Origin of the sequence: Pseudomonas sp. QLc11A, from assembly GCF_052112305.1 — a bacterium.
Taxonomy (GTDB): domain Bacteria; phylum Pseudomonadota; class Gammaproteobacteria; order Pseudomonadales; family Pseudomonadaceae; genus Aquipseudomonas; species Aquipseudomonas laurylsulfatiphila.
In genome coordinates, this window is the sequence record NZ_JAVAJJ010000008.1 from 1 (window position 1) to 56688 (window position 56688).

A 56688-nucleotide genomic window follows, 5' to 3' on the forward strand; every position below is an offset into this window, starting at 1 on the left:
CCCGGTTCGCCGCGCCGGTGAAACAGGTGTCGCCGTTCAACGACAAGGCCAAGGGCGATCTGCCTGACTGGCAAACGTACCGCGCACCGACCAGGGACTACGACGAAACGGTTTACAACGTGGTGCCCTATGCCGATGCCAAGGGCGATACATTGACCGTGTTGCATAACAAGGCCGGCAGCCTGGGCGTTTCGGTCGGCTTCAACACTCAGACACTGCCGGTGTTTTCCCTATGGAAAAACACCGACACCCAAGGCCAGGGCTATGTCACGGGGCTGGAGCCGGGGACAAGTTTTTCCTACAACCGCCGTTATCAACGGCCACTGAACCTGGTACCGACAATTGGGCCCAAGGAACACAAGCAGTTCCGCATCAGCTACAGCTTGTTGGCGGATAAGGCGGCTGTGGACAAGGCCTTGCAGCAGGTGAGCGAGATTCAGGGTGGGCGGGAGACTGAGGTGCGGCAGACGCCGTTGGTTGATCTGACCAAGGGGTGACACCGGCTAGAGCATTGCGACTCGCTGGTCGCACTAGCCTGTTGCTGTTTGCCAGTTCTTGACTCATGGCTGTCAATCACCCAAGGCGCTACGCTCGCAGGCACGCGCCTTCAACTACAGACGATGCCGATATGAAACACCTGCTTGATCGTTTACGTGGCTGGGCCAGAAAGCTCAAACAGCAAACGATGGTCCTCTGGTTTTGCTTTCAGCATCCGCAAACACCCTGGTTACCCAAATGGATTTCGGTTTTTGTCGTGGCGTATGCACTGAGTCCAATCGACCTCATTCCCGATTTCATTCCTGTGCTTGGGTATCTGGACGATGTGATTATTTTGCCGCTTGGCATTGTGCTCGCTATTCGCTTGATGCCTGCACAGGTGCTCGAAGATTGTCGGATCAAAGCGAGTGAGTGGGAGAAAAGCCACAGAAAGCGGCCAGTGAACAGATTTGCTGCGGTGATCGTTGTAGTGGTCTGGCTCGTTGCTGCGGGCAGTCTGGCAGCTTGCTTGCTGTGAGTTGAAGTTGTTGCTCAACCCATGTGTCAGTGCTGATTCTTTTTTTTGAACTCGGGCTGAAAGCACTTATCCAAAAAAATATGTGGGAATGTTTCCCGCGCAACGATGCCAACTGGCTCTGAGGGATCGTGCGTATACCGCAGTAGCTCATCAATGTTGCAGATTGATGGCCGTGCCGGTTGGCCGGCTGCTCCAATGGGCGGCCGGGAACTCACTGGACATTGCGTTCGATACGGAGATGAGTTCGCAACTCCATGCGGAGGTGCATCATGCTGCTCAAGAAATGTTTATTGGCTCTGGCAATCGGTGGAGTCCTGTCGGCATCGACTGTCCTGGTGCCCGATTACATCGGTAGTTTCTCCAGCGTGTATGCCAAGGATGGCGGCAGCGGCAGCGGCAGCGGTGGAGGCGGTGGTGGTGGCGGTCACGGTGGCGGTAACGGCGGTGGTGGTCACGGTGGCGGTGACGGTGGCCACGGTGGTGGTGACGGCGGTCACGGTGCCGGTGGCCATGGAGGAGAGGGTGGCGATCATGGCGATCATGGGGCTGCTGGCCATGACGGTGACGGTCATGGAGGCCCGGGACGCGGCGACGCTGACCATGGTGGTGTAGCCGGGAACAAAGGCCCGGGCAACGCCCATGACAACGACGCGGACGACGCTGATCATGATGCTGACAACGATGCCGCCGATGCAGCCAGGGACGCTGCCAAGGCTGATGCCAATGCAGCCCGGGACGCGGCCAGAGCGACTGCTGATGCCGCTCGTGATGCGGCAAAAGCGACCGCAGATGCTGCCCGGGACGCCGCCAGGGCTGAAGCAGATGCCGCCCGGGATGCCGCAAAAGCGGCTGGCGTAGCGGACGAAGACGCAGACGCCGCCAGAGACGCTGCCCGTGCCGCTGCGGATGCAGCTCGGGACGCCGCCAAGGCCGAAGCAGATGCTGCAAGGGATGCTGCCCGGGCTACCGCGGATGCCGCGAGGGACGCCGCCAAAGCCGAGGCGAAGGCAGCCAGAGAGGCCGCCAAAGTTGAGGCGAAGGACGTCAGAGAGGATATGGCGGACGCCCCGGACGAACCGGATCTCGATGCGATGGAGGTAGAGAACTGAGCCTGCACGTTCGGCAATGAACACGGCAGGCATACCGTAGAAAACGTCCCGGGAGCTTGAGGGACGTATCGGCAAAGAGTCGCAAGCCCTGAAACGTCATGGGGTTTGCGACTTTTTTTCGGCTATCGAGCCAGATCTCTATCGTCAGATCGACCGCTGATTCACGCGCTGAGTCAGTTCTTGCGCGGACTCTTTGCGTTCCGAGTAGCGGTCAACCAGGTCGGGGCGATCCCGTAGCAGCAGGGTGAATTTCACCAGTTCCTCCATGACGTCTACGACCCTGTCGTACAACGATGAGGGTTTCATGCGATTGGCTTCGTCAAACTCCAGAAAAGCCTTTGGCACCGAAGATTGATTGGGGATGGTGAACATGCGCATCCAGCGTCCCAGCACACGAAGCTGATTCACCACATTGAAGGACTGGGAGCCGCCGCAGACTTGCATGACCGCGAGGGTTTTACCCTGGGTTGGGCGAATGGCCCCCAACGCCAACGGCACCCAGTCGATTTGCGCCTTGAACACCGCAGACATCGAGCCGTGGCGCTCTGGCGAGCACCAGACCTGTCCTTCAGACCACTGCATCAGTTCGAGCAGTTCCTGGACTTTCGGGTGGTCGGAGGGCGCGTCGTCCGGTAGCGGCAGGCCGGATGGATTGAAGATCCGCGTCTCGGCGCCGAAGTGTTCGAGCAACCGGGCTGCTTCCTCGACCAGCAGACGACTGAACGACCGCGCACGAGTCGAACCGTATAACAACAGGATGCGCGGCTTGTGCTGCTCGTTGCGTCCGTTGGCGATGGGGTGGGTCAGTGCCGTGTCGAGATTGGGTAGGGAATGGGTCATAAGGGCTCCGGTCAAAGCGTGCCGATGCGCTCGAGTTCGCGCTTCAATGCATCGCGGTCAAGTTGTGCAAAAGGCAGTTCGAGGAATGCCCGGCAGCGCGTTTCGATGCGCGCCAGGGTTGAGTGGAACGCCGCTGTCACCCGTGCTTCATCCCCCGTTATGTCCGAGGGATCTTCCAGGCCCCAATGGGCTTTCAGTGCCGGTCCGAAGTATACCGGGCATGCCTCGCCGGCAGCCTTGTCGCAGACCGTGATGACGATGTCCGGCGGGTTGGCTTCGAAAGCCTCGTTGCCTTTGCTGCTCAAGCCGTCGATGGCAATGCCGGCCTCTTGCAAGGTGCGCAGGCTGCGGGGCAGCACCTGTCCCTTGGGGAAACTGCCGGCACTGATCGCCTCGAAGCCTTCTGGCGCGAGATGGTTGAACATGGCTTCGGACAGGATGCTGCGACAACTGTTGGCGGTACACATAAACAGAACGCGCATGGTGACTCCTCTTTGCGGTTGCACGGGGCTATACGCTCAGGCGCAAGGCCAGGGCAGACAAGGTGATGAGCAGGATCGGCAGGGTCAGGACCACGCCGACCTTGAAGTAGTAACCCCAGGTAATGCGGATGCCCTTTCGCTCCAGAACATGCAGCCAGAGCAGGGTGGCCAGGCTGCCGATGGGGGTGATCTTGGGGCCCAGGTCAGAGCCAATGACGTTGGCGTAGATCATGGCTTCACGCACTACGCCGGTGGCGTCACTGGCTTGAATCGACAGCGCGCCCACCAGCACCGTGGGCATGTTGTTCATGCCCGATGACAGCAAGGCCGTGAGCAGGCCGGTGCCCAGCGCGGCGCCCCAGATGCCGAACTCGGCCATGCGGTTCAGGGCCATGGTCATGTAGGTGGTCAGTCCGGCGTTTTTCAACCCGTACACCACCAGGTACATGCCCAGCGAAAAGATCACGACCTGCCAGGGCGCTTCACGCAGCACCCGGCGGGTGGAAATCACATGCCCGCGCGCCGCCACGGCGAACAGCAGCGCGGCACAGACCGCTGCGATGGCGCTGACCGGAATGCCCAGGGGCTCCAGGGCAAACAGCCCGACCAACAACAGGGCCAGAACGATCCAGCCAACGCGGAAGGTCAGGGGATCACGCACGGCGCGTCGCGGATCCATCACGTCATCGAGCGCGTAGTGCCGGGGAATGTCACGGCGGAAAAACCAGTACAGCACCACCAGGGTGGTCGCCACGGCAACGAAGTTGACCGGCACCATGATGGCGGCGTATTCGCTGAACCCCAGGTCGAAGTAGTCCGCCGAAACGATGTTGACGAGGTTGGACACCACCAGGGGCAGGCTCGCCGTGTCGGCGATAAAGCCGGCCGCCATGACGAACGCCAGGGTGGACGCTGGCGAAAAACGCAGTGCGAGCAGAATTGAAACAACGATGGGGGTCAGGATCAGGGCGGCGCCGTCGTTGGCAAACAACGCGGAGACGCCGGCCCCCAGCAGTATCGTGAAGACGAACAGGCGTCGCCCGTCACCCTTGGCCCAGCGTGCCACATGCAAGGCGGCCCACTGGAAGAACCCGGCCTCATCGAGCAACAGACTGATGATGATCAGCGAGATGAAGGTCGCGGTGGCGTTCCAGACAATGGCCCACACCAGCGGAATATCGTGCAGCGTCACGACGCCTGCCAGCAGGGCCAGAACGGCGCCCAGGGAGGCGCTCCAACCGACGCCCAGGCCCTTGGGTTGCCAGATGACCAACACCATGGTGAGCAGGAAAATGGAAAACGCAGTCAGCATGTGGATTCTCGACGGTTGAAGGGTCAGCAGCAGGCGGCAGTGTTGAGAGGGCGGTCGCCCATGGCGTTCAGACGGGTGCTGTCGTCCTTGAGCCAGTCGGCGTTCGCTGCCAGCGTGGTCTGCAGAACATCACGAACCCACACGGGCAGATCAGGGTTGAGCCGGTAATACACCCATTGCCCCTGGCGGCGGTCCAGAAGCAGGCCGCATCCGCGAAGCTGGGCAAGATGGCGGGAAATTTTCGGCTGGCTATCGTCCAGGGCACAGACCAGCTCACACACGCATAACTCGCCTTCACGAGCGATGAGCAAAGTGGCCCGGGCGCGGGTTTCGTCGGACAGGCATTTGAATACGGAGGCAGGGTTGAGCATTGGCAGGGCTCTGTACATATGGTCATGCGAATATACGTTTATCCATATGTTTCGTGCAAGCCGCTCGGATTCAGGAAGGGCAGGGTTGTTCAGGTATGCGATAGACTTGCGCTGTTTCGACACAAGGCAAAGGAGACGCACTGAATGGAATCGTTTAGCGTTCGCGAGCTGAAAACCACTGACGCTGAAGCTTTACTGGCGTTCGAAATCCGCAACCGTGAATGGTTCGAATCGCATATCGATGCGCGCGACCCTGCGTTTTACTCGTTGCGCGGTGTCGCCGATCATATCGACAGCTATCTGTCGGGTTTGGCCAGTGGCGCCTGGCACCCGTTTGTCATCGAGGACTCAAGCCAGACAATTGTTGGTCGAGCCAATCTGAAAAGCATCGACCTGGCGATGGGGTCTGCCGAAGTGGGTTATCGGATCGATCAGCGCGTGTGCGGGCAGGGGCTGGCAACACTGGCGTTGAGGCATCTGATCCAGCAGGCACAGGTGCGCTGGGGACTTGCGCAACTGGTGGCCTATGCCTACAAGGAAAACCTGGGCTCCAGAAAGGTGCTGGACCGCTGCGGATTCAAGCTTGAGCAACCTTGCCGTGACGACAGCCCGGGCAGCGAAGAGCGATTCGTCCTGTCGTTTCAATAGTTCTGCCACCCCGCAGCAGGTTGCTGCGGGCTACTCCTGATCTTGATCTGCCGCCACCTCCTGCCAGCTGTCATCCGGGTCAAAGCGTTTCATCGCCAGCGCCAGTTTTTCACCTTCGGGCCCCAGGTCTTTTTCGAACACCTGGCCTTCGTGGCTGATCATGAAGCTCATCACCCCGGTGACGTTGTACTTCGCCGGCCAGGCGATCAGGGCAAAGCCGCGGCTCATCTTGTCACCGATGAGGTAACTGTAGGCACCACCCGGTGCCGAAGGCCCCTGGCCATGAAGGATGCGGAAGCGGTAGCCATGCCATTCTTCGTCGGCAATGGCTTTGCCGAACGAAGGCCCCAGCGGGCTGATCTGGCCGCTATCGTCTTGCGCCCAATAGAGTCCGTCGTGCTTGCCGGGGGTGCTGAAGATTTTTTGCGCATATTCGAGTGCGCCATCACCGTCCCGATCGACTGACGCATAGTCCATCTGGGCGTCGTGATAGGCCAGCACCGATTGCACCGCGTCGAGTTCATTGCGGCCGATCTGGCGTGCGCGGATCTCGGCACTGCCGGCCTTCAAGTCGAAGCGCCAGCCGCTCGCAACCTTTACCAAGGGGATAGGCAGTGTCCAATTCTCGGGGCCGACCGCCAGGATGCCCTTGCGGTCGCCGCTTTTTTCAATGTGGTGTTGCTCGCGGTACTGCTGCAAAAACGCATCGACGTCTTTGCGCTGCACACCTTCACGCGGGATGTAATTGTGCCAGTCACTACCGAGCAGTTCCGTCAGGCGTGCCTGGTCGGCGTGTTCCGTACCCAGCGCCTGGACCAAGGCCTCTGCGGCCTTTTCCGGTGTTGGAAAGGCCTGCTGTGCCGTCGCCATGCACGACCACAGCAAGCCGGCAGCTACCGCAAGGACAGGAGGCAGCACGCCCATGAGTCCTTTCACTCGAGTATGGTTTTTCAACGACGGCCCCCCCTTTGACGCGCTGGTGGATTGGACGGCCGACTGACCTGGTGACCGGCCGAACGGGCGGCACTGGGGCGATGGGCGGATGCCTGGCTGGCCCGGCCACGATTGGCCTGGACGTTGGCCTGGGACGGTGAGCGTGCGCCGGCGAACGCATTGTTGCGGGCACTGCCAGAACTGGCGGCGGGCCGTTTGTTCGGCGCTTGCCGCGTCTGCGCGGCGCCTTCTCTGCGCTGGTTCAACTGGGCGGACTGGTTCCTGGGTTCCTGGCGGGCCTGGGTCCTCGGCTGCTGATTTTCCCGGGTATTTCTGGCGGTACCCTGGCCTCTGTCAGCCGCCTTGGGCCTGTCCGCACCGCCCTGTAACCGATTGCCGTCCGCGGCTGCTGACTGGAGTTTGCGCGTTTGATCACGGGCTTCGCGGTTGCTGGTGGCGGGGCGTTCAATACCGTGCCTGTCCATTGAACTGCGGGCATTTTCACGGGCCTGGGCGCGCTGGGCAGTGTCCCCGCGATAGGCTTCACGCTGACTGGCACCGTTGAGTTGGCGGCCGTATTGCGCGCGGCTCGCATTGTCTCGATAGGGCACGCCATTGCGGTGCACCGGGTTGTGCTGCCATTTGTTGTTGGTGATCCGGTTGTTGGCGTTGATGTTGTTGTAGCGATTGACGTCGATGTCGACGTCGTTATTGCCCCAGTCACATTCACCCCACAACGATCCAATGATCGCCACGCCGGCGCCAAACGCGAGTCCGGCCATCAGGGCCTGGCCCGGGTAATAGGCCGGTGGCGGTGGATAGTACGCGGGCGGCGAGGCCGGGTAAGGCCAGGTACCGTAGGTGGTCGTCGGGTTATACGTGGGGACGTACACCACCTGCGGATCGGCAGGCTGGATGATGATGGTGGAGCTGCTGGCCGGCGTCGGTTGCGCAGCAGGCGCTGGCGCTGGTGCCGCATTCGTGGTTGCAGGCTCGGGCGCCGCGACATTCTGGATCGTCACGTTCTGATACTGGTTGCTCTGCAGATTGCCGGCTGCCTGCGCCTGGCGACGCAGGCGTTGCGCGCTTTCCATGACATCGTCGGGCTGCGCCAGGAAGGCATCACCCAGGCGTTGGACCCAGACGGGATCCTGCCCCAGCGTTGCCAGAACCTGCGGGAAAGCGACCAGCGCTTGCACGCTCGGATCCCAGGGCTGGTTCGCCACCTGTTTGACCGCATCGTCACCCTTGGCGTCCGGATGCGCTTTGGACCAGCTGACGGCCTCGCCGACTTCCCCGGGGTAGGTGGTGGCCATCAGCACCTGTGCAAACAGAGGGTCCGGGTAAAGGGCAATGGGCGCGAGCATCTGATCCAGCTGTTCCTGGTTGAACACCGGATCCTTGGTCGCCGGGGCGACGGGCGCCGTATCGGTCGCGACGGCCGGTGCGGGGGCTGCGGCGGGTGCCGGGGCCGGTGCGGCAGCGGTCTCATCCGCACCCAGTGCCAGGCTGGAAGCTCCGCTCAATAACAGTACGGCCGACAACGCGTAAAAAAATGGAATGTGCATCGCACCCCCCATGTGGTCAGGCAGGCTTGAAATGAGTGGATCAATCCCCGGCAGGTGAAAGCCGACTCTGCAAGCCACAGAGCTGTGCCTCGACACCGCTCCCTAAGGGTAGCAGCTCATTTGGAGGAGACAGGCTGGCTTTGAAACGCTGTGATCCAGGTCCTGATTCTGATCAGTGTGCGCTGGCATCGCTTTCGTGTTCTTCGGCAAATGCCATGAACACGTCCAGGTCCAGCACATCCAGCCTGATCCGGGAAATGAATGCCGAGAAGGCCAGGTTGGCTGCCAGCAGACGCAGATCAGAGGCCCAGGCCGGAAGGTAGGTCGGTCCCTTGAGCCAGCCGGACTCGAACAGTGGCGCCAGGCGTACCGTGTCCGCCAGGCTGAGGCGCCCTGCAAACAAATGCCCGATCAGTTCCGGCCGGTTATCGCGAATTGCAATGCGCAGCAGGGTGTGGACGCCGAGCAGCCCGGTCAGGTAAGCGGCATCCTTGGTAAACGCCGAACCGCCCCGCAGATCGGCGCCGCGGAACACCCGTTGGGTTGAGCGGAAGGATTCCTCTTGCGTCTGCCCGGCAGCCAGAAAACCTTCGAACACCTGGATGAAGTCGGCGCCCTCCAGCGCCTGCTGGACCGCCAGTACGCGTAGGGCCAGGCGACGCAGGCGGTTGATGTCCATGCTGCCGGTGAACAGTTCGGCCAGGGTGGCAATGCCCTCCTGGGTCTGGGTTGTGCGCGGAGCGCCCAGGCCCAGGCTTGTGAGGTTGGGCTGCCGCGCGCCGTTCTGTGCGGTGGCGACATGCACGAAGGCCTCGTGTTGCAACAGCTGATGCTTGTCCAGCTCCGTGAACAGCGCACTGGCCCGCAGGCGAATGCGGCTCGATCCGGCGATGGCCTTGGCGGCCAGGTTCGGATCGAGCACCACCGTGATCTGTCCGACGCCGAAGAAACGGTCCAGTTCCGGTTGAATCCAGGCGGCGAACACCTTGGCGGGGATCTCGGCGGGGCTGGGTGGAATTCGTGCACCCCCGAGCAGGGCGTCGGTGGTGTCGAGAAAGAACCGGGCCGCGTCGAGCATGCTCAGTTGCAGGCGCGAGTAATGGAAATCCGGACGCCGGTACAGCGCTGACGAGTATTGGGTAAAGGCGGGAGTACCCACGGCCCCCAGCATGTGCCCGGCCGTGGCATAGCTACGGGCGGTCAGGGCCAGGTGGTTGCCGGCCGGATGCCCCACATCGCAATGGCTGATAAAGGTTTCCAGGGCGGCGATGTCGGCGCTGTGGTCGCGGGGCTGCAACTTGACATCGGGCAGCGTGGCCCGCCCGCTGCGCCATTTCGCCAGGAAGTCCTCCTCGACGCCATCGGGCCAGGACAGCGCATCGAGCACGCGGATCTTGCGGGTCAGGCCGGGCAGGGCGGCATCGAGTTCGGACAGGGCAACGGCGTTCATGGATAGCTCCTCGAGGGACGAGGTGACGTTACAAAAGCTTAGTCGTCGCGGGCGGTTGCGTGTCGAGCCGTACAGGCAAAGTCGATGAAGGCCTTGAGCGCTGCGGGCACATGACGGCGACTGGGGTAATACAGATGCAGGCCCGGATAAAAGGGGCACCAATCGGCCAGCACCTGGATCAGGCGGCCATCGGCCAGATACCCGCTGACCATGTCCTCGAACACGTAGGCCAGACCCACACCCTGCAGTGCCGGGCCGATCATCAGGCTGACATCGCCGAGCGTGAGCGGGCCGCTGACGTCGATCTCCTGGGTGATCGCGCCGCGTTCGAATTCCCAGCGGTACATCGAGCCGCTGGGGAAGCGGTGGCGGATGCACGGGATGCCATGCAAGTCCTCGGGTTTTCGGGGGGCGGCATGTCGCTCGAAGAATGCCGGCGAGCCCACGACCACCGAGCGCATGTTCGGCCCGATAGGTCGCGAGACCATGTCGGCTTCCAGACGGTTGCCGAAACGTACCCCCGCATCAAAACCGCCAGCCACCACGTCGACCAATGCGTCGCTTTCGACGATCTCAAGACGGATATCCGGATACTCCTTGAGGAACTGGCTGACGATCGGCAAGAGCACCAACTCACACGCCTGTCGCCCTGCTGTCATGCGCAGGTTCCCTGATGGCTTGTCGCGAAAGCTATTAAGGTCTTCCAAGGCATCATCGATGTCTCGGAAGGCCGGTTTCAGCCGTGCGAAAAGTCGCTCCCCGGCGTCAGTCAACGCCACGCTGCGTGTTGTGCGATTGAACAGGCGTACGCCCAGGCGATTTTCCAGCGCTCGCAATGAGTGACTGAGTGCCGAGGGCGTCAGACCCAGTTCGACCGCTGCCCGGCTGAAGTTCAGGTGCCGGGCGATGCACAGGAAGATCGACAGGTCGGCGGTGGAGGGGGATTTCATTTGTGAGCACCATTCACAAAGGCATGCAAAATTGCTGGGATTATAACATCAGTAGCACAGCCTTAAAGTGGCATCAACTCATCGAGAAGGCCCGGCAACAACGCTCGGGTCGCAGGCAGGAGGAGTTGAAATGCGTACCTGGTTCATTACTGGCGCTTCCCGTGGTTTTGGCACCCTCATCGCAGAACACGCCCTGCGTGCCGGCGACGCTGTGATTGCCACCGCTCGTCAACCACAAGACATCACCGATCGCTTGGGCGATCACCCGAACCTGCTCGCCGTGCGGCTGGACGTCACCCGCGAGGAAGAGGCGCATCAGGCGGTTGCCGAAGGCATCAAGCGTTTCGGGCGCATTGACGTGCTGATCAACAATGCCGGCTTCGGCGTGCTGGGCGCGGTGGAAGAGACCAGCGCCAGCGAAACGCAACGCCTGTTCGCCACCAACGTGTTCGGCGTGCTCAACGTCACCCGCGCGGTACTGCCGCACATGCGTCGCCAGCGTAGCGGTCATGTGATCAATATCTCGTCGATCGGCGGCTATCAGGCCTACATGGGCTGGGGCGTCTATGGTTCCACCAAGTTTGCGGTGGAGGGCATTACCGAAGCGCTGCATCAGGAGCTGGCGCCTCTGGGCATCCATGCGACGGTTGTCGAACCCGGGTTCTTCCGCACCGACTTCCTGGACGAGCAGTCGCTGATCAAGACCGCCCTGGAACTGCCGGACTACGAGGAAACCGTCGGCAAGATGCGCCAGTTTGCCGAAGGCGCCAACCATGCGCAGCCTGGGGATCCGGTGAAGTTTGCCGAAGCGATGCTCGCGCTGGTCAACGCCCCGAAACCGCCACAACGCCTGGCGCTGGGCAGCGACACTGTTGCACGCATCGAGGCGAAAAACCGCTTTGTGGAGGCGGAACTGACCGAGTGGAAAGCGTTGGCGCTGTCCACTGACTTCAAGGTCTGACGCGTACAGGGGCCGTGTGGAGGTTCAAAGCCTGTCCAACGCGGCCTCAGAGCAGGCTCCACGACACCCCGACGTACATTGCCATGCCCTCGCCGGGGGTGGAGCGTGCCGCGTCCAGCCCTTTGTCGTCGTAGCCCGGCGTGACCGTGGCGGCATAGTGCTTGTCGGTCAGGTTGCGCAGGTCCAGCCAGGTCTGCCAGTCGCCCTTGGGGGCGTTGTAGCCCAGGGTCGCGCCGAATATGGCATAGGGATCGGCGTAGTAGCTGTTGGCGTAATCGACCGCCACCTTGGATACCCATTGGGTGTTGACCGCGGCGAAAAAGCCTTGTGGCCAGTCGTAACGCAGTTCGCCCTGGTAATAGTGCATCGGCAGGCCCGGCAGGCGGTTGTCGCCGAAGCGGTCATCGTCGCGGTAGTGGAAGTCACTGAAGGTGTAGCTCTGGCGCAGGCTCAACTGGCCGCCATCGCCCGGCGACCAGAGCGGGCTCAGCAGGCTGGCTTCGACGCCCTGGTGCACGGTGGGGCTGGCGTTGAGCTCGTACGGCGTGGTGGCGTTGGCGTCCGGCAACACCGAGAGCAGTTCATGGTGCACCTGGGCGTAGTACCAGGCCAGGCTCCACTGGCCCAGGTTACTGTCACCACGACCACCGATTTCCAGGGTGGTGGCGGTCTGGTTTTGCAGCTTGACCGGATCGCGCTGGGCGCCTGTGGCGGGGCCGCTGCCGGCGGGGAAGCGAATGTTGGAGCTATAGATCAGCGACCAGGGGTGCGGCGCCTCGACCGAGCGACTGAGATTGCCGAACAGTTGCAGGTCAGGTGTCAGCTGGTAGCGCAAGCCTACACGCGGGGCATAGTCCCAGTCGTGCAGGCTGGTCTTGCCGCCTTCCTGCGGATAGGTGACGTCACTTTCACGGCGGGTGTAAATGGCGGCCAGGCCGGTGGTCAGCCACAGGTCGTCGGCGATCTCCAGGTCGTTGCCGACATGCAGGACCGTGTCCGAGCCCTGGTAGGTGAAGTTGCGCATCAGCGTGCCCGGTGCGTAACCGGCGGTGTTGCCGGTGGGGATGCGCACGAACTCGCTGGCGCCGGCGTTGGGCAGGTGTTTGGTCACCCGCAGGCCCAGGGTGCTCTGGCTTTGCAGACCCCAGAGGGTGTCGCGGCGCTTGTAGTCGAACGTCCCGCTGACGTCGGTGTACGCCACCTTCAGACGGTTGGGCCCCTCACGCAAGTCCATGGGGTAGTCGTGGTAGACAAGGCCGGTCTGGATGCTCGAATCGTCATCGAGGTACCAAGTGGTCTTGTTGCCGATAAAGGTGCTGCCGGGCTCGTCGCGGCGATCGTCCCGCGCCACGTAGGCTGGGTTGGCCGCCCGTGGATCGTGCTCGATGGAGTGCTTGGTCACGCGTCCCGCGAGGTCGTTGTCGGTCTGGCGGTGGCGCAGGTAGAAACGCGTTTCCAGGTTCGGGGTGAAGCGATAACCGAAGTTGGCGATGACGCCCTGGCTCTCGCTGGCCGTGTGGTCCTGGTAGCCGTCGGCGTTTGCGTCGGTCATGGCCACGTAGTAATCGAAGTCACCCAGCACCTGTCCGGAGCTGACCTGACGCTGCTGATAACCGTGACTGCCGGTTGCGTAGCGTACTTGCAACTTCGGCGCGTTGTAGCCGGTATGGCTGACGTAATCGATGGCCCCGCCCAAGGCCAGGGCTCCGCGGTCGAAACCGTTGGCGCCGCGCAACACTTCCACATGGTCGAGCCACAGCGGCTCCAGCAGTTCATAGGGCGTGCCGCCAGGGCCGGTCAGCGGCAGACCGTCGAGCATGGCGTACAGCCCCGAGGCATGGGCACCCGGCGCACGGTTGATGCCCGATCCGCGGATCGAGATCTTCACCCCCTCATTGCCCGCCGACTGGGCATAGATCCCGGGCTGATAAGCCAGCACATCCTGGTTACTCGCCACACGGCCCTGCAGCGGACGGCGCATGTCGACCACATTGGTACCGCCGGGTACCTGGGCCAGCCGGGCCTTGGCGTCCTCGATCCCCTGGTCTTCGTCACTCTGGTCCTCGGCCCCGATCAGCACTTGCCCCAGTTCAAGGCCCTGAGCCTGGGTCATGGCCGGACAAACAAGGGCCAGGCCCAGCAGCGCGGCGGGCAAGGAATTAGGCGAGGGCATTGGGGAAACTCCAGACGTACAGGGAACGGGCAATGAACAGTGCGACGCAAGAATGAACGAAGGGAACACATGGCAATTTGGTTTTTTGCCCTCCGGATATTTCCAGTGGCGTTGACGTCACTGCAACGCCCGGGGCCGGGTCTGGCTGGGGGGCAAAGGGTTCTTCACGCATTCCCGGAAAACTGCAGGAGCCAGCCTGCTGGCGATGGACTCAGATGCGCCGCGCTTATCCAGCTCACCCGCGTAATTGTTAACGACCATCGCTGGCAAGCCAGCTCCCACAAAGGACCGTGCCCACGCTGAACCTACTGTAGGAGCCAGCCTGCTGGCGATGGACTCAGATGCGCCGCGCTTATCCAACTCACCCGCGTAATTGTTAACGACCATCGCTGGCAAGCCAGCTCCCACAAAGGACCGTGCCCACGCTGAACTTACTATAGGAGCCAGCCTGCTGGCGATGGACTCCAGTGCGCCGCATTTATCCAGCTCACCCGCGTTATCGTTGAAGACCATCGCTGGCAAGCCAGCTCCCACACGGGACCGCGGCCGAGTTCAAACCAGCGAAAGAACCGATCAAAGCGTCGGCAATTGCCCGATGCGGCCCATCATCTCGGTCACGATCTGCAAGTCCAGCAGGAACTGCTCGGTCGTCTTGAACTCGTTGTCGTTGTGACCGGTGTATTTGACGTCCGGCATGGCCAGGCCGAATTGCACGCCGTTAGGCAATTCATGCACGGACGTGGCGCCGGCGGAGGTGCCGAACTTGTGTTCCATGCCGAGGTTTTCGCTGGCCACCGCGAGCAGGGCCTTGACCCATTCGCCCTCGGGGTTGCGATACATCGGTTCGGCAATCGACAGGTCGAAGGTCGGTGCGATCCCGGTCTTCTTGCTCCAGGCTTCCAGCTTGGTGGCGATTTCGGACTTGAGCACCTCCGGCGTCTTGCCCTTCGGCACGCGCAGGTTGACGGCGAGTTTGAAGGCTTTGTCATCCATCCCGACATACGTCAGGGAAGTGGTCAGCGGGCCCATGAACTCATCGGCAAAACCGACCCCCAGCTTGCCACCCAGGTAGTCCAGCCCCCAGTTGTCGGCGGCGTAGCGGGCGGCGTCGGTGATCTGGTTGTGCTTGAGCGCGACCTTGCCGTCGAGGCTATTGATGAAGTCGAGCATCCTGGCCACCGGGTTGACGCCGGACTCGGGCTCGGAGGAGTGGGCGGAAACGCCGGTGACCGTCAGTTTGACGTCCTTGCCGTCGACCTTGGCAGCCACTTCGAAGTTGCCGCCGTTGCGCTTGGCGTACTCAGTGCCGGCCTTTTGCAGGCTGGCAGCCAGTTCGGCGGGCTTGTCGGTCATCAGGGTCGCGACCGATGTCGATGGAATCTGGTTGGTGGCCAGGCCGCCGGTCATCGAAATGATTTGCGCGCCTTTGCCTTCGCCAGCACGCTTGGCGAAGCTCGCCATGACGGTGCCGTAGCCTTTCTCGGCGATCACCACCGGGTAGCCGCCATCCAGCGCCAGGTTGTAGTTGGGCGTCGGGTTGCGCTCGAAGTAGTAGGGGATGGCGTCACCGCTGGTTTCTTCGGTGGTGTCGACCAGCAGCTTGAAGTTGCGCGCCAGCGGCAGTTGCTCTTCCTTGATGATCTTCATGGCGTAGAGCGCCACCACGATACCGTTCTTGTCATCTTCGGTGCCGCGGCCATACATGCGATCGCCGACCAGGGTGACCTTGAACGGGTCGAGGCGGGTGCCGTCCTGCAAAACCCAGTTCTCCGGCGTCACCGGCACCACATCGGCGTGGGCGTGAATGCCCACGACCTCATCGCCCTTGCCTTCGAGGGAGATCTCGTAGACGCGGTTGTCGATGTTGCGAAAGTTCAGGTTGAACGCCTGGGCGATGCCCTTGATCTTCTCGGCAATCTTGAGGAACTCGGGATTGTCGTGCTGGTCAACGCCGTCCACGCGCACGGTCGGAATGGCCACCAACTCCTTCAGGGTCTCGGTGGCCGCGCTGCCGTACTTCACCCGGGCATAAAGACCCAGCAAACGATGGATTTCGTTCTGCTGCTCAGCGGACAGCGTCTTGTTGCCGAGGAAGGCACCGATGGCCGGGCCGAGGTCGTCGGTTTTGGCGACATCGCTCTTGGCCAGGGTTTGCAGGAACTGGCGGAAATCCTTGACCGAAGCATCATTGAACGTCTTGAGGATGATCGCGCTCTGTTGCGGTGTGATGTTGGCGTGGGCAGCGCTGGTGAACGACGAAAGGCTGGCGAGCATCAGGGTGGTCGCAGCCAGGTGCTTGAGTGAAAAATCCATTGCTGGGGGCATTCCTTTGCAGGCGGGTTGTAAGAAATATCTGATCGTTTGATCAGAAACATTTCAAAACTAACACCATGAGCCTGTGAAACGGGAGTCCCTGAAGTGGGATCTGTCGCACAGAAATGCAAAAGCGACGCAGAAACGAAAAAACGCTCTTTCAATGTTTACATTCCGCCAACACCACCTGGCAGGTATCCGGCGTGCCACCCGATCGGCCGGCATAGCGTTTGCAATTAGCCAGGGATTTCTGGCGAGCGATGTTCAAGGTGTTGCCCCAGGCGAGGCCTCCTTCACCGACAGTGGGAAGTGCCTTTGCATAGCAGGTTGAGCCGATGCTTGAGGCTGCAGGGCGAGCCGTGGTGGTTTTGCCTGAACATCCGGCCAGCAGCGCCAGATTGGCGGCGAGCAGGGAAAGCAGGATCCATGACGAGCCTTGGCGTGCTGTATGTCCCGTCATTGCGGTTCCCCTGTATCAAGAGGCGTGCTCAAGGTCGTGCCTATTCAGATTAGGCCTCTTTCAGGACATCCTCCACCTTCGGCTGGACCTGCCTCATTCAATTGAATTATGTGGTTTTGGTATTACTGCTATCCGATTGGGTCTATTCATTAATTAATGCCTGGGCGGTAGTTTGCATCTCTGCGATTACACGTCGAGAGCCACTCATGACCCGGGATTCCATCCGCAAGTACGCACATGCCGCCGTCAGGGCGGGCACCCTCTGTCTCACCCTGACTGGCGGGGCGCTGGTGGAGGCTGCCGAGCACAGCCCGCTGATCATCAAGGATCAAGGCAGCCTGATTGCCGGCGGGGGACTTATCACCCAGCCGGGCCGCTTCGATCCTTACAAACCGATGATGCCGGATGGCCAGACCTACCATGGCGACCATGTGTATGCGTTCTATCAGGTACCGGTCGATGCGCATCCGTTGCCCATCGTCATGTGGCATGGCGCGGGGCAATCGGCGAAGTCCTGGGAAACCACGGCCGATGGTCGTGAAGGCTTCCAGAACATCTTCCTGCGGCGCGGGTTCTCCACCTACCTGATTGACCAACCGCGCCGTGGCGATGCGGGGCGCAGCCTGGTGGAAACGACGATCAAGCCAGTGCCGGACGAGCAACTGTGGTTCAACCAGTTCCGCATCGGGCTGTGGCCCGAGCCTTTCGAGGGCAGTCAGTTTCCCCGTGGGCCGCAGGCGCTGGAGCAATTCTTCCGTTCGATGACACCCAACACCGGCCCTTATGACATTGAAGTCGCCTCCAATGGCGTATCGGCGCTGCTGGACAAGACCGGGCCCGCCATCCTGTTCACTCACTCTCAGGGCGGTGGACCCGGCTGGATGACTGCGATCAAGAGCCAACAGGTGCGGGGCATCGTCTCGTTCGAGCCGGGAAGCAGCTTCGTGTTTCCCGAAGGCGAGGTGCCGGCGCCGATTCCCAGCGCGTTCGACACGCTCTCGGCGCAGGTTGTATCCAAGGCGCAGTTCGAAGCGCTGACGCATATCCCCATCCTGATCATCTACGGCGACAACATCCCCGACAAGCCGGTTCGTTTACCGGCACAGGACAGCTGGCGTGCCCGGCTCGAGATGGCGCGACTGTGGCGAGACACCGTGAACCGCCATGGCGGTGACGTGCGGCTCATTCACTTGCCGGAGATCGGCATCAGGGGCAACAGCCACTTCCCGTTTTCGGACCTGAACAACGTCGAGATCGCGGACCTGGTTTCGCAGTTTCTCGCCGAGAAAAACCTCGATTGATGCCGAGCAGGGCAATCGCTGCCGCACACCCTTGGAAACTGGAATTGTCAGGAGTATTCACAAGATGCGAACCACGCTGAAGGCCACTCTCATGGCCGCCATGATCGGCATGTCGGGCGTTGACGCCGAGGCCGCGGACTACAAACACAATCCCTACACCTTGACCTACGCAGGCGCGCTGGTGAAGAACGAACCAGGCAAGGTCAACATCCATCCGGTCACCTACAAACTCAACGGCCTGGACATCGCCGCCAACGTCTACACCCCGGCCCATTATGACGCGGCGAAGCAATACCCGGCCGTCGTCGTGGCGCATCCCAATGGCGGGGTGAAGGAGCAGGTCGCCGGCCTGTATGCCCAGCGCCTGGCCGATCAGGGCTACATCACGATCACGGCGGATGCGGCGTATCAGGGGGCCAGCGGTGGCGAGCCGCGCAACATCGACAAGCCCGCGTACCGCATCGAGGACATCCATGGCATGGCGGACTTCATCGCCCGCTATCCGGGCGTCGATAGCGCGCGACTGGGCTTGCTCGGTATCTGCGGCGGCGGGGGGTATTCGTTGAAGGCGGCGCAAACCGACAAGCGCTTCCAGTCGATCGCGACCTTGAGCATGTTCAACTCCGGGCTGGTACGTCGCAATGGCTACCGGGACTCGCAACTGTCGACGATTCAGGAGCGCTTGCGACAGGCTTCGGCCGCCCGCGCGCAGGAAGCGGCGGGCGGGGAGGTGCTCTACGTCGGCGACGCCAGACTGACCGATGAACAGATCGCCAGGCTGCCGTTCGATCTGTATCGGCAGGGATTCGAGTATTACGGCAAGACCCACGTCCATCCGAACTCGACCTTCCGCTACACCCAGAGCAGCCTGCTGGACCTGATGAGTTTCGATGCCACGGACCAGATCGAACTGATCGACCAACCCTTGCTGATGATCGCCGGCAGCAAGGCCGACAGCCTGTACATGTCGGAGCAGGCGTTCGCCAAGGCCACTGGAACCGGTGACAAGAAACTGTTCACGATCGATGGCGCGACCCATATCGAAACCTATTGGGTGCCCGAGTATGTGGACGTCGCCATAGGCCAGTTGAACGCGTTCTACGCCAGAACACTCTGACTCGAGGAATCCTTGATCATGAAAAACACGCTTTTTGGCATTGCGGTGTGCGCCGCGGCGCCTTTTGCCGGCGCAGCAGGGGCCGACAGTGTCAGTGAGCCCAGGGCCGCCCAGCAGATCAGCCGGGCAGGCAGCCAGGCTTCGGTCGCCGGCCCGGCGGATTATTTCACCGGACAGGTGCGCGTCGATCCGTTGTTTCCTGCCACGGGCGAGAACAATGCGTCCGGTGCCTACGTCACCTTCGAGCCGGGCGCGCGTTCGGCCTGGCACACCCATCCTGCCGGCCAGCGATTGGTGGTGACCTCCGGCGTCGGCCTGACGCAGGAGTGGGGCAAGCCCGTGCAGGAAATCCATCCGGGGGATGTGATTGTCTGCCCGCCGGGCGTCAAGCACTGGCATGGTGCCGCTGCGACGAGCCGCATGACGCACCTGGCCGTGACCGGTTCGGTAGAGGGCAAAAGCGTGCAATGGCTGGAGAAGGTCACCGATGCCCAGTACAGCGCCCAGCGTCCTGTTGCGCCGCAATCCTTGCCTGCTACGCAACCCGTTTCCGAGACATTGTCGTCCAGGCAGCAGGCCATCCCATTGATTGCCGCTGCCATGGCCACGAGCAATATTCCCCGACTCAATGCTGCCCTGAACCAGGGGCTTGATGCGGGGCTGACGGTCAGCGAGGCCAAGGAAATACTGGTGCAGCTCTACGCCTACAGCGGTTTCCCGCGCAGCCTCAATGCCCTTGGCGAGTTGATGAAAGTGGTGGATGCACGCAAACAGCGGGGCATCGAGGATGTGGCGGGGCGCGAGCCCGGTCGCGTCATTCCCGTCGGCGATGAGTTGCTGGCAGTTGGCAAGGCCAACCAGACGCGTATTGCCGGGGCGCCTGTCCAGGGGCCGCTGTTCGACTTCGTCCCAGTCATCAATCAGTACCTGCAAACGCATCTTTTCGGCGACATTTTCGAGCGCGACAACCTTGACTGGCAAATCCGAGAGCTGGCGACCGTCGCGGCGCTGGCCGCCACACCGGGCGTAGAGTCACAACTGCGCTCGCACATGGCCGCCAGCCTGCGGGTTGGCCTGACTGTCGGGCAATTGCGTCAGTTGATCCGGTTGCTGGCCGATCAGGGGGATGCTGAAGCCGCCAAGCGCGCCGCCGAGGCGCTGGACGCCACCCAGGCCAATCAGCCCGGATAGCGCAAGGCTTCGCGCAGCAGGGTAAAGGCCGGCGAGCTTTGCCGCCGGCTCGGGTAATAGAGGTGGTAGCCAGAGAAGGGTTCGCACCAGTCCGTGAGCACGCGTATCAACCGGCCCTGCGTGACATGCTCCTGCACCAGGTCTTGCGGCATGTAGGCCAGGCCCAACCCCTGCAGGGCAGCCTGCAGGCGCATGGCGATGTTGTTGAACACCAGTTGGCCCTCGACGCGGACGTTCACTGGCTGGCCATTCTTCTCGAACTCCCACGAATACAGCCCGCCGTGAGTCGGCATGCGCAAGGTGATGCAATTGTGCTGCATCAAATCATTCGGGACGACGGGCTTTGAGTATCGGGCGAAGTACGCGGGGGAGCCGACCACCGCCATGCGCATGTCGGGGCCGATGCGCATGGCGATCATGTCCTTGGCGACCTGCTCACCCAACCGCACGCCAGCGTCGAAGCCTTCGGCCACTATGTCGGTAAAGCCGTAGTCGACGATGATTTCGATGTTGAGGTCAGGATAGTCCGGCAGCAATTTGGCCAGTACGGGGTGCAGAACCGTGATCGCAGCATGCTCGCCGGCCGTGATCCGCAATTTGCCCGCCGGCTTGTCGCGGAACGCGCTGAGCAGGGCCAGTTCGTTGTCGATCTCTTCGAACCTGGGGGCGATCACCCGTAGCAGATGCTCGCCGGCTTCAGTCGGCGAAACGCTGCGCGTGGTGCGAGACAGCAACCGGACACCCAGTCGATCCTCCAGCTGGCGCATGGCGCGGCTCAAGGCCGGCTGCGACATACCCAGCCTGGCAGCGGCACGGGTGAAACTGCGCTCCTGTGCCACGGCCGAGAAGATCGCCAGTTGGTCGTAGCTTTCGACGGTCATTGATACGCACCTGTTATGAACCGGTTGCGATTATGCCATCTGAAGTGAGTAATGGTGTTGTCCTGGAACGCTTACGGTCTGGTCAAAAGAGTGCCCCTGGGATCTCTGCTCGAAAAAACGATTTTTCAATCCCCTGGTTGCAGAAAGTCGACAAGTACCGTCCTCAAGCCAATGCCTCCTGCGCCGAGCCTTGTTGAACGAAGCGTTCAATCAACCATCGCGCCGCCGGCCCCGGTGGCACATCCGTGCGGTAGATGACGTCGAAGGAGTATTGACCGCTTTTGTATTCCGGAATGTTCAGTTGCACGAGTCGGCCGCTCTCCAGATCTTCCTGGACCATCGGGGCTGGCATGTTGCCCCAGCCGATGCCTTCACGCAGCAGCATGTGCTTGGCGCCCAGGTCCGCCAGCCGCCAGGTGCGGTTGCTGAGCACGGCGAAATCCTTGTCCTTGGTCAGCACCGAGCGGTCGGACAGCACCAGTTGCGTGAACTCTCGCCCGGCGCCCGGAACATTCGAGTCGCTCGATGCCAGTGGATGATTGGGGGCTGCCACCGGAATCAACTCGACACTGCCGACGCCCATTCTTTCGATACCGTCGATGCCTTCATTCATGGGCCCACTGACGCCGATGATCGCGCCACGGTTGATCACCAGCTCAGTGACGGCGCCGAGGGCTTCCATATGCAAGTGCAGGGCAACGGTCGGGAACGCTTCGCGAAAGGATTTGAGTGCGTCCACCACGCGTTCGGGCGGAAGCATCACATCGAGTACCACGTGAACCTCGGCTTCGAGTCCCTGGAGCAGGCCCTTCACTTTGGCGCGTAATCCATGAATACCGTTGGCGATGGTCCTGGCTTCGGCCAGCACGGTACGGCCGGCATCGGTGAGCTGGGGTTTGCGGGTGGTCTGACGGTCAAACAGCGACACGCCGAGCTGCATTTCCAGGTTGGCGATCGAGTAACTGACGACCGAGGTGGCCCGGTGCAGTTTTCTGGCCGCTGCGGCAAAACTGCCGACTTCCACGACCGTCAGGAACACGCGCAGCTGGTCCAGTGTCGGTGTTCCGGGGTCAGAGATCATTCCTGTTTCCTCGAACGTAATGGCCAATATTATCCCGGTACAACTTGTCGCGTCATGCATCTGCCCGGTGTGCTGAAAAAATGAAACACCAGGCAGATAAGCGCAAAACCGCGACAGGTTGAACAAGGCTCCTAAAGAGTGGCGAACCGTGATCGGCGACAGTTGAGTCGTCGAAAGCGACACCCGCATACGGCGTATGCGCAGCGGCTGGAATGGTTCAGCTGCTCTCTGGAAAGGAGAAACGAAATGACTGATTTTATGCCTACCCCCAACGAAATCGCCGGCAAAGTCGTGATTGTGACGGGCGCCGCCAGTGGTATCGGGCGTGCCATCGCCGAGCTGTTCCATGCCCGTGGCGCCAAGGTCATTGCCGAAGACATCAACCCTGAAGTGAACGCCCTCGAGCGTCCGGGCCTGGTGCCATTCGTGGCCGACATCACGGTCGATGGCTCGGCGGAAAAAGCGGTTGCCCTGGCCGTTCAACACTTCGGCAAGCTCGATGTGCTGGTCAACAACGCGGGACGGATCATCTACAAGCCTCTGGTCGAGATGACACGCGAGGACTGGAGCTGGCAGATGGAGACCAACGTGACGGGCGCGTTCCTCCATTCCCGTGAAGCGGCGAAGGAAATGATGAAGCGCAAGTCAGGCGCCATCGTCAACATCGCGTCCTATGCCTCCTACTTCGCGTTCCCGGGCATCGCGGCCTACACGGCGTCGAAAGGGGCTCTGGCGCAACTGACCCGAACCCAGGCCCTGGAAGCGATAGAGCACGGCATTCGGGTCAATGCGATTGGCGTGGGCGACGTGGTCACCAATCTGCTCAATCACTTCATGGAAGATGGCCCGGGCTTCCTGCAAGAGCACGGCAAATCGGCACCGATCGGCCGTGCCGCTTCGCCCGATGAAATCGCCGAGATCGTGGCATTCCTGGCCTCCGAGCGCGCCAGTTTCATTGTCGGCTCGGTGGTCATGGCCGATGGCGGCATGAGCATTCCCGTGGGCAGTTGATTGGCCGGTTGTACTTGCGGCATGGCGCGCGCCGTGCCGCGTTTTCATTTGCGGTAATGACTGGGCGGGACGCCGACCTCCCGTTTGAATGCCTGGGAAAAATGGCTGGCGCTGCTGTACCCGACCTCAAGTCCCGCATCGATGATGCTCATGTCGGTTTCAATCAGCAGTTGCCTGGCCTTGGTCATTCTCAGCCTGATGAAGTAGCGCGAGGGTGAAAGCCCCGTGGCGCGTTTGAACAGGCGGCTGAAGTGGTACTCGCTCATCCCGGCTGCGGCGGCCAGATCCCCCAGGCAAAACGTCTCACCCAGCGACGCCTCCATTGCAGTCACCGCACGCTTGAGCTTGAAGGCCGGCAGGGCGTTGCGCTGAACGATGTTATCGGCTTGCGCATCCAGATAGTGGCGCGCCAGGTGCACGGCGATGCACTGGGCGATGCCTTGCATCAACAGCGGGCTGGTTTCTCCCCGGGATTGCAGTTCGCCTCTGAACTGTTCGAACAATAACGATAAAGTCTGGTCACGCCCCCCGGATATCTCACGCAGACCAATCGAACCAGTGACGTGTTTGCCGGTTTCCTGAATCGCTCGTTCCAGCAGGGGCAGGCCGAGGTAAATGTGCATCACCACAAAGGGCTCCGCACTGGTCACTTGCCAGCGCATTTCGTAGGGCACGGCGCTGGTGGTGAGGAAAAAATCCCCCTTTGTCACTTCACTCGCCCGCCACGTTTCGCCTGCCTCCCGTTCCTCAATGGTGGCGCTCCCGGAAAGTACCCAGACAATCAGCGGCTCAGCCACGGCGGGAACGATGACGCTGTGCTCGATGCGCTCGCGGGTAAAGATCTGCACCAGCACATCGTTGGAAAAAACCTCGTCGGAGGCGGCCAGGCGCTGACCGCGAATGTGGGCCTCCAGGCCTGTTGCAGACGTTCGCTCCGCGGTTTGCACGATTGAGCTCCCTTTCGATGGGGTGATTGGCTTGTCTATTTTATCGAATCTAATGATCTAAATTAGTCGGCTATTCAGATGAGCTGGCCGAGAGCAACATTTCCTCAACAGGGCGGTTCATGTCGAATCGCACCCCCATTGAAGGAAATGCCTCATGACGACTTCCGCAAACATCGCTCATTCCGCTAACTCTGAACAGAGCCGTAGCGACGTCACCCAAGCCTCGGCCTCGTTGATCGGCCGCGTACTGCTCAGCGCAATCTTCATCCTTTCCGGTTTTTCGAAACTGGCCGCTCCGGCCATGATGGTCGGCTACATCGGCTCTGTGGGGCTTCCCCTTCCGCAATTGGCGCTGGCGCTGGCGATCATCGTTGAGATCGGTGGTGGCCTGGCACTGATCGCCGGTTACCGCACCCGCACCGTTGCCGCTGTGCTGGCTGTGTTCAGCGTGTTTACCGCACTGGCCTTCCATAACGACCTGGGCGATCAAAACCAGTTCATCCACTTCTTCAAGAACATCGCGATGGCCGGTGGCCTGTTGCAGGTCGTGGCCTTCGGTGCCGGTCGTTTCAGCCTCGACGCTCGCCGTCGTTGATACCCCCGCGCTGCGAAGGCCAGCCCCTCGCAGCGCAATGTTTCTCTCCCTTCTTTTTCGATAGTCGAGACCTCCATGAAAGCCATACGCGTGTACGAATACGGCAGCCCTGAAGTTTTACGTCTGGAAGACATTGCCGACCCGGTGGCCGGTGTCGGTGAAGTGCTGATCGATGTCGCCGGAGCCGGGGTGAACCCGATTGACTGGAAGATTCTCTCCGGTGCCATGAAAGCGTTCATCCCTTTGCCGCTGCCCTTTACCCCGGGGGTTGAAGTAGCCGGTACCGTGATCGCGCTGGGGCAGGGTGTCACTGAGTTCAGCCTTGGTGATGAAGTGTTTGGCTTCATCAACATCGTCGGAGGTTATGCGACCAAAGCCGTCGCCCAGGTTGCAAAACTGGCGCTGAAACCCAAGTCACTGAGTGCCTTGCAGGCCGGCGCTGTCCCCGCAACAGCCCTGACAGCCTGGCAGGCCCTGACCGAACACGCGGGTGTGCAACGTCGGCAGAAAGTGTTGATCCACGCCGCGGCCGGTGGCGTGGGTAGCATGGCCGTGCAGATTGCCAAGTACCTGGGCGCCGAAGTCTACGCAACGGCCTCCGCGCATAATCATGCTTACCTGAAAGACCTCGGCGCTGATTACACCATCGACTACAGGACCCAGGCATTCGACGAGCTGGTGTCCGGTGTCGATGTGGTACTGGACCTGGTGGGAGGCGACACACAGACCCGTTCCTTTGCGGTGCTGAAAAAACACGGCGTGCTGGTATCGCCCGTGAGCCTGCCGAACATGTCACTGGCCAACGACTACGGTGTGACCCCCGCCAACTTTGCCACCCGCTCCGATGGCCGGCAGCTTTCGCTGATTGCCGAACTGTTCGACAAGGGACACCTCTCGGTCGACGTCGAGGCATTCCCGTTGAGTGACGCGAAAGTGGCGATCGAGAAAAGCATGGGCCGGCATTTACAGGGCAGGCTTGTTCTCGACGCCACGAAGTAAGGGGTTCCCCCGACAGGATCAGGCAAGTTGTCAGAAGGATCTGACTAACTGGCCGAGCGCCGTTATCCCTAATCTGGACTGGCAGCGAGACACCGCTCTCGCGTCACCAGACACTCAAGTGAGGGATTAGGTCATGTCGAACATCTCGAAAAAAGTCGTTCTGATCACGGGCGCGAGCAGTGGCATAGGCGAGGCGACAGCGCGCCTGTTGGCCAGCAAGGGGGCGCATGTCGTGCTCGGGGCGCGTCGTACCGAGCGCCTCGAAATACTCTGTGGCGAGATTAACGCGAGCGGTGGAGTCGCGCACTTCCAGGCATTGGATGTCACCCGCCGAGACGACATGCAAGGGTTTGTGGACTTTGCGTTGAAGCTGCATGGCCGGGTCGATGTGATCGTCAACAATGCCGGTGTGATGCCGCTGTCGAAACTCGAGGCGCTGAAAGTTTCCGAGTGGGACCAGATGATCGACGTCAATATTCGCGGAGTGTTGCACGGTATCGCGGCCGGCTTGCCGCTGATGCAAAAACAGCAATCAGGCCAGTTCATCAATATCGCCTCGATCGGTGCCTACACCGTCAGCCCGACGGCGGCGGTCTACTGCGCGACCAAGTTTGCCGTGCGCGCCATCTCGGAAGGGTTGCGCCAGGAGGTCGGCGGGGACATTCGTGTCACCGTGATTTCCCCGGGCGTTACCGAGTCCGAATTGGCCGAGAGCATTTCCGATGAAGGCGGGCGGGCGGAGATGCGCGAGTTCCGCAAGATCGCCATCCCTGCAATGGCGGTCGCTCGTGCGATCGCTTACGCCATTGAACAGCCTGCCGATGTGGACGTCAGTGAGCTGATTGTCCGCCCGACCGCCAGTGCGTTCTGAACGGAGGACTTGAACATGACGATGAAAAAATCCGCTGATCAGGCTAAGTATGTCGGTCTGTGGGTCACGGCAGACGGGCTCATCCGCCATGAGCTGTTACCCGGTGGCCGGTACGATGAAGCCCGGGGCCGCAAGACGAGTGCCTACCAGGGCCGGTATTGGCTGGAGGGTGACCACATCGAGTACGTCGATGACACCGGCTTCACGGCTGACGGGGAGTTCCGCGACGGGATCCTGTATCACGCGGGCATGATTCTTTATCGCCAGATGTAGACGCCTGACGCCGCAGTGGCGGGTGCTCATTCGACTAAGAGTGAGCACCGCCGGCAACCGTCATCGAGCATTGCGCCCGTTATGCGTGTACCGACCTCACCACTCGCCTCACATGGCTCAACAGGTGATCGACATCCTCGGCGGTGGTGGCGAACGAGGTGACAAAACGCACGATGTTGGGGCCCCAGCGATCATGGTAGAAGACGAACCCGGCCTTCAGCAGCGCATCGATCACGGCAGAGTCCAGCCGACAGAACAGGATATTCGCCTCGGTGCCGCCCAGCACTTCAACGCCGCTCAGCCCGGCAAGCCCCTGCGCCAGACGCTGGGCGGCATCGTTGGCCTTGCGGGCATTGCGCAGCCAGAGATCATCGCTCAGGTACGCATCGATCTGCGCCGAAAGAAAACGCATTTTGGAGAAGAGGTGACCTGCACGCTTGCGGCGGTACCTCATCTCGGTGGCGAGCGAGGTGTTGAACAGGACGATGGCTTCCGCCGCCAGCACGCCATTCTTGGTGGCGCCAAACGACAGGGCATCCACGCCGGCCTTCCAGGTCATCTCTGCCGCCGAGCAATCCAGGGACACCAAGGCGTTGGCGAATCGGGACCCATCCATATGGAACCCAAGGGAAGCCGACTTGCAGACCTCACCGATAGCCGCGATTTCGTCCAGGGTGTAGAGGCTGCCGACTTCGGTGGCCTGGGTGATGCTGACGCAGGCGGGCTGGGTCGTGTGCACGTCACCCAGTTTTTCGCGGGTGCGCTCACGCAGTCGGGTGATGTCCAGCTTGGCCGAAGGGCCGTCGATGGTCATCAGCTTCGCGCCGTTGGAGAAGAACTCCGGCGCGCCACATTCGTCGTTGTTGATGTGACTGGCGGGATGGCAATAGATATTGCCCCAGGGGGGCGTCATCGCGCTCAGGCACAGGCCGTTGGCGGCGGTGCCGGTGGGCACGAGAAGGACCTCTACGTCGCGCTCGAAGATCTCGCTGAATTTGCGCTGGACCTGCGCCGTCAACTCGTCGCTGCCATAGGGGCCCGCCTGGCCCGTGCTGTGTTTCACCATGGCGTGTGCCACCTCAGGCGATGCGCCTGCGATGTTGTCACTTGAAAAACCCAGGGCGGGCGGTCTGTTTGTTTCACCGTTCATCATCGAATTCTCGGCTGCGCAGGCGAAGGTGTTTCGCCTGGATGGGCGCATCCTAGGGAGAGGGACGGTTGTCGCGCTTGTAAAAAATTGACGCTCGCCTGATGGTCGACGCCCTAAGTCCTGTAGTGCGAGGGTGCGACGCCGAACGCCTGGCGAAAGGCGCGGTTGAAATGGCTTTGATCGTAAAAGCCGACGGCGTGGGCGACATCGATGATCGGTTGCCCGCTGCGCGATAGCAGGCCACACGCCCGTTCCAGACGCAACCGAAGCAGCCAGGCGTGCGGCGTCATGCCGATGGTCCGCTTGAACTGCTTGAGGAACGGGAATCGGCCCAGACCGCACAGTCCGGCAAGATCATCGAGCGTGATGCGCTGATCGATGTGGCTGAAACAATAGTCCCTGACGCGCGACCATTGCAGGGCTGAGAGCGATCCGGGAATGCTTTCGGGCGTGATTGTCCGTGACTGGCACAACAGGCGTTCAAGCAGGGTGATCCATTGTGTCTGCAGCGCGAGGCTGCCAGGCCCAACGGCCTGCTGCATCGCTTCGTGCAGGCCGCGCAGGTTGCCGACAAGCCGCGGGTCTTCCAGCAACACACTGGTCAACTCAAGTTCTCTCGGTTGACCGCTGATCTCCTCGGCCAAGCCCGCGATCAGTGCCTGCGACAGGCGGAACGTCTTGAGCGTATAGGTGCCGCCGCCTTCAGACGCACCATCGTGAATTTCGCCCGGCGGCATCAGGGCAATACGTCCCGGCCCCAAAAGAAACGACTCGCCCTTCGAACGATGACGCTGGATGCCTTCGGTGACAAAACCAATGTGGAAATCGAGGTGGTAATGGCGATCGAAACCGACATCCGCAAAACGTGCGGAACCCAACACCAGGCCTGGTACTTCGGGTACGTGATGGTACTTGGCATGCTCAGTCATGGGACCCGTTCAACAATCGGCGAGGAGGGCAGGGGCGCCCAAAGTCTAGATGCTCACGCGGTTTGGATCCATGGGGTGCCAGTAACGGAGGTGGTTACTGAGGCACCCGCGGTCGCTACAGGCCACTGAACAGGCTGATGATCACGGCATTGACCAGGTCAATGAAAAAACCACACACCAGTGGCACGATCAGGAAGGCCTGGTGCGCCGCGCCGTACTTCTGTGTCACGGTCGACATGTTGACGATGGCTGTCGCCGTGGAGCCGAGGGCGATCCCGCCGAATCCGGAAGCGATCACGCTGGCTTCGTAATCGCGCCCCATGAAACGGAAGACCACAAAATACGTATAGGCGACCGTCAGCAGAATTTGCAGGGTCAACGCACACAGAATGAACAACAGCGCGCCGCTGAGCTGCCATAGCTGAAGCCCCATCAGGGCCATGGTCAAAAACATGCCCAGGCAGATATCGGAGATCAGCGACAGACCCAGGCTGGCGCCGCTCCAGCTTTTCAGGCGTTGATCACCCACAAAGGCCAGCACAAGGTGGTGAATGACGATGCCCGCGAACAGGCAGCTGACAAATTTGGGCAGGGTGACGCCGGCATCGACCAGCAGCAGGTTGAGTCCATAGCCGAGCATCAGGGTCAGGTTGAGCCACATCCACGCCCAGAGCACGTCGTAGTAGTCCAGCGCCTTGCTCGGTTGTTGCTCGAGAATGCCGACTTCCAACTCCGCATCCCTGGACGGCGTCAGTCGGTAACGATCTATCAGCCGGTTGGCGATAGGGCCACCGATGACACAAGCTGCAATCAGGCCGACGGTGTTGCTGGCGATGCCCAGTTCATGGGCGTTACTGATGCCCAGTTTCTCGACGAAAAGCGGTGCCCAGGCCAGGGTGGTACCCACTCCGCCCGTGAGGGAAATGGAGCCCACCATCAGGCCAGCCTTCGGATCAAGCCCGAACGCCTGGGCCACACCCATGCCCAGCGAGTTCTGCAGGAGAATGAACACAGCGGCGAGTAACAGCAGGATCAGTAGCGGGCGCCCACCCTTGAGCAGTTGGCGCATGTCCGATTTCAAGCCAATGCCGGCGAAGAAATAGAGCAGCAGGGTGTCGCGAACCTGCAGATCGAATTCGACCTGGATATTCAGGCCGAAGTAGAGCAAGGACGTCACCGCCGCACAGACGAAGCCGCCGACGACCGATTCGGGGATGCAGTATTGGCGGAGAAAGGCGTTGTGCTGGACGAGGGTTTTGCCGAGAAAAAGCAGGAGGATGGCAAGGGTGAAACTCACGAGGCCGTGAACCTGGAAGAGCTGTGAAGTCATTTAAGGCCTACCTAAAAACTGAACAATCATTATCAGGATTCGGTCATTCAATGTTTGGACCTGGATCAATGAATGGTCGATACAGCCACTGCCAGCCTTGCTCGCCAGATAGCTCCGATCATCAGCTACGCCTGTGCGCCAGCAGTGAGGACAGCCTAGCCTGAATGGGAAAACCCACCAGTATTGGCATAGACCGTCATCACGCTTGCGATGGTCAATCTAACAGCGCAGCTTAGCGCTTGATCAGGGAAATCTTCGTCCCCTCGATACTGACCCCCGCCATTAGCCCTTGCTGGTCGAAAATGAACGCGTAGGCGTCGTCTTTCAGCGTCGAACTGGACAGGTTCTTCGCCACCCCTTCATCAACCACGACAACCGTTGGCCCCACACCGATTTCCCAGCCCTTGGTTTCGGCGACATATTTCACGGCTTTATCGGTCATCAGGAAAACCGCATAGCCGTACGACTGGGCGCCGGCCTGCAGCCCCCATGAACCGCTGACGGAGTTGTAGTAATTGTCGACTGTGGCGCCTTTCATCAGGACGCCTTCGCCGTAGCTGCCACCGAACACAAGGCCCGCCTTGATGATTTTCGGGAAAACCAGCACCGCTTTGGCTTCGTGCGAGATTTTTTCGGCAAAAGGATGGGCCTTGTAAAGCGTTTGCAAGGCTTGTTTGGCATCGGCATTCAGATCCTCGGCGGTGGCCGCTCCTGCAGTGTTCAGGAAACCGGTCGATGCCAATGTTGCAGTGGCGAGGAAGAACGAGAGGAGGAACCGCATTGATTGAGTCATTTGCATACTCCGCTGAGGGAGCATTGGATGAGAGCAGCGGCAGGCGCCTGCATTTGGCAGGAACTGAATCCGCTGAGGTTATCCGGCGCACCCTGAAATGTGTGAATTCAAGCATCGCTTTTGGATGAAGCAGGTTCGTGACCACCTGTCATTTGCGATGCCATCAGATGTTGTGACCACTGCGTAATGGTGGTGTTCGTTCGCCGGGACTTTCCTTTGGGGGCCTGTCGAGAAAAAGGTGTGCGGTAGAACTTTTGTCAAAGTTCACGCAGGGGAAGTCTTTAGTGTTTCTTAATGTTTCCTCTGGTCGCCGGAGATAGCAGATTTTCAAACCCTCCTGCCCTGAAACCCCCGAGCCAGCCATGTGGCGACGTTGGAAGATTGGCGAAGGCTCCAGAACACCCGTCTGCATTCGCGATAAACGGTAAGGCCGAAATGGCGCACTTGTGACCCCTTGGGCTTGTCTAATTTCCCCAACCCGCTGTAACGCAGTTAACGCGTACCATTTCCTTTAATGGAGGGTAGTACCATGGCTGTTATCAATGGGACTGAACAAGGCGACTTCATATTTGGCAACCCGGAGGATGATCAGATCTTCGGCCTGGGTGGCGATGACTTTATCCTGGGTGACGGAGGCAACGACACGATAGAAGGGGGGGACGGCAACGATCAACTCGTCGGTGGTGACGGCGATGACCTCCTTCGCGGTGGCGCCGGACTCGACAGTCTCACGGGCAGTGTCGGTGCCGATACCCTGACCGGGGGCGCGGATAATGATGCTTTCAACTGGTTTGTCGGCAGTGGCGCGGATTCCACTTCGCTCGCCCGCGACACGGTGACCGACTTCCAGGGGGCCGGCGTTGCCGGTGGTGACAACCTGCTTCTCTCCGCGAGCAACCGCCTGGTTTTCGAGGGGGCTCGCCCCACGGTGCCAACACTGGGCGCTTCGCTCGGTTTCGGCGGCAACGGCTTTACCGAGGTGTTCTATGCCGTAGGTGCCGCCAGCACGCTGCTGTTCGCGGACTCCAACGACAATGGCGTGCTCGACGCCAGTGACTTCTGCGTAGAGTTGACGGGACAGCACAACCTCACAAGAGCCGATTTCGGCACCACGGCCTTCGTCCTGCGTGGCACCGAGGGCAATGACGTGATCAACGGCACCCCGGACGCCGATACGATCCTGGCGCTCGGTGGCAATGACGTGGTCAACGCTGGCAACGGCAATGACATCGTCGACGGCGGCGCCGGCAACGACATCCTCAACGGTGGCGCGGGAATCGACCGGCTTACCGGGGGGCTGGGCAATGACACCCTCAACGGCGGCGATGACCGCGACCTCATCACCGGGGGCGACGGCAACGACATCATTGACGGTGGCGCCGGCAATGACACGACGCTTTCCGGCGGCAACGGCACTGATATCGTCAATGGCGGTGCCGGCAACGATACCCTCGACGGCGATGCCGGTAACGACCAGTTGTTCGGTGGTGTCGGTAACGACGACTTCTTTGGCGGTGAGGGTAACGACCAGATCTTCGGCGAGGACGGTAACGACGAACTGTTCGGCGATGCCGGCAACGACCAGCTGTTCGGCGGCAATGGTGACGACGCGCTCGAAGGCGACGCCGGGGCAGACCAGTTGAACGGCGGTGCCGGCAATGACGAGTTCGAGTTCTTCCTTGCCTCGTTCAACCCGAGCTCGACCTTCGCGACCTTCGATACGATCCAGGACTTCCAGGGCGCAGGTGTGGCCGGGGGCGATACGCTCGAGCTGAACGATGAGTTCGTGTTTCGTGGCCAGGTCACGCTCAATCCACAGCTTGGCGCGGCACTGGTCGGCGGCGGCAACGGCATCACCGACCTGTTCTACACGGTCCGCCAGGGCAACACCTGGCTGATAGCGGACAACGATGACAACGGCCGGCTCGACAGCACCGACTTCACGGCGAACTTCCTTGGCGTCAACAACTTCACGGTGGGCGACTTCGGTAACAATACCGAGTTCGTCACGGCGGGCACCGATGGCAACGACATCATCGTCGGCACCGATGGCGACGACAAGATCTTCGGCCTCGGCGGCAACGACCAGTTGTTCGGTCAGGCAGGAGAGGACTTGCTCGATGGCGGTACGGGGGACGACGTGCTGCTCAGCGGCACTGGCCTGGATAATCTGTTCGGCGGCGAGGGTAACGACACACTCACCATCGAGGATTTCGGCAGTGCCTTCGGCGGAGCCGGCAACGACCTGGTGATCGGCAGCAGCGCCGAGTTCGCCTTCCAGACGACCCTTGAGGGCAATGAAGGCAACGACACACTGCAATCGGGCAGCGCAGGCGCCTTCATGATTGGTGGCACCGGGGAAGACCGGCTGGTGGGCAGCGCGGCGGGTGATTTCATGGTTGGCAGCGTCCAGTTCGAATCCGGCCTCGATGCGGACAGGTTCCAGTTCGGTGCCCTCTGGGGGACGGACACCATCGCCGACTTCGAGGACGGCACGGACCTGATCGACCTGAGCGCCAGCGGTCTGACCTTCGCCAGCCTCACCGTTGGAGTAGAGTTCGGCGAGGCCGTCATCAGCGTCACGGGCCGGCCGGAGGTGGGAACCATCACCTTGAGCGGCGTGCCACAGGCCGCCATCACCGAGTCGGATTTCGCCTTTACGTGAGTGAACGACGCATGCTCACGCCGATTGAGGGCGTGAGCATGCCTCAGGCCGGGCGTCGGGCCCCTTCAAGCGCCAGGGAGACATCATGACGGTCAAGCGCATGGACAACATCGGCATCGTTGTAGAAGACATCGACGCTGCCATTGAGTTTTTCACCGAACTGGGCCTTGAGCTCGGGCAGCACGCTTGTCGATGAGCACCTGCGACAGTTGCTGAGCGTCACCACCAGGACCGGTTGCAAGCCCGAGATAACTTGGGTGCCTTGCATATCGCTGATCTTAACGATGGAAATTCAGTATTAACCTTGTTGGCCTGTCGGTTTAATTATTGCTTTTTCAATAATTAAACAATCGGTTTTTGCATCTGGCGGGATTCGATGCTGCATAAAAAGCTAGCAGATATCGCATATTGACAGGTAGTCAGGCCAAAATTACCATCCGGCGCCATGAACTTTAAGGCAGCTAATAACGGGTGTCTTGCATTTGCTCCGACGCCCGGGTGGAAATATATATTCATTTGCTGTTGTGCCTGCAGTATTGCTGAATGCCGAGCCTGTCAGATTCAAACTCAATGTGCGTTAAGGCGAGCCAAAGTGAAAAAGTCACTCACCCTGTTGACCCTGCTTGCACCCCTTGTCGCCATTGCTGGCGAACCTGATCACTTGGCCATTTGCGATGAGCTCAAGCCAGATATCACTCGTAGTTACGGCGTGCACAACTTGATGCTGGTGGATAACGGTAGTTCATACGTGCCAAGTGAAGGAGTTGTGCTCTGTGTGTATGACGGCATTATCCAGAAGTTCTACGCTAATCGTTCTGTCAGGGTTATGGCAACACTGAACATCGCCAATAATAAATACAACGTCCTGTTCTAATAGTGGTTTGTCACTGGCGAACTAGAGGTTCTGATACATCTTCTGCTGGTTGTTGAAACCATGCTCTTTCATCAGGCGCGCCAATCCAGCTTGCTAAGTATTACGCTCTGCCCCTTAACCTGGTGAGTCCAACGGCTTTCGTATGAAGCTTGACGCGCGCGGCGAATCCTGCTGATCGGCGCAACAGTCCTTGATCCGGGGCGGCCCGTCACATTGAGCATCGGTGGTCGAGCCATCAGTGCCTTGATTTAAACCCAGAGGATCAGCGACCTGGAGCGAATCTACCGTATGGCGCAACAGGACGGGGCGGATTTCAATCTTGCGTACATTGGCTCCGACTTTAACTTTGCGCACGATCGCAAATTCGATGGCGAGTACATGAAGCGTTTATTCGATTACGCCTTTCAACTCAGCGCGAAGGGCTATCCGTGGCATAAATTGCCATACCTGGAAAACGCTAAACGGTGAAACAACCGTTGAAAGATCCGGGCAAGACCGATTGCAGGGTGCCGCGAAAAGCAGCGGTCAACAGGACGCCAGAGGAGGGGCGAAAACCGGAAACGGCTCTAAAGGCAGCACCGATTCCCAAACCCCGGAAACGACAAAGCCCTGAATTATCAGGGCTTTGTCGTATAAAAATCGATATGAACGCCATATCGATGACCACCTGACGCAAGGTGGCAACGGCCAAGCTGCCTACACACGATTGATTGGAGTAATCCAGTTGACCGCCGGTATGAATCACGGTGACATGGGGGATTCGATCAGTGCCTGGACAATGTCGAAGTCGTTGGTCACCACTGTCATGCCGGACAGCACTCTGATGTAGGGGGCAATTTCAAGCATGCTGGTGCCCGCATCCAAGTAAATCGTCATATTGGCATGCAATAGTCGCGAGGCAAGTTTGGCCATGACCTGCTTCTGCGACAACTCCACTACCGCCTTGAGCTGATGGCTGGGCTCACTGTGGAGCTGACTGGCGATTCGCACCCCACGTGATACTGAATAAGCACGACCTTCCTGCTCCAGCAGCGCGATGTCGCGGCGTATGGTCATGTGCGAACAGTCGAACATTTCCATCAATTGATGAACGCTAAGCACCTGATGCTTGCGCAACTGTCGCAGCATCAATTCACGACGCTGTTCAGGAATCATCTGTGCACCGCTTTCGGTGGCGATGTCCTTTGGGCTGGTCATTAGGGCTCCGAAGTGAAATTTGATTGAGCGAACACAAAAAATCCCGAAAACATTTCTGTTTCCGGGATTTTTTATTGGTTTGCAGCGCTGATGCTAGTTGTTCCTCACTTCCCCTTAGACACCAGCTGCCAGAGGGAACAAGCCCAGTAGCAAGCAAGCGAGCAGGATCAGGAAACTGAGCGCAAACGCCCATTTCATGGTGTATTTCTGGTGGTCACTGAACTCCACACCAGCCAGACCGCAAAGCAAGTAGGTCGAGGCCACAAGAGGACTCAGAAGGTGAACGGGTTGACCTACCAGCGAGGCCCGGCCGATTTCAGCGTGGGTAATGCCATAAACTTCGGCAGCCTTGGCGAGCACTGGAAGCACACCATAGTAGAAGGCGTCATTGGACATGAAGAACGTGCCCGGGATACTCGCCAGCGCGGTGATCGGAGCCATGTACGGGCCCCAGGTTGCAGGAAGCATTGCCAGGAAGCTGGCGGACATCGCGTTGACCATGCCCGTCCCGGAGAGGATACCCGCCAGAATGCCGGCTGCCAGGAAGATCGCGATCTGGTTCAGGGCTGTTGGAGCGTGCGCGGAAATGCGACGACGCTGATCGTTCATGTGTGGGTAGTTGATCACCAATGCAACAGAGAACGCGACCATGAACAAAATGGAGAGTGGCAAGATTTCCACCACCAGGCCGGTCATCAAGGCAATCGTCAGGCCCGCGTTCAACCAAAACAGTTTTGGACGACGCAGTTCGGCATTTTCGTCTGACATCGATGGCAGACCTTCGTCAGTCTCATCGTCAAAAACTGTGGCAGCAGCACCCACTGACAGACGCAGTCTTCCGAGACGTTGACGCTCACGAATACCGATGAAGTAAGCCAGCGCCAGAACACCGAGGAAGCCCACTACCATAACGGGAATAAGCGGGATGAAGAGCTCGGACGTATCGACCTGCAAGGAAGCTGCGGCACGTGCAAGTGGTCCGCCCCATGGCAATAGGTTTGTCACACTTGCCGCCAGAATGACCACGCATGTCAGCGACAAGGGTTCGAGCCTTAGTCGTTTGAAGAGAGGCAGCATCGCGGTGACGGTGATCATGTAGGTTGTCGAACCGTCTCCATCCAGCGACACCAAGCCTGCTAGCAGGGTCGCGAAAACGACGGCTTTCATCGGGTCGCCGTTGATCAGCTTGATGAACTTGCGAATGATCGGATCGAACAGACCAGTATCAAACATCACGCCGAAGTAGAGGATCGCGAACATCACCATGACCGCGGTCGGGGCTACCTTTTTCAGGCCGTCGATCATCATGTTGCCCATGTCCGGACCGAATCCCGCCATGAGCGCGAATACGATCGGAACTGTTGTCATCGCTACCAACGGCGACAACCGCTTGGTCATGATCAGTGCCATGAAGGTCACGATCATGCCGTAGCCGAGAATTGAGAGCATTTGTATCACCTTGACGTAAAGTACAATTGTTTTTATGGGATCTGCGCAAAAAAAAGCGCATCAAGGTTCCCGCTGTATTTTTGGTTTGATCCAGCGGGTTGCCGCTGAGTCTCACACGAGTATCAACTCATGTGAAGGCCACCATTAAGCGAGAAGTCAGCACCATTCGCATACCCAGCCTCGTCCGAGGCCAGCCAGGCGCATACCGCCGCGATCTCCTCGGGTGTTCCAAGGCGACGAGTCGGAATGTCCTGGATGATGCGATCCATCGCGTCCGCCGTGGTGACGGACTTGAGTTTGGCAGTGGCGATGTAGCCAGGAGATACGGTATTCACCGTGATCCCGCGGGAACCGACTTCTCTTGCCAGTGCGCGAGTGAAGCCTCGGATTGCTGACTTTGCAGTTGAGTAGTTGACCTGACCTACTTGGCCCAGTTGGGCGTTTACTGAAGAAATGTTGATCACTCGTCCCCAGCCTCGTTCAGCCATGCCATCGATAACCTGTTTGGTTACGTTGAACAGCGAGTTGAGGTTGGTATCGATGACCGTGGCCCAGTCATTGGGCTGCATGTCCTGAAAAACAACGTTCCGAGCGGTGCCGGCGTTGTTGATCAAAACGTCAACGGGGCCGACATTTTTCTTGATTTGATCGAAAGCCTTCCGGCAGGACTCCCAGTCAGCAACGCTGCCTTCAGAAGCGATGAAGTTAAAGCCAAGTTCCTTTTGTTGGGTGAGCCAGGTGTCCTTCAGAGGCGAGTCAGGGCCGCATCCTGCGACGACGGTGAATCCGTCACGTGCCAGTCGTTGGCAAACTGCGGTGCCCAGGTTTCCCATACCTGCAGTAACAAATGCGATCTTTTTGTTCATGCGCAAACTCCTGTTGTGTTTTTTGTTGGGAGCATTGATTGCAACCTTTGAAGGCTACTGGAGGCTAATAAACCCCAGTCGAAATTGTTTTGCAAGGTTACGCAGTACAATTTCGCCAAAAAGAAACAATTTCTTACCAGCGGTCATCTTCATGGGGATGCGGTTTCATGATCCTCCAGAGTTCTTCCAGTCCATCGAGCGTCGAGGTTCGAGGGCGGTACTCGCAACCCACCCATCCCTGATAGGCCCGGTCTTCCAGCATGGAGAGCAGTTTCGGGAAGTCGATGTTGCCTGTGCCTGGCTCGTTGCGGCCGGGAAAGTCCGCGACCTGAATGTGCCTCACCCGCGACCACCATTGATTGAGCTTGCGCAGGCAATCCACGCCGAGAAGCTCGGTGTGGTAGGTGTCCAGGATCAGTCCTAGGCCGGGCAGGGTCTCGAGCATCTCTTCAGCGAAGTCGAAGTGGCTCATCAGGTAACCTGGGACTTCATCTGAGCTGATGACTTCAATCAATGGCTCGATGCCTTCTCCAGTCAAGAACTCAACGGCGTACTTCAGATTGCGACGGTAAATGCCGCTATCGGCAATGACCCCAAGTTCTGCCTGCGATACCCCTGACATCAGGTGAACCATTCGGCAGTCGAGTGCACTGGCATATTCAACGGCCTTGGTTAGATCCGATCGAAATGCTTCTTTTGAACTGCAAATGCCGGTGTTGCCTTTGGTTGGGCCCGATGGCGCGGCGAATTGCACCATCTGGAGTTCATGCTCGCGGAGAAGCTCTGCGATTTGCGGTGCTTCGTATTCATAGGGCGAGGGAAACTCGATGGCTCGAAAACCCGCGTTGGCCGCTGCCGAGAACCGCTCCAGAAAAGGCAATTCCGTAAACTGGAAGCCGATGTGCGCGTTCAACCTGGTCATGAGTGACTCCTTAAATCTTCGAATCTGCATCAGGCGTTCAGAAGGTTGCGCAGCTTCAACACCGCGCTGTCGGGTGTTGTCAGTACAGGCAGACCACTTGCTTGGCTCACCCTTTGTGCTGCACTGGTCATGGAAAATTGTGCAAAACACAGCAGTTCGCTATTGGTAGGGGGGCGTGCTGAATCGACGATAAGCGCGTCATGGCGTTCGGCATTCCCCTTGCGCAATTCGGCGAGTGCTTCTGGGCAGACAAGGGAATTGAGCTCAATATCGACACCCAGTTGTTGCGCATAGGCTTGAAATTCCTCGGTCATCGATGCAATGGCCGGCTGGAAAGTCGCAAGTATGGTGATTTTTCCGGTGCGTTGAATGGCCTCCTCGATCATGGCTTCGTTCGGTTTAAGTACCGGAATGCTCAGCGAGCGCTTGCACAAATCGATCGCGTCACCGAATGCCGAGCACGTAAACAAGATCGCATCAGCACCGGACTCTGCGGCGTAGGTAGCGAGTTTCAAGAACCGCTGGCTCAATGCCGAAGTCAGTTCACCGGCCTCGGCCAAATCGCTGGAAAGCGAATCCTCCAATAAATTGGCCAGCCTGGCCTCAGGCCAAAGCCGAGTGAATGCTTCAGTAATGGGTGCGATTGCTACTGGTGTTGCATGGATCAAATAGATGCGTGGTGCGCTCATGACGGATTCCTGGATTGCTGTAGGTCAAGTTGGTGTACGGTGAAGTCCTGAAGTGTCACTGGCGTGTTGATGTGCATCAGGTGTGTTATTTTTCTTTAAAGCTTGGTTTTGGATGTAACGCTCCATCCCAGGCAATGCATTGATGTCATCCTCCTCTGATTACCGGTTTCCATGAACTCAGCAGAATCGACTCTTCAACAACCCTTGGTGGGCGAACCAGCCAAAATGAAGCCCAAGATAAAGAAAGACCTTGCGGAGCAGTTGGCACCCAAGATCATCGACATGGCCAGAGCCCGGTCGATGCGCGCTGGTGATCCTTTGCGCGAGGAGTCTTTTGCCAAGGAGTTGGGAGTTTCCCGATCTCCGATTCGACGAGGTTTCGCGTTGTTGGCCGAATTGGGTCTGGCGACCAAGGAGCCGAACCGAGGTTATTTCCTGACAGCTGACGCGCGAGGAATCGACAGTCGCAAGCTCCCTCTGGAAGTCGATCCCTTTGAAGACTTCTATTTGCGCGTTGTCGACGACGTCCTGCGTGGTGACATTCCCACGACTTTTTTTGAAGCCGAGTTGATGCGCAAATATGAGGTGCCGAGAGGACAGCTCATGAAGGTTCTGACCCGGCTGGCCAATGAAGCAATGATTGAGCGCAAGCCAGGGCAGGGGTGGGAGATCAACAGTTTTCTGCATGACTCCAAAGCCCATATTCAGAGCTACCGTTTTCGCATGGCAATCGAACCGGCCGCCGTTTTGGAACCGGGTTACGAGGTGGATAAGCCAGCGTTTGCCAAAGCGCGGGAAATCCAGCAGCAACTGCTCGATGGCGACATTTTCACCTTGTCGCGATCGCAGCTGTTTCAGATCGGTTCGCAGCTTCATGAGCTGGTGGTGCGCTGCTCGGGCAATGCTTTCTTTCTTGAGGCTATCCGCCGCCAGAACCAATTGCGTCGGTTCATGGCCTACAAGGCCAACGTGGATCGGCCTCGCCTGATCAACCAATGTAAAGAACACATCCATCTTCTTGATCTCATCGAAAGTGGACAGCGAGAGGAGGCGGCGGAATTTCTACGCAACCACCTTGATGTGGTCGGGCGGCAAAAAACAGACAAAGAGGCCAAGGATGAGCTGGAGTACCAGCGCAGCCTTGAAATATCGGTTGTCAGCTAGCGCTCAGCTCGTTTAACAGCACCACGCCATCGTCATCGCCGAACAGTTGGTCGCCATCGGCGATGGTGTGCCCGGCGAACTCCACCGATATGCCAATCTGCCCTTCGTTTCGTTTGACGGTCTTTCGCGGTGATGTGCCCAGTGCCTTGATGGCGATCGGCATATCGCGCAGCGCCGCTTTGTCGCGGATGTAACCGTAAATCAACACACCGGCCCAGCCGTTCTTGACCAGATCCTCAGCTATCACATCGCCAAACAGCGCGTAGCGGTCACTGCCACCTCCGTCCACCACCAACACCCGGCCGTGTCCCGGCAGACTGCTTATTTCCTTGATCCGGGAATTGTCCTCGAAACATTTGAGGGTGAAGGCGCGTCCCTCGAAATCATTTTTGCCGCCAAAGTCCTGAAAAATCGGGGCCAGTACGCGAATTGAGTCTGGGTATTGATCGCAAAGATCGGAGGTTTTAACTGTCATGCAGGATCTCCTGGGAAAGTGAAATGGGTGACCGTTGAGCGTAAAGGTTGCACAAACTGAATATTCATGCAATAAAATGCAATCTGTCGAGGGCGATAGCTCTACTGCTCCCCACAATGTCTCAGGACGAACGGGAGCAAAAGGTTAAGGACTTCGTCTCGTCAATATTGTACTTTGTATTTACGATGTACAGAAATGGGGTCGGTTCATCACGCACTGGCTTCGAAAAAATTCAGCTCAAACAATAAGTAAGGGGTATGCGATGCGTATTTTGGTTCTTCCTGGTGACGGTATTGGTCCAGAAATCGTTGAATCTTCGATGTCGGTGCTCAAGGCTGCCAACACAAAATTCGATCTGGGCTTGAGCTTCGATTACGACGATGTCGGTTTCACAAGCCTGGATAAATACGGCACCACCTTGCGTGATGAAGTGCTGGAGAAGGCCAAAGGCTACGACGGCATCATCCTCGGCACCCAGTCGCACGCCGACTATCCAGTGCCTGAAAAAGGCGGTCGCAACGTTTCTGCCGGCTTCCGTATTGGCCTGGATCTCTACGCCAACGTACGTCCTGCTCGTACTCGTCCATTCCTGACTTCCAACATGAAGGAAGGCAAGACGATGGACCTGGTGATCATGCGTGAAGCGACTGAGGGCTTTTATCCAGATCGCAACATGAGCCGTGGTTGGGGCGAAGTAATGCCGACTCCGGATATGGCTTTATCCACTCGTAAAATCACTCGTCATTGCAGCGAGCGTATCGCCCGCCGTGCATTCGAGCTGGCTATGAAGCGTGGCAAGAAAGTCACCGCCATTCACAAGGCCAACAGCTTCCACATGACCGACGGGCTGTTCCTGGAATGCGTTCGCGATGTAGCGAAGGACTTCCCGGAGGTCGCGCTGGACGATCTGCTGGTCGATGCCTCCACTGCCCACCTGGTACGTAGCCCTGAGCGCTTCGACGTTCTTGTCGCGACCAACTTCTACGGCGACATCATCAGCGACCTTGCCAGTGAACTGTCGGGCAGCCTGGGTCTGGCCGGTTCCATGATGGCCAGCGACACTCATTGCTGCGCCCAGGCCCAGCACGGCTCTGCGCCGGATATCGCCGGTCAGGACAAGGCCAACCCGGTTTCGATGATTCTGTCCGTTGGCATGCTGCTGCAGTGGATGGGCGAGCACCACAACAAAGAAGCGCTGATCAAGGCCGGTCTGGAAATGGAAAAGGCGGTGGATGTTGTGCTGCAGGATCCTAAGCAACGCACGCCTGATCTGGGCGGCTCCAGCGGTACCAAATCGTTCGGCGAAGCGGTAGCCAAAGCCATTCTGGGCTGATTGAAACGGGCGGCATGCCAGGCATGCCGCCCGTTGTCTGGAATGTTGCGGATCTATAACAAGAAATCGCCTGTTCTCCTTTTAGATATCCAAAGGAGGAGGGCACGAGGAGACCACAGTGAGTCAATTACTACTCGGTTGCATCGCTGATGACTTCACCGGCGGTACGGATTTGGCAAGTACGCTGGTACGTGGCGGCATGCGCACGCTACAAGTGATCGGTGTGCCGCAAGGGCCCTTGCCTGATGATATCGATGCTGTCGTCATTGCCCTGAAAAGCCGTACCGTCAGCCCGGAAGAAGCCGTTACTCAATCGCTCGAAGCGCTGGAATGGTTGCGTGCGGCAGGCTGCCAACAGTTTTTTTTCAAATATTGCTCGACGTTTGACTCGACCTCTCGCGGAAACATCGGCCCTGTCGCCGACGCACTTGCTGAAGCTTTGAGCGTCTCGTTCGCTGTGGCGTGTCCTGCATTCCCGGAGAACAAACGGACGATTTTTAACGGTCATTTGTTCGTCGGCGATGTGCTGTTGAGCGAATCCGGCATGCGTAATCATCCATTAACGCCAATGACCGATTCCAATCTGGTTCGGGTGTTGCAGCAGCAGACGCTCAAGCAGGTAGGTCTTGTTGCACATTCGGTTGTCAACAAGGGGGCGCAAGCCATTTCCACGGCTTTCAATAGCCTCATTGTCCAGGGCCGGGGTTATGCCATTGTCGATGCGATCGATGATGAAGATTTGTATGCGATAGGCACTGCTGTGGCGGACCATAAACTCGTTACCGGCGGTTCTGGCGTTGCGCTGGGTCTACCTGAAAACTTCCGTCGTGCAGGCAAGCTCGGTCAGTCCGAAACGGCATCGGTACTGCCTGTCATCGAGGGCTTGGGCGCCGTTGTTTCCGGCAGTTGTTCGGTAGCGACGAATGGTCAGGTCGAGCACTGGCAGAAAACCCGTCCGAGCTTTTCCATTGATCCGCTGCGTCTTGCCAATGGTCATGATCAGGTTGCTGAAGCACTTGAATGGGCAAAGGATCTGATTCAAAAGGGTCCCGTCCTGATCTACGGAAGCGCACATCCAGAGACGGTCAAGCTTGCTCAGCAAAAGCTCGGCGTTGAGGCTGCTGGGCAGATCGTTGAAGACGCATTGTCCGCCGTTGCTGTCGGCCTCTACGGCATGGGTGTTCGCAAGCTGGTGGTTGCCGGCGGCGAGACATCGGGTGCGGTAGTCAAGGCACTGCAAGTCAAGGCTCTACGAATTGGTGCGACCATCGATCCTGGTGTGCCCTGGACACTCGGCTTGCGCGACGACCCGGTTGCCCTGGCGCTGAAATCCGGCAATTTTGGCACCGTAGACTTCTTCGAGAAGGCATTGGCCAATGCGCCATGATCTGCTCAGCCTGGAAATCTTCATGGCTGTGGCGGAGCAGCGAAACCTGACCAAGGCGTCGCAGCTCTGCCACTTGGCGACCTCCGCAGTCAGTAAGCGGATCAGCGAGCTAGAAGAGAAGGTGGGTTCTCCCTTGTTCATTCGCTATCCGCGCGGAATGGAGCTGACGCCTGCGGGGCAGTCGCTGCGCCATTACGCGTTGCAGGTGAACGAAACTCTTCAAAAGATGGACCAGGAGTTGAGTGAGTATGGTGCTGGAATCAAGGGCCATATTCGATTGCACGCCATTACATCGGCGTTGGCCCAACAGTTGAGTCTGGATATCGGCACATTTATGGAAACCTACCCCGATATCAAGTTCGATATCGAGGAGCGCGTCGGTGCGGCAATCGTACGAGCGGTGTCGGACGGTCGTGCGGATGTCGGCATCATTGCCGAACAAACACCTTCACAAGGGTTGGAGTCCGTTCCCTATCGCGTGGATGAGTTGGTGATTGCGGTTCCAGAACGGCATCCATTGGCGGCGCAGACGCAAGCCAGTTTCGAGCAAGCGCTGATCTTCGAATTCATTGGTCCTCATCTGGAGAGCTCGGTGCATTTGCTCCTGAGTGAACAAGCCGAATTGTTAGGTAAACCAATCAGGCAGCGGGTTCGCGTTTCCAGCTTTGAATGCATGTGCCGGATGGTTTCGACCAATCTGGGCATATGCATTTTGCCTCGCGATGTTCTGCGGCCCTACCTGCGTTCCTTCCATTTGCAGGCTGTCACGTTGGCCGAGCCATGGGCCAAGCGTCAGTTGAATATTGTTGCTCGACGATTCGAAGCGCTCCCTCCTACCGCTCGCGCGTTCGTCGCACACTTGACCGCGTGACAGGTGCCATCCAAGTACCTGTTCGCCTTTTGAGATGACTTCATGTTCATTTACGTAGGCTGTCGTACCACTCGTGAAAGGAATGCCCGTGGCAACGGGATCAACGTCTACAGCGTCGACTCAAAGACTGGGCGCCTGTCTCATGTGCAACTGGTTGATGGATTGGTAAACCCATCATTTCTTGCGATCAGTAAACAGGAGGATTTCCTGTACTGCGTCCATGGTGATACGGATCAGGCCAGCGCATTTAGCATCGGCACCAATGGCACGCTGCGCTATCTCAATAGCCAAAGCACCCATGGCCACAATCCCGCACATTTGGCGATTTCACCGGACGGCACCTTCCTGGTGGTGAGCAACCATTACAGTGGTTCTGTTGTTGTCTTACCGATTCTCGATTCGGGAGAGCTCGGCGAGCTCTGCGATCAAGTGATGACGCAAGGGCCTATCGGACCCCATCGAATTGAACAAAAAGGCCCGAAACCGCATTTCAATCCATTCGACCCCAGTGGAAAGCTAGTGGTCGTGCCGGATAAAGGTCTCGATCGGATCTTCACTTATCGATTCGACTCGCAATCGGGCAAGTTGCTGCCGACAGCTTGTCCATCGGTTGCTACTCGCAAAGGTGCAGGACCACGGCATGTGGCGTTTCATCCGGGATTGCCCGTTGTCTACTCGGTCAATGAGCTCGATTCGACTGTCGCAACCTATCGCTTCAACAGCGAAAGTGGTGAGCTTCAGCCGCAGCAGGTGCTCTCTGCGCTGCCGGATTCTTTCACCGGCGACAGCACGGCTGCAGAGATCGAAGTCGATAAGGCCGGGCGCTTCCTCTACGCCTCCAACCGGGGAAGCGACAGCATTGCGCGCTTCAGCATTGATCCCCAATCGGGCTGGCTGACATTCGAATCAGCGACGCCAACGCAAGGCCTCACTCCTCGATTTTTCGCTTTGTCGCCCGACGGCAGATGCATGTATGTGGCCAACGAGGACAGCGACACGATCGTGGTTTTCAGTGTTGACCCAACGACTGGCAGCTTGACCCCAACGGGTGAGGTGATTGAGACAGGGAGTCCAGTGTGCATGGTCTTTGGTGGCGCCAACGTATGAGAGCGTTTTTCACCTCAATGGGATTGTGGTGGGCGACACCGCTGGTTGGAGTGACCGGCGCACTGATTGCCAGTTACCTGAACTGGCCTTTGCCCTGGATCATTGGATCGATGTTGGCGGTTATTCTGGTGCGTTGCCTCGGCTGGCGGGTAGGGGAGATCCCCAATGGTCGATTGACCGGGCAATGGATGATTGCGACATCCATCGGCCTGCATTTCACACCCGCGGTGCTGGAGCAGATCCTGGGGCATTTCGCGATGATGCTGTTCGCGGCATTTCTGACCTTGTTGCTTGCCTTGCTCGGCATAGAGTTCATGCGGCGTCGAGGCATGGATCTGACGACTGCCTTTTTCGCCTTCATGCCTGCGAACTTTGCAGAGATGATTCAATCGGGGATCAGGCATAAGGCCAACGTCAGTCAGATCGCTGCAGCTCACAGTGTACGGCTCGTGCTGATTGTTCTTTGTGTTCCGCCCGCGATGTTTTTCACCTCGAAAATCTCTCCATCGGTGGCTCATGCCCGATTGCCCAGTGATTGGTATTGGCTGCTGCCATTGTTGCTCGGCGGAGCGCTGACGGCGATTATCTGGAAACGGTACAAGTTGCCGAACCCTTGGATGTTCGGCCCGATGGCGCTGTGTGCGCTATTCACTGCCAGCTTCAATCTGCAGACGGCATTACCCGTTGAGCTGAGCCATTACGGTCAGCTCATGATCGGTTGTGCGCTCGGAGGCTACTTTGATCGCCAGTTCTTCAAGGCCTCACCGACATTCCTGATCAAGGTTTCGGTGTTCACCTTGAGCATGATTGTATGCACCTTGTTGCTGGCACTTGGGATCGGATATCTGCTGGGCTTTCCTTTGATGACGCTGGCACTGGGCATGATGCCGGGCAGCAGTACGGAAATGTACCTGACGGCCGAAGCCTTGAACCTGGGCGTTGGCATCGTTACGGCAATGCAGATCATGCGTTTGATAGTGGTGATGCTCTGCGCTGAGCCGGTGCATAAAATCTGGTTGAAACGCCTTCGCCGCTGAGCAGGCAAGTGCGTTTCAACCCCTCATCGCAGCGGCCTCAATTGACTTGAAGCGGGGCAACCGTGACGTCACTTTGGCCGCTTGCGGCAAGTGCCTTGCTAACGAAGCCGTTGGCTTTCTGTTCTTCCAGGAATGCTCTGACGTACGCCGCACCCGCGGCGCATCGCACTGGAACGCCCATTGCCTGGCGAATTGATGTGAAGTAGCCGTCCAGTACGCGCAATTCCTTGTTGGCCTCGGCGACCTTGAGCAGCGGTTGACGCACACCCGCCGCCGCATCCAGGTTCTCATCGAGAAACAGGTCCACAGCTCCGGCAGAGGTTGGTGCGCGAACCAGGGTTGCGTGCTGTTGAGTCCGGCTCAGGTACAGGTCATAAGCTGCACCCTTACCCACGGCGATCCGCACGCCGGGCTGATCCAGATCTTCCATCTTGCGGAATGGAGAGCTGTCCTTGACCAGATAGGTACCTTCGATAATCACGTAAGGTTCACTGAAGGCGACTTGAGCTTCACGCACAGGTTCGATGGCCAGGAATGCAATGTTCCATTGATTTTGCGCCAAAGCCTCGAACACCTTACCTGCAGCATCGTAGGTGATGAACTCGACAGGGACGCCCAAGTGCTTGCCCAGTTCCACCGCCAGGCTGACGGATACTCCTTGAGGCTGCCCCGTGTCGGCATTGCGCTGTGCAAGCACCGGGTTGCCGAAGTTGATGGCAGCTTTGAGCACACCAGTCGGGGCAAGCTCTTCAAGGACTTTTACGGTAGGGGCGAGCATAAATGGTCTCCATGGAAATTGTCGTCGGCCCTGAGAGTAGGGAAGTGGGCAAGACCTGACAATTTCAGACTCATCAAGGCTGCGTTCTCCGTGGGCGAACGATGACTTGCTCATTGTTCAATTTTCCCCGGCTCGGCCTTTGGTTACGCTGGGTTCAACTGAACGACCGTATAGAGTCGTTTGCGTACGCACTTAACCGGTAAACGATAAGCCCATGATTTCAACCATCGACGCACGTCATCAAAGTCATCTTCAAGTGGGCGACACCCGTTACGCCTACGTGGATCTGCACAAGATACTCACCCCGGACGAGCTCATTGGCTTGCCCTATTCAATCCGTATTCTGCTGGAGAATGTGGCGCGGTGCTCACCAGCGTCGCTGGACAACTTCATCGCATGCATACGCCAAGGGGCGCCGGCCTGCGAAGTGCCGTTTTATCCTAACCGACTGATGTTCCACGACACGACCTGCCTGCCGGCGCTTGCTGACTTTGCCGGTATGCGCGACATGGTGGCGGAAATGGGTGGCGCACCGGAAACCATGAACCCGATGATTCCTGCGGTGCTGGTCATTGACCATTCGGTGATCGTCGAGCGCTACGCCGAAGCGGACGCGGTGGAGAAGAACCTGGACATCGACTATCGCCGCAACTCCGAACGCTACGAATTCATCAAATGGGCACAAAAGAGCCTGACGAATTTCAAGGTGGTTCCGCCCGGTACTGGCATCATTCACCAAGTTAATATGGAGTCGCTGGCGACCGTGGTTTGGGAAAGCCAGACCGCCGATGGCCAGCCACTGCTGCATCCTGACGATATCGTAGCAACCGACAGCCACACGCCGATGATCAACGCCATCGGCGTTCTTGGCTGGGGTGTGGGTGGGCTGGAGGGACAGGCTGCCATGCTCGGTGAGCCGGTGCCGATCAGTTTTCCTGAAGTCGTCGGCATTCGTTTGAGCAATGAACTGCGGCCCGGTGTGACAGCAACCGATCTGGCATTGCGCATCACGCAAATATTGCGTGCGAAGCGCGTAGTGGGCAAGTTCGTTGAGTTCTGCGGCCCTGGCTTGTCGAAGCTCAGTTGGGCGGCGCGAGGCACGCTGTCGAACATGGCCCCTGAGTATGGCGCCACGGTAGTGTTCTTCCCGTTCGACGACAGCACGATGGAATACATGCACCTGACCGGCCGCAGCGAAGACACTATTGCGCGTATTGAAACTTACCTCGAAGCACAGGGCCTGTGGCGTCACGACTCACTGCCCGAACCGCATTTCGATGACCTGATCGAGCTGGATCTTGCGGCCATCGAGCCAAGTGTTGCCGGGCCTCATCAGCCGCATCAGTGGCGCAAACTGGCTGACGCCTCGCCATCCTTTCGTCAGGAAATTCTGGGTGAGCGGGAGGGCGTGATCGCTCGTTCCTCGGACGCTGAAGCGGAATACTTCGAGCCTACGTTTGGCCAGGCCCTGACCCATGGCGCCATCTCCCTGGCGGCAATTACCAGTTGCACCAACACTGCAAACCCGAGCCAGATGATCCAGGCGGGATTGCTGGCCCGTAACGCTCAGCGTCGCGGTTTGCGTAGTAAACCCTGGGTCAAGACATCTCTGTCGCCCGGCTCGCGCGTAGTCGCGGACTACCTGGAAAAGGCCGATCTGCTGAGCGACTTCTCGGCCCTGGGGTTCGACCTCGCCGGGTTTGGCTGCATGACCTGCATCGGTAACTCCGGCAGTCTCGAAGAACACATGGAGCGCTTTTCGGACCAGGGCCTCAAAACCGTGGTGGTGCTGTCGGGTAATCGCAATTTCGAGGGGCGGGTCAATCCTCGCGTACAGGTCGGCTATCTGGCCTCGCCGGCGCTGGTCGTAGCTTATGCGTTGGCGGGCACCATCAATATGGATATCCAGACTGAGCCGTTAGGACAGGATGCGGCAGGCAACGATGTGTACCTGCATGAACTGATGCCCAGTGAAGAGCAGATTCAGGCACTGGTCAGCCAGACCGTTCGCCCGGATTTGTTCCGCCAGCGTAACGCGATGCTGTGGGATGGCACTCATCACTGGCAGGCACTGTCAGCGAGTGGCAGCGTGCAGTTTCCTTGGGCGTCGAATTCGACTTACCTGCGCCGCCCTATTTACCTGCAAAACGTCAAGCCAGAGGCTTCCCCCAAGTTGTCGATCCATGGTGCGAGAACATTGATGGTGCTGGGCGACAACGTCACCACTGACCACATCTCTCCGGCCAGTGCGATTCCACTCGAAAGCCAGGCGGGCCAGTGGTTGATCGAGCGTGGCGAAAACCCGAACGATCTCAATCAATACTCGACCCGCCGCAGCAATCACGAAGTGATGATGCGCGGTGCATTCGTGAATCGAGCAGTGAAGAATCGGCTATTGGAGCAACAGCCGGGAGAGGGTGGTTTTGCAACGGCTTTTGACGGTTCGATCCAGCGCGTTTACGACGCAGCTCTGAGCTACGTTGCCAAGGACGTGCCGCTGGTGATCTTCGCCGGGTTCAACTATGGAGCGGGCTCCAGTCGTGACTGGGCAGCCAAGGCGCAAGCCACCTTGGGGGTCAAGGCTGTCGTCGCGCAGAGTTTTGAGCGTATCCATCGTAGCAATCTGATCGGCATGGGCATCTTGCCCATTACCTTCGCGGCAGGAGTCGACGCGACGAACTTGCAGTTAAAAGGGGATGAGACGCTGGACTTCAACGGTCTGGAGACAATGCAGGTGGGGGCAAACCCGCTGTGCCTGGTGATCAATCGCGCGGACGGAAGTCAGACCTCGCTGCCGTTGATTCTGCAGCTGGATTCGCAACAGGAAATTCTCTACTTGAAGGAGGGCGGTATCCTGCCGTATGTCGTGCGCAAGGTCGTTTCGCAGGTGAATACTTAACTGAGGGGGATGCTTTGAAGGGCATGGCGAGATGCCGCGTTCGTAGATGCCTGGTAACGGTTTGGCCGGCATGCGCGCAACGGTTCAGGTACCCGTTGCGCAGACTGTGCTAAGGCCAGGGCTGTTGTAGCGCCAAAACGGTTGTTTTATTGCTATTGCGCACAGCCGTCGAAACAAATTTCCAGGTCGAATCAGTCAGTTTTTAAGGTGTGGCTCAAACCTGAAGCCGCCCTTCGCTGATGGCAACTGCAAAGTCTTCGGGGGTTGGGCTTTCCGGCCACTGCGCAACACCCTCTGGCAGCGAAATCCAGGGCTGTTTACGCTTGACCCAGATGTGTGCCAAGGGTGCCAAACGGTCCGCGCCGTGGAGTACGCCAGCCCGCAGCACACGCATGCCTGGGGCCGCGTCGGTCTCATTGAACAGCCGGGTGAAACACGTACCGCAGGCGTACTGCGTCGATGTATGTCCTTCTGTTGTATGGGTGTATGCAAGTGTGCTTCCCGAGATCTCAATCGCCTGAGCTGGACAGAGCATATGTAATGCGAAGGCACTGCCACTCCAGCGTTGGCAGTTCAGGCAGTGGCATGCGTACAACGGTGCAGATTCAATCTGCAGTTGAAGTTGGACTTGTCCGCATCGGCATTGTCCGGTGAAACCCATGGTGTCGCTCCTTATACTGCTGCGCTACGAATGAGAGGTGCATCATCCATGTTCCTCGAACCCGGCAGAAGACAATAAACGGAGCAACCGTTGGTAAGAAATAGATGAGTGGCCTTGAATGGGAAAGCCAGCGAGTATTCCTGGCAGTATTGCGCAGTGGCAGCCTGTCAGGCGCCTCCAGATTGCTGGGAATTGCGCAGGCAACGGCTCGCCGACGTCTGGAAAGCCTTGAAGCTGGTCTGGGGGTGAAGCTGTTCACCCGAACCTGCGCAGGTCTAGTGCCTACTGCATCGGCACGTGGGCTTGTTCACCATGTCGAATCAATGGCGATGGCTGCCGAGGCGTTCAATCGCATGGCCAGCGCTGAAACGGACGTATCGTGCGGCACTGTCAGGCTCACCAGCAGCGCCTTTTTGGGTGTTGAGGTACTTCCTGGATTGATTCGCGAGTTTCATTACCAGCATTCAGCATTGAAGCTCGAAATCAGTATCAACGATTTGCTGGAAGACATCTCCCGACAGGAGTCAGACATCGCCGTACGACTCGTGCGCCCGAGAGAAACCGGAGTGGTCGTGCGACGCACAGGTGCTTTGCGAGTCGGCTTGTACGCAAGTGCCCAGTGCCTTGAACGCTATGGCGAGCCTGCAAGTCTCGATGCCGTGCGTCGCGCGCCACTGATTGGCCCCGACCGACGCACCGCCGACCTGCGTCGGCTGGTCGAGATAGGACTGTGCGAGGCAGACCAGCCTTTCTCTATCGCTACCGATAATCACCTTGCTCAACTCGCTGCGCTGAGAAATGGCCTAGGGTTTGGCTTGTGTCCAGCCACCGTTGCGGCTAACTATGGTCTGATTCGGATTCTGCCTGACAGCTTCGGCTTCGACGTTGATGTTTGGATTGCCATGCACAATGACCTGCGTAAAGTCGGGCGCATTGCCAAAACTTTTGAAGCCTTGGGTGAGGCTCTGAATCGTTACTTGGACGACAGTGGTCGGTCGTACCAAGCCAAGAGCGCCCCTTAATGACCGTCAGATATTGGCCGTCCGCTGACTATCGCGACCGGTTGAGTCCGCAGCTAACGCCTAAGCCGAAAGGGGCAAAAAATGGCCGGAACAGGCGCTCAGTATCGATAAAACGGCCGCATGAGCAACGTTGAAGGGAGAGTGTGTCAACGATGTTAGAGTACGCTCGCCTCGCTAACCACTTCTGTGGCGAGCTGAATGGGCATTGTGATTAACAAGGCGAGTGACAACGCGTTATTCAATGGACGATCTTGTGTTGCGTCTTGGAGGCATCACCACTTAACAGAAAACACCCGACGCAGATCTTCAATTGCTTCCTCATCCAGCGGTGCAGGCTTCGGATTGCTGAACATCCAGAGCTTCGCCGTTTCCTCAAGCTCTTCCAGTGCAAAGCTGGCTTTCGATACCGAGCTTTCCCAAACCACTGGGCCTAGCCGTTCCAGCATGACGCCACGCACATCGTTGGCCAATTGCGCAACTTGTGCCGCCACGTCAGGAGAACCGGGGCGCTGATAGGCGATCAATGGGATGTGGCCGACTTTCATGATTTGGTAAGGCGTCAGTGGAGGAAGGATGTCGTCTTTGTTCCAGACTCCGGCGAGCGTCAGAGCCACGAGCGAAGTCGAATGTGTGTGCACTACACCATTCACTTCCGGGTTGCGGTCGTATACCTGACGATGCAGCTCCAGGGTTTTCGACGGCTTGTTGCCGGATACCCAGGTGCCGTCCTTGCTGACTTTCGCGATTTCTTCCGGCTTCAATCTTCCCAGGCAGGCGTCGGTGGGGGTGATCAACCAGCCATCTTCCAGGCGTGCACTGATATTGCCTGCGCTACCCACGGTATAACCACGTTCGTACAGGCTTTTGCCGACGGTGCAGATTTCTTCACGCAATTGTTCTTCGGTGCTCAACTTGTACTCTCCTCGAGAAGTGATGTGAGGCCAGTGCCGATGCCTGAAAGTGAAAGGTTGGCTTCGGCGGATTCGGGTCTTAATTTCAGAATCGGCGATTTGTGAGCGAAGGATCCACTCAGGTGCTGTTTCATGAGATGCGCGGCTTCAAGGTTGTTGCCTTGCTCCACCAGTTCGATCATCCGGATGTGTTCGGCGCACTGTTTGAAAAGGCGCTTGCGGTCGATCATCGAGCGATATTCGATTAATCGCCGCATGTTGTTCATCTGGACCAGGATCATGTGATAAAGCGGGTTGCCGGAGAGCTTGATTAGCTCTTCGTGGAAGCGAATACCATTTTTGAGCAGCACATCAGCCGGCAGGTTATCAATGCCGCCGTTGAGCATGTCCTGCTGCTCTTTTTTCAAGCGCTGGAGCTTGCTCAGGTCGTGATGGTAGGTCGATTCCAGCAGCGCTGCCGGTTCGATCAACGAGCGCACCTTGTAGATCTGTTCGAGAGTTTCCGGTGTCTTCGCCACGTCCAGGAAGCGCCAGCCATAACCCGGTTTTGGCTCGGCCCAACCGACTTTTGCCGCCCGGTTGAGAATGTCTATGACCTGGGCCTTTGTCAGGTTGTAGCGAGTGCGCAGAAACTGCTCTGTCACTTCGTTGGGGATTGCATTGTTCAGCCAGTCTTCCGAGAGTCGGTAGTATTCGTCCGGCTCTTCAAGCGGAAGTACCTCATCGTGGATTTGCGACGGATCCTGCACGAGCTCCAGCACAAAGAACCCACGATTTGGCAGTTGCTCGAGAATGTTTTGCTCGGAGAGCAGCACCAGCGCTTCGCGTGCAGGGGAGCGGGAGACGTTGAACTCGTCGGCGACTTTTTGTGCGCTCAGATGAGCACCCAGGGGCAGCTTGCCTGTCTGGATTTTCTGCCGGATTTCAGCGGCGATGCGTAGTACGAGGGCACTTGAGGCCATATTTTGATCACTTACGAATAGAGTGGCGACGATCACTTTCCGCAGTAGTGGCGAGTGAGAGCGAATGAAGCATGGCTTGATTCGAACAGGTTTCGTCGCCGTTGACTACTTTTTAACGTGGCATTATGCAAAAAATTGCACTGATTAAATCTTGAAGTGACCCACCATGCTGTTGAGTTCGACAGCCAAATGGCCGAGGGATATCGAAGCGTCAGTGGTTTGTTGTGAGCCCGTAGCCGACTGAACGGATAGATCACGGATATTGAGCAAGTTGCGGTCAACGGAACGTGCAACGTGCGCTTGTTCTTCGGTGGCCGTCGTGATCATTAGATTGCGTTGATTGATGTCGTCATTGGCGGCGACGATTTCTGCCAGCGCGCTTTGAGTGGATTGGGCCAAAGACAGTGTGAGGCGGGTGTTCTCGCTGCTGTTGAGCATGGTCGAAACGGCAGTATCAGTTCCGCTCTGGATGCCACTTATCATCTCTTCGATTTCCCGGGTCGACTGTGCAGTGCGGTGGGCGAGGGCGCGTACCTCATCTGCAACGACTGCAAAACCTCTTCCCGCATCGCCTGCTCGAGCCGCTTCAATGGCGGCGTTGAGTGCCAACAGGTTGGTCTGTTCTGCGATCGTGCGAATGACGTCCAGTACCTTGCCAATGCGCTGCGCCTGTTCGGCCAGGCTTTCGATCTGCTCCGAGCTGAGTTGCACATCTCGGGTTAGCGTCTCTATGGCGCCCAACGTTTCGACCATGCGTTGCTGCCCTTTCAGGGCAATGTCCCGTGAAGCCACGGACAGCTCGGACGTGGACAGTGCATTACGGGCGACTTCTTCGATTGCGGCGGTCATTTCGGTCACCGCGGTGGCTGCCTGCTCAATCTCGGCGTGTTGCTGTTGAATATCCTGACTGGAAGCTTCCGTGACCGTGTTCAGTTGCGCGGTGGCGCTGGTCAATTGCCGGGATGAGCCTGAGATCTTTCCCAGGGTCTTTATCAGATTGCTTTGCATGGTCGCCAAGGACTCGAGCAGACGAGTAGCTTCATCGTTGCCCGTTGGTTGAATGGGCTGGCTCAGATCACCTTCGGCAATTGTTTTCGCGGCTTTAACGGCCACATTCAAAGGAGCTGTGATGCTGCGAGTCAGTAGCCATGCCACCAGAACTGTCCCGATACCAACCAGGATGATGACCAATGCCACGCCTTGGACGGCGCGTTGATAGGCATCGATCGACTCGTTACCTGCCAGCTCTGCGCCTTGGTTTGAACGGTCGATGAGGTCTTCGAAGTTTTGCGTCATCTGATCGTAGGAATCCCTGATCGCCATCAGAAATTCCCTGGCGCCCGTTTTTTCACCCTTGCGAGAAAGCTTTAGCAATTCGAGGTGATTTTTTGCATACACGTCAAGGCTGGCATTGAACGCGCTCAACCTGCCCTTATCGTCCTCGTTCGTGAGCAACTGGGCGTAGATCTGCATTTGCTCGCGAACCTGACGCAACCGCCCGGCGGTTTTGTCCTCGTAAGACTGCATGTCTTTTTCGCTGACCGAAAGAATGTGCTGCATCGATCCCATCCGATAGCGGTTCAGTGCGGCATTCGCCGCCCCCAGAGCACGTACCCGTTGAAGCCAATTGTCTTTTATCTGGGTCGATTGGACCTGCACTTCATCGATCTGACGTAGCGCGAAGACCCCTAGCGCAATGCTCAGCGCGGCAATGATGACGAACCCGAGAACCATTCGACTGGCGATGGAGAGGCGTCTTGGCAGCATGATCAATATCCCTTCGGCAGAGTAGTGCGATCCGGGTCGTGGCCGGATGCGTGTATTTGTGCTGACTAAAATAGCATTGCATTTTGGTGTGTCAATGTGCCAAGATTTTTTAAGCGTTTTTCGATGGCGCTTACCTGGGTGCTGGGCGTTTAGCATGAAAATACTGAGGTAAAAAGCTATTTTTCGGCCCCTGGCAGTCTTAGCAGTCGATTGGATTGCTTTGCGCTGATTGATTATTTGCACGCAAATAATCACAAGCGCATCCAGATTTCCTTTGCGTTCAATAATAAAACCCTGTTTGAGGAAGTATCTGTCATGCAGCGCAGAACCAAGATCGTGGCCACGTTGGGGCCAGCAACAGAATCATTCGAAGCCCTCGAGGGATTGGTGAAAGCGGGCGTTGATGTCGTGCGCCTGAACTTCTCCCATGGGAAGGCTGAAGATCACATTGCTCGTGCCCGGATGGTGCGTGAGCTGGCTGCCAAACATGGTCGTTTCGTGGCAGTACTGGCCGATCTGCAAGGTCCTAAAATTCGCATCGCACGGTTTGCGCAAGGAAAAGTCGTTCTCGAGAAGGGGCAGCAATTCATTCTCGACG

General features: G+C 58.6%; 52 protein-coding genes and 3 pseudogenes (1 of these 55 only partly in view). 25 read left to right on the plus strand and 30 right to left on the minus strand.

Features of this window, described 5'->3' with window-relative positions; all coding sequences use genetic code 11:
- The 3 genes from Q8X48_RS13455 to Q8X48_RS13465 form a co-directional block, all read left to right on the plus strand.
- A partial coding sequence (locus Q8X48_RS13455; protein WP_407801620.1) for a DUF4432 family protein occupies nt 1-497 on the plus strand: 497 nt, incomplete at its 5' end.
- A 131-nt stretch (nt 498-628) separates the two neighbouring features.
- Nucleotides 629-1015: a YkvA family protein gene (locus Q8X48_RS13460; protein ID WP_126045522.1), complete on the plus strand. Its 387-nt coding sequence runs from the start codon at nt 629-631 to the stop codon at nt 1013-1015.
- Between the two features lie 269 nt (nt 1016-1284).
- Nucleotides 1285-2124, plus strand: a complete 840-nt coding sequence (locus Q8X48_RS13465; protein WP_407801619.1) for a hypothetical protein — start codon at nt 1285-1287, stop codon at nt 2122-2124.
- 144 nt (nt 2125-2268) lie between these two features.
- On the opposite strand, the gene arsH is transcribed toward Q8X48_RS13465, so the two are convergent.
- The 4 genes from arsH to Q8X48_RS13485 are packed head-to-tail and all read right to left on the minus strand — an operon-like array spanning nt 2269 to nt 5129.
- Nucleotides 2269-2964, minus strand: a complete 696-nt coding sequence (gene arsH / locus Q8X48_RS13470) for an arsenical resistance protein ArsH (RefSeq protein WP_407801618.1) — start codon at nt 2962-2964, stop codon at nt 2269-2271.
- Nucleotides 2965-2975: 11 nt separating this feature from the next.
- Nucleotides 2976-3446 (minus strand): arsenate reductase ArsC, encoded by a 471-nt coding sequence (locus tag Q8X48_RS13475; protein WP_126045524.1) that lies wholly within the window; start codon nt 3444-3446, stop codon nt 2976-2978.
- 28 nt (nt 3447-3474) lie between these two features.
- Nucleotides 3475-4758: an arsenic transporter gene (locus tag Q8X48_RS13480; protein ID WP_095966896.1), complete on the minus strand. Its 1284-nt coding sequence runs from the start codon at nt 4756-4758 to the stop codon at nt 3475-3477.
- 23 nt (nt 4759-4781) lie between these two features.
- Entirely contained in the window at nt 4782-5129 is a 348-nt protein-coding gene (locus Q8X48_RS13485; protein ID WP_015094794.1) for a metalloregulator ArsR/SmtB family transcription factor, read from the minus strand.
- A 144-nt stretch (nt 5130-5273) separates the two neighbouring features.
- Here Q8X48_RS13485 and Q8X48_RS13490 point away from each other — a divergent pair, with 144 nt between their 5' ends.
- Nucleotides 5274-5777 (plus strand): GNAT family N-acetyltransferase, encoded by a 504-nt coding sequence (locus tag Q8X48_RS13490; RefSeq protein ID WP_407801617.1) that lies wholly within the window; start codon nt 5274-5276, stop codon nt 5775-5777.
- Nucleotides 5778-5807: 30 nt separating this feature from the next.
- Here Q8X48_RS13490 and Q8X48_RS13495 read toward each other — a convergent pair whose 3' ends face one another.
- The 4 genes from Q8X48_RS13495 to Q8X48_RS13510 all read right to left on the minus strand — a co-directional run bounded on the left by Q8X48_RS13495 (nt 5808) and on the right by Q8X48_RS13510 (nt 10678).
- A complete protein-coding gene (locus Q8X48_RS13495) occupies nt 5808-6701 on the minus strand; it encodes a DUF2950 domain-containing protein (RefSeq protein WP_407801616.1) in 894 nt (297 codons plus the stop codon).
- Nucleotides 6702-6727: 26 nt separating this feature from the next.
- Entirely contained in the window at nt 6728-8278 is a 1551-nt protein-coding gene (locus Q8X48_RS13500) for a DUF3300 domain-containing protein (protein WP_407801615.1), read from the minus strand.
- Between the two features lie 172 nt (nt 8279-8450).
- Nucleotides 8451-9728, minus strand: a complete 1278-nt coding sequence (locus Q8X48_RS13505; protein WP_407801614.1) for a tyrosine/phenylalanine carboxypeptidase domain-containing protein — start codon at nt 9726-9728, stop codon at nt 8451-8453.
- 38 nt (nt 9729-9766) lie between these two features.
- Nucleotides 9767-10678, minus strand: coding sequence for a LysR family transcriptional regulator (locus Q8X48_RS13510; protein WP_407801613.1), 912 nt, complete (start codon nt 10676-10678; stop codon nt 9767-9769).
- Nucleotides 10679-10808: 130 nt separating this feature from the next.
- Between Q8X48_RS13510 and Q8X48_RS13515 the strand changes: the two genes are divergently transcribed.
- The gene (locus Q8X48_RS13515) at nt 10809-11639 is read left to right on the plus strand and encodes an oxidoreductase (protein ID WP_258685762.1); all 831 of its coding nucleotides are present in this window, start codon (nt 10809-10811) and stop codon (nt 11637-11639) included.
- A gap of 46 nt (nt 11640-11685) precedes the next feature.
- Here Q8X48_RS13515 and Q8X48_RS13520 read toward each other — a convergent pair whose 3' ends face one another.
- From Q8X48_RS13520 to Q8X48_RS13530, 3 genes are all read right to left on the minus strand, one after another.
- Nucleotides 11686-13812: a TonB-dependent receptor family protein gene (locus tag Q8X48_RS13520; RefSeq protein WP_407801611.1), complete on the minus strand. Its 2127-nt coding sequence runs from the start codon at nt 13810-13812 to the stop codon at nt 11686-11688.
- 573 nt (nt 13813-14385) lie between these two features.
- On the minus strand, nt 14386-16125 hold the full coding sequence (locus tag Q8X48_RS13525) for a dipeptidase (protein WP_407801610.1): 1740 nt from the start codon (nt 16123-16125) through the stop codon (nt 14386-14388).
- Nucleotides 16126-16285: 160 nt separating this feature from the next.
- Nucleotides 16286-16585, minus strand: coding sequence for a DUF4189 domain-containing protein (locus Q8X48_RS13530; RefSeq protein WP_015094806.1), 300 nt, complete (start codon nt 16583-16585; stop codon nt 16286-16288).
- A 206-nt stretch (nt 16586-16791) separates the two neighbouring features.
- Here Q8X48_RS13530 and Q8X48_RS13535 point away from each other — a divergent pair, with 206 nt between their 5' ends.
- The 3 genes from Q8X48_RS13535 to Q8X48_RS13545 all read left to right on the plus strand — a co-directional run bounded on the left by Q8X48_RS13535 (nt 16792) and on the right by Q8X48_RS13545 (nt 20194).
- A complete protein-coding gene (locus tag Q8X48_RS13535; RefSeq protein WP_407801609.1) occupies nt 16792-17886 on the plus strand; it encodes an alpha/beta hydrolase in 1095 nt (364 codons plus the stop codon).
- 64 nt (nt 17887-17950) lie between these two features.
- Nucleotides 17951-19003, plus strand: coding sequence for an alpha/beta hydrolase (locus Q8X48_RS13540; protein ID WP_407801608.1), 1053 nt, complete (start codon nt 17951-17953; stop codon nt 19001-19003).
- 18 nt (nt 19004-19021) lie between these two features.
- Complete coding sequence (locus Q8X48_RS13545; RefSeq protein ID WP_407801607.1) at nt 19022-20194, plus strand: (R)-mandelonitrile lyase; 1173 nt, start codon at nt 19022-19024, stop codon at nt 20192-20194.
- Here Q8X48_RS13545 and Q8X48_RS13550 read toward each other — a convergent pair.
- Both Q8X48_RS13550 and Q8X48_RS13555 read right to left on the minus strand, forming a co-directional pair.
- Nucleotides 20182-21075 carry a LysR family transcriptional regulator gene (locus Q8X48_RS13550; RefSeq protein ID WP_015094810.1) on the minus strand — a complete coding sequence of 298 codons (894 nt, stop codon included), beginning with the start codon at nt 21073-21075 and terminating at the stop codon, nt 20182-20184. The genes Q8X48_RS13545 and Q8X48_RS13550 overlap by 13 nt on opposite strands.
- Nucleotides 21076-21238: 163 nt before the next feature.
- Nucleotides 21239-22156: a LysR family transcriptional regulator gene (locus tag Q8X48_RS13555; RefSeq protein WP_217838107.1), complete on the minus strand. Its 918-nt coding sequence runs from the start codon at nt 22154-22156 to the stop codon at nt 21239-21241.
- A 246-nt stretch (nt 22157-22402) separates the two neighbouring features.
- Between Q8X48_RS13555 and Q8X48_RS13560 the strand changes: the two genes are divergently transcribed.
- Nucleotides 22403-23167 carry an SDR family NAD(P)-dependent oxidoreductase gene (locus Q8X48_RS13560; RefSeq protein ID WP_126045536.1) on the plus strand — a complete coding sequence of 255 codons (765 nt, stop codon included), beginning with the start codon at nt 22403-22405 and terminating at the stop codon, nt 23165-23167.
- A 44-nt stretch (nt 23168-23211) separates the two neighbouring features.
- Here the strand turns inward: Q8X48_RS13560 and Q8X48_RS13565 are convergent, their stop codons facing one another.
- Nucleotides 23212-24114, minus strand: a complete 903-nt coding sequence (locus Q8X48_RS13565) for a helix-turn-helix domain-containing protein (RefSeq protein WP_407801606.1) — start codon at nt 24112-24114, stop codon at nt 23212-23214.
- Nucleotides 24115-24268: 154 nt separating this feature from the next.
- On the opposite strand from Q8X48_RS13565, the gene Q8X48_RS13570 reads away from it, so the two are divergent.
- From Q8X48_RS13570 to Q8X48_RS13585, 4 genes are all read left to right on the plus strand, one after another.
- Nucleotides 24269-24709: a DoxX family protein gene (locus Q8X48_RS13570; RefSeq protein WP_407801605.1), complete on the plus strand. Its 441-nt coding sequence runs from the start codon at nt 24269-24271 to the stop codon at nt 24707-24709.
- A gap of 75 nt (nt 24710-24784) precedes the next feature.
- Entirely contained in the window at nt 24785-25708 is a 924-nt protein-coding gene (locus tag Q8X48_RS13575) for an NADP-dependent oxidoreductase (RefSeq protein ID WP_407801604.1), read from the plus strand.
- Nucleotides 25709-25841: 133 nt separating this feature from the next.
- Complete coding sequence (locus Q8X48_RS13580; protein ID WP_095966873.1) at nt 25842-26579, plus strand: SDR family oxidoreductase; 738 nt, start codon at nt 25842-25844, stop codon at nt 26577-26579.
- A gap of 15 nt (nt 26580-26594) precedes the next feature.
- Nucleotides 26595-26852 (plus strand): Atu4866 domain-containing protein, encoded by a 258-nt coding sequence (locus tag Q8X48_RS13585; RefSeq protein ID WP_407801603.1) that lies wholly within the window; start codon nt 26595-26597, stop codon nt 26850-26852.
- A gap of 79 nt (nt 26853-26931) precedes the next feature.
- Here the strand turns inward: Q8X48_RS13585 and Q8X48_RS13590 are convergent, their stop codons facing one another.
- The 4 genes from Q8X48_RS13590 to Q8X48_RS13605 form a co-directional block, all read right to left on the minus strand.
- Entirely contained in the window at nt 26932-28053 is a 1122-nt protein-coding gene (locus tag Q8X48_RS13590; RefSeq protein WP_407802764.1) for a threonine aldolase family protein, read from the minus strand.
- A gap of 62 nt (nt 28054-28115) precedes the next feature.
- Nucleotides 28116-28883 (minus strand): helix-turn-helix transcriptional regulator, encoded by a 768-nt coding sequence (locus Q8X48_RS13595; RefSeq protein ID WP_407801622.1) that lies wholly within the window; start codon nt 28881-28883, stop codon nt 28116-28118.
- Between the two features lie 163 nt (nt 28884-29046).
- Nucleotides 29047-30261, minus strand: a complete 1215-nt coding sequence (gene gltS / locus Q8X48_RS13600) for a sodium/glutamate symporter (RefSeq protein WP_407801602.1) — start codon at nt 30259-30261, stop codon at nt 29047-29049.
- Between the two features lie 232 nt (nt 30262-30493).
- Nucleotides 30494-31054: a YSC84-related protein gene (locus Q8X48_RS13605; RefSeq protein ID WP_407801601.1), complete on the minus strand. Its 561-nt coding sequence runs from the start codon at nt 31052-31054 to the stop codon at nt 30494-30496.
- Between the two features lie 529 nt (nt 31055-31583).
- Between Q8X48_RS13605 and Q8X48_RS13610 the strand changes: the two genes are divergently transcribed.
- The 3 genes and pseudogenes from Q8X48_RS13610 to Q8X48_RS13620 all read left to right on the plus strand — a co-directional run.
- The gene (locus tag Q8X48_RS13610) at nt 31584-33719 is read left to right on the plus strand and encodes a calcium-binding protein (protein ID WP_407801600.1); all 2136 of its coding nucleotides are present in this window, start codon (nt 31584-31586) and stop codon (nt 33717-33719) included.
- A gap of 592 nt (nt 33720-34311) precedes the next feature.
- Entirely contained in the window at nt 34312-34593 is a 282-nt protein-coding gene (locus Q8X48_RS13615; RefSeq protein WP_407801599.1) for a hypothetical protein, read from the plus strand.
- A gap of 210 nt (nt 34594-34803) precedes the next feature.
- Nucleotides 34804-35061: pseudogene (locus Q8X48_RS13620) on the plus strand (patatin family protein); the annotation flags it as partial.
- A gap of 172 nt (nt 35062-35233) precedes the next feature.
- On the opposite strand, the pseudogene Q8X48_RS13625 reads toward Q8X48_RS13620, so the two are convergent.
- The 5 genes and pseudogenes from Q8X48_RS13625 to Q8X48_RS13645 form a co-directional block, all read right to left on the minus strand.
- Nucleotides 35234-35790 (minus strand): annotated as a pseudogene (locus Q8X48_RS13625) (DeoR/GlpR family DNA-binding transcription regulator); the annotation flags it as partial.
- 114 nt (nt 35791-35904) lie between these two features.
- The gene (locus Q8X48_RS13630; protein WP_407801598.1) at nt 35905-37239 is read right to left on the minus strand and encodes a CitMHS family transporter; all 1335 of its coding nucleotides are present in this window, start codon (nt 37237-37239) and stop codon (nt 35905-35907) included.
- A 122-nt stretch (nt 37240-37361) separates the two neighbouring features.
- Nucleotides 37362-38105, minus strand: coding sequence for an acetoacetyl-CoA reductase (phbB, locus tag Q8X48_RS13635; RefSeq protein ID WP_407801597.1), 744 nt, complete (start codon nt 38103-38105; stop codon nt 37362-37364).
- Nucleotides 38106-38238: 133 nt separating this feature from the next.
- Nucleotides 38239-39027 carry a hydroxypyruvate isomerase family protein gene (locus Q8X48_RS13640; RefSeq protein WP_407801596.1) on the minus strand — a complete coding sequence of 263 codons (789 nt, stop codon included), beginning with the start codon at nt 39025-39027 and terminating at the stop codon, nt 38239-38241.
- 29 nt (nt 39028-39056) lie between these two features.
- Nucleotides 39057-39716 carry an aspartate/glutamate racemase family protein gene (locus tag Q8X48_RS13645; protein WP_407801595.1) on the minus strand — a complete coding sequence of 220 codons (660 nt, stop codon included), beginning with the start codon at nt 39714-39716 and terminating at the stop codon, nt 39057-39059.
- Nucleotides 39717-39941: 225 nt separating this feature from the next.
- Here Q8X48_RS13645 and Q8X48_RS13650 point away from each other — a divergent pair, with 225 nt between their 5' ends.
- Nucleotides 39942-40880 carry a GntR family transcriptional regulator gene (locus Q8X48_RS13650; RefSeq protein WP_007948269.1) on the plus strand — a complete coding sequence of 313 codons (939 nt, stop codon included), beginning with the start codon at nt 39942-39944 and terminating at the stop codon, nt 40878-40880.
- Here the strand turns inward: Q8X48_RS13650 and rraA are convergent.
- Nucleotides 40873-41355, minus strand: coding sequence for a ribonuclease E activity regulator RraA (gene rraA, locus Q8X48_RS13655; protein WP_323605902.1), 483 nt, complete (start codon nt 41353-41355; stop codon nt 40873-40875). The two genes, Q8X48_RS13650 and rraA, sit on opposite strands and share 8 nt — an antisense overlap.
- 262 nt (nt 41356-41617) lie before the next feature.
- On the opposite strand from rraA, the gene Q8X48_RS13660 reads away from it, so the two are divergent.
- The 5 genes from Q8X48_RS13660 to Q8X48_RS13680 all read left to right on the plus strand — a co-directional run bounded on the left by Q8X48_RS13660 (nt 41618) and on the right by Q8X48_RS13680 (nt 47090).
- Nucleotides 41618-42688 (plus strand): isocitrate/isopropylmalate dehydrogenase family protein, encoded by a 1071-nt coding sequence (locus Q8X48_RS13660; protein WP_323605901.1) that lies wholly within the window; start codon nt 41618-41620, stop codon nt 42686-42688.
- Between the two features lie 118 nt (nt 42689-42806).
- Nucleotides 42807-44075, plus strand: coding sequence for a 3-oxo-tetronate kinase (gene otnK, locus Q8X48_RS13665; RefSeq protein ID WP_407801594.1), 1269 nt, complete (start codon nt 42807-42809; stop codon nt 44073-44075).
- Nucleotides 44065-44946, plus strand: a complete 882-nt coding sequence (locus Q8X48_RS13670; protein WP_323605898.1) for a LysR substrate-binding domain-containing protein — start codon at nt 44065-44067, stop codon at nt 44944-44946. The genes otnK and Q8X48_RS13670 overlap by 11 nt, the downstream gene beginning before the upstream one ends.
- 42 nt (nt 44947-44988) lie before the next feature.
- On the plus strand, nt 44989-46053 hold the full coding sequence (locus Q8X48_RS13675) for a lactonase family protein (RefSeq protein WP_407801593.1): 1065 nt from the start codon (nt 44989-44991) through the stop codon (nt 46051-46053).
- Nucleotides 46050-47090 carry an AbrB family transcriptional regulator gene (locus tag Q8X48_RS13680; RefSeq protein ID WP_407801592.1) on the plus strand — a complete coding sequence of 347 codons (1041 nt, stop codon included), beginning with the start codon at nt 46050-46052 and terminating at the stop codon, nt 47088-47090. Before Q8X48_RS13675 ends, Q8X48_RS13680 begins: the two co-directional genes overlap by 4 nt.
- Before the next feature lie 37 nt (nt 47091-47127).
- Here Q8X48_RS13680 and Q8X48_RS13685 read toward each other — a convergent pair whose 3' ends face one another.
- Nucleotides 47128-47868, minus strand: coding sequence for an ABC transporter substrate-binding protein (locus Q8X48_RS13685; RefSeq protein WP_407801591.1), 741 nt, complete (start codon nt 47866-47868; stop codon nt 47128-47130).
- Nucleotides 47869-48082: 214 nt separating this feature from the next.
- On the opposite strand from Q8X48_RS13685, the gene acnA reads away from it, so the two are divergent.
- Entirely contained in the window at nt 48083-50767 is a 2685-nt protein-coding gene (gene acnA, locus Q8X48_RS13690; protein ID WP_407801590.1) for an aconitate hydratase AcnA, read from the plus strand.
- 214 nt (nt 50768-50981) lie between these two features.
- Here the strand turns inward: acnA and Q8X48_RS13695 are convergent, their stop codons facing one another.
- Nucleotides 50982-51428, minus strand: coding sequence for a GFA family protein (locus Q8X48_RS13695; protein WP_007979412.1), 447 nt, complete (start codon nt 51426-51428; stop codon nt 50982-50984).
- Between the two features lie 104 nt (nt 51429-51532).
- Between Q8X48_RS13695 and Q8X48_RS13700 the strand changes: the two genes are divergently transcribed.
- The gene (locus Q8X48_RS13700; protein ID WP_407801589.1) at nt 51533-52450 is read left to right on the plus strand and encodes a LysR family transcriptional regulator; all 918 of its coding nucleotides are present in this window, start codon (nt 51533-51535) and stop codon (nt 52448-52450) included.
- Between the two features lie 272 nt (nt 52451-52722).
- Here Q8X48_RS13700 and otnC read toward each other — a convergent pair whose 3' ends face one another.
- The 4 genes and pseudogenes from otnC to Q8X48_RS13720 all read right to left on the minus strand — a co-directional run.
- Nucleotides 52723-53361 (minus strand): 3-oxo-tetronate 4-phosphate decarboxylase, encoded by a 639-nt coding sequence (otnC, locus tag Q8X48_RS13705; RefSeq protein WP_407801588.1) that lies wholly within the window; start codon nt 53359-53361, stop codon nt 52723-52725.
- Nucleotides 53358-54323 carry a GntR family transcriptional regulator gene (locus Q8X48_RS13710; RefSeq protein WP_218481894.1) on the minus strand — a complete coding sequence of 322 codons (966 nt, stop codon included), beginning with the start codon at nt 54321-54323 and terminating at the stop codon, nt 53358-53360. Before Q8X48_RS13710 ends, otnC begins: the two co-directional genes overlap by 4 nt.
- 144 nt (nt 54324-54467) lie before the next feature.
- A complete protein-coding gene (locus Q8X48_RS13715; protein WP_407802769.1) occupies nt 54468-55520 on the minus strand; it encodes a methyl-accepting chemotaxis protein in 1053 nt (350 codons plus the stop codon).
- A gap of 36 nt (nt 55521-55556) precedes the next feature.
- Nucleotides 55557-56246 (minus strand): annotated as a pseudogene (locus tag Q8X48_RS13720) (MCP four helix bundle domain-containing protein); the annotation flags it as partial.
- Between the two features lie 159 nt (nt 56247-56405).
- On the opposite strand from Q8X48_RS13720, the gene pyk reads away from it, so the two are divergent.
- A protein-coding gene (pyk, locus tag Q8X48_RS13725; RefSeq protein WP_407801586.1) for a pyruvate kinase crosses the window boundary here: on the plus strand, nt 56406-56688 show its 5' end (the start). 1166 nt of this gene lie beyond the right edge of the window; only the first 283 of its 1449 coding nucleotides appear in the window; the start codon lies at nt 56406-56408; its stop codon lies off the right edge, out of view.

What these genes read in the sequence shown, in the direction of transcription:
- acnA (WP_407801590.1), top strand. Translation starts at nt 48,083, where the DNA reads ATGATTTCAACCATCGACGCACGTCATCAAAGTCATCTTCAAGTGGGC.
- Q8X48_RS13520 (WP_407801611.1), bottom strand. Translation starts at nt 13,812, where the DNA reads ATGCCCTCGCCTAATTCCTTGCCCGCCGCGCTGCTGGGCCTGGCCCTT.
- Q8X48_RS13660 (WP_323605901.1), top strand. Translation starts at nt 41,618, where the DNA reads ATGCGTATTTTGGTTCTTCCTGGTGACGGTATTGGTCCAGAAATCGTT.
- Q8X48_RS13580 (WP_095966873.1), top strand. Translation starts at nt 25,842, where the DNA reads ATGTCGAACATCTCGAAAAAAGTCGTTCTGATCACGGGCGCGAGCAGT.
- Q8X48_RS13510 (WP_407801613.1), bottom strand. Translation starts at nt 10,678, where the DNA reads ATGAAATCCCCCTCCACCGCCGACCTGTCGATCTTCCTGTGCATCGCC.
- Q8X48_RS13485 (WP_015094794.1), bottom strand. Translation starts at nt 5,129, where the DNA reads ATGCTCAACCCTGCCTCCGTATTCAAATGCCTGTCCGACGAAACCCGC.
- rraA (WP_323605902.1), bottom strand. Translation starts at nt 41,355, where the DNA reads ATGACAGTTAAAACCTCCGATCTTTGCGATCAATACCCAGACTCAATT.
- Q8X48_RS13490 (WP_407801617.1), top strand. Translation starts at nt 5,274, where the DNA reads ATGGAATCGTTTAGCGTTCGCGAGCTGAAAACCACTGACGCTGAAGCT.
- Q8X48_RS13475 (WP_126045524.1), bottom strand. Translation starts at nt 3,446, where the DNA reads ATGCGCGTTCTGTTTATGTGTACCGCCAACAGTTGTCGCAGCATCCTG.
- phbB (WP_407801597.1), bottom strand. Translation starts at nt 38,105, where the DNA reads ATGAACAAAAAGATCGCATTTGTTACTGCAGGTATGGGAAACCTGGGC.
- Q8X48_RS13680 (WP_407801592.1), top strand. Translation starts at nt 46,050, where the DNA reads ATGAGAGCGTTTTTCACCTCAATGGGATTGTGGTGGGCGACACCGCTG.
- Q8X48_RS13545 (WP_407801607.1), top strand. Translation starts at nt 19,022, where the DNA reads ATGAAAAACACGCTTTTTGGCATTGCGGTGTGCGCCGCGGCGCCTTTT.
- Q8X48_RS13700 (WP_407801589.1), top strand. Translation starts at nt 51,533, where the DNA reads ATGAGTGGCCTTGAATGGGAAAGCCAGCGAGTATTCCTGGCAGTATTG.
- Q8X48_RS13685 (WP_407801591.1), bottom strand. Translation starts at nt 47,868, where the DNA reads ATGCTCGCCCCTACCGTAAAAGTCCTTGAAGAGCTTGCCCCGACTGGT.
- Q8X48_RS13550 (WP_015094810.1), bottom strand. Translation starts at nt 21,075, where the DNA reads ATGACCGTCGAAAGCTACGACCAACTGGCGATCTTCTCGGCCGTGGCA.
- Q8X48_RS13645 (WP_407801595.1), bottom strand. Translation starts at nt 39,716, where the DNA reads ATGAGCGCACCACGCATCTATTTGATCCATGCAACACCAGTAGCAATC.
- Q8X48_RS13495 (WP_407801616.1), bottom strand. Translation starts at nt 6,701, where the DNA reads ATGGGCGTGCTGCCTCCTGTCCTTGCGGTAGCTGCCGGCTTGCTGTGG.
- Q8X48_RS13505 (WP_407801614.1), bottom strand. Translation starts at nt 9,728, where the DNA reads ATGAACGCCGTTGCCCTGTCCGAACTCGATGCCGCCCTGCCCGGCCTG.
- Q8X48_RS13640 (WP_407801596.1), bottom strand. Translation starts at nt 39,027, where the DNA reads ATGACCAGGTTGAACGCGCACATCGGCTTCCAGTTTACGGAATTGCCT.
- Q8X48_RS13540 (WP_407801608.1), top strand. Translation starts at nt 17,951, where the DNA reads ATGCGAACCACGCTGAAGGCCACTCTCATGGCCGCCATGATCGGCATG.
- gltS (WP_407801602.1), bottom strand. Translation starts at nt 30,261, where the DNA reads ATGACTTCACAGCTCTTCCAGGTTCACGGCCTCGTGAGTTTCACCCTT.
- Q8X48_RS13500 (WP_407801615.1), bottom strand. Translation starts at nt 8,278, where the DNA reads ATGCACATTCCATTTTTTTACGCGTTGTCGGCCGTACTGTTATTGAGC.
- Q8X48_RS13530 (WP_015094806.1), bottom strand. Translation starts at nt 16,585, where the DNA reads ATGACGGGACATACAGCACGCCAAGGCTCGTCATGGATCCTGCTTTCC.
- Q8X48_RS13575 (WP_407801604.1), top strand. Translation starts at nt 24,785, where the DNA reads ATGAAAGCCATACGCGTGTACGAATACGGCAGCCCTGAAGTTTTACGT.
- Q8X48_RS13675 (WP_407801593.1), top strand. Translation starts at nt 44,989, where the DNA reads ATGTTCATTTACGTAGGCTGTCGTACCACTCGTGAAAGGAATGCCCGT.
- Q8X48_RS13670 (WP_323605898.1), top strand. Translation starts at nt 44,065, where the DNA reads ATGCGCCATGATCTGCTCAGCCTGGAAATCTTCATGGCTGTGGCGGAG.
- Q8X48_RS13525 (WP_407801610.1), bottom strand. Translation starts at nt 16,125, where the DNA reads ATGGATTTTTCACTCAAGCACCTGGCTGCGACCACCCTGATGCTCGCC.
- Q8X48_RS13695 (WP_007979412.1), bottom strand. Translation starts at nt 51,428, where the DNA reads ATGGGTTTCACCGGACAATGCCGATGCGGACAAGTCCAACTTCAACTG.
- arsH (WP_407801618.1), bottom strand. Translation starts at nt 2,964, where the DNA reads ATGACCCATTCCCTACCCAATCTCGACACGGCACTGACCCACCCCATC.
- Q8X48_RS13560 (WP_126045536.1), top strand. Translation starts at nt 22,403, where the DNA reads ATGACTGATTTTATGCCTACCCCCAACGAAATCGCCGGCAAAGTCGTG.
- Q8X48_RS13605 (WP_407801601.1), bottom strand. Translation starts at nt 31,054, where the DNA reads ATGACTCAATCAATGCGGTTCCTCCTCTCGTTCTTCCTCGCCACTGCA.
- Q8X48_RS13710 (WP_218481894.1), bottom strand. Translation starts at nt 54,323, where the DNA reads ATGGCCTCAAGTGCCCTCGTACTACGCATCGCCGCTGAAATCCGGCAG.
- Q8X48_RS13650 (WP_007948269.1), top strand. Translation starts at nt 39,942, where the DNA reads ATGAAGCCCAAGATAAAGAAAGACCTTGCGGAGCAGTTGGCACCCAAG.
- Q8X48_RS13535 (WP_407801609.1), top strand. Translation starts at nt 16,792, where the DNA reads ATGACCCGGGATTCCATCCGCAAGTACGCACATGCCGCCGTCAGGGCG.
- Q8X48_RS13570 (WP_407801605.1), top strand. Translation starts at nt 24,269, where the DNA reads ATGACGACTTCCGCAAACATCGCTCATTCCGCTAACTCTGAACAGAGC.
- Q8X48_RS13590 (WP_407802764.1), bottom strand. Translation starts at nt 28,053, where the DNA reads ATGCGCCCATCCAGGCGAAACACCTTCGCCTGCGCAGCCGAGAATTCG.
- Q8X48_RS13480 (WP_095966896.1), bottom strand. Translation starts at nt 4,758, where the DNA reads ATGCTGACTGCGTTTTCCATTTTCCTGCTCACCATGGTGTTGGTCATC.
- Q8X48_RS13460 (WP_126045522.1), top strand. Translation starts at nt 629, where the DNA reads ATGAAACACCTGCTTGATCGTTTACGTGGCTGGGCCAGAAAGCTCAAA.
- Q8X48_RS13585 (WP_407801603.1), top strand. Translation starts at nt 26,595, where the DNA reads ATGACGATGAAAAAATCCGCTGATCAGGCTAAGTATGTCGGTCTGTGG.
- Q8X48_RS13610 (WP_407801600.1), top strand. Translation starts at nt 31,584, where the DNA reads ATGGCTGTTATCAATGGGACTGAACAAGGCGACTTCATATTTGGCAAC.
- Q8X48_RS13555 (WP_217838107.1), bottom strand. Translation starts at nt 22,156, where the DNA reads ATGATCTCTGACCCCGGAACACCGACACTGGACCAGCTGCGCGTGTTC.
- Q8X48_RS13465 (WP_407801619.1), top strand. Translation starts at nt 1,285, where the DNA reads ATGCTGCTCAAGAAATGTTTATTGGCTCTGGCAATCGGTGGAGTCCTG.
- Q8X48_RS13515 (WP_258685762.1), top strand. Translation starts at nt 10,809, where the DNA reads ATGCGTACCTGGTTCATTACTGGCGCTTCCCGTGGTTTTGGCACCCTC.
- Q8X48_RS13630 (WP_407801598.1), bottom strand. Translation starts at nt 37,239, where the DNA reads ATGCTCTCAATTCTCGGCTACGGCATGATCGTGACCTTCATGGCACTG.